This window comes from Paenibacillus mucilaginosus 3016 (assembly GCF_000250655.1).
GTDB classification, from domain to species: domain Bacteria; phylum Bacillota; class Bacilli; order Paenibacillales; family NBRC-103111; genus Paenibacillus_G; species Paenibacillus_G mucilaginosus.
On the sequence record NC_016935.1, the window covers coordinates 3,576,801 to 3,634,011 of the forward strand.

55 protein-coding genes and 2 pseudogenes (2 of these 57 only partly in view) are annotated in these 57,211 nt (G+C 61.0%); 47 read left to right on the forward strand and 10 right to left on the reverse strand.

The features are described 5' to 3' along the window. From PM3016_RS15560 to tatA, 11 genes and pseudogenes are all read left to right on the forward strand, one after another. A protein-coding gene (locus PM3016_RS15560) for a S41 family peptidase (RefSeq protein ID WP_014370092.1) crosses the window boundary here: on the forward strand, positions 1-800 show its 3' portion. Its footprint begins 664 nt before the window's first position; only the last 800 of its 1,464 coding nucleotides appear in the window; its start codon lies beyond the left edge, outside the window; the stop codon is at positions 798-800. A gap of 96 nt (positions 801-896) precedes the next feature. Beyond that, a complete protein-coding gene (mutL, locus tag PM3016_RS15565; protein WP_014370093.1) occupies positions 897-2,972 on the forward strand; it encodes a DNA mismatch repair endonuclease MutL in 2,076 nt (691 codons plus the stop codon). Continuing rightward, a complete protein-coding gene (locus tag PM3016_RS15570) occupies positions 2,973-3,746 on the forward strand; it encodes a class I SAM-dependent methyltransferase (RefSeq protein ID WP_013916616.1) in 774 nt (257 codons plus the stop codon). Then, positions 3,743-4,710 (forward strand): annotated as a pseudogene (miaA, locus tag PM3016_RS15575) (tRNA (adenosine(37)-N6)-dimethylallyltransferase MiaA). The gene PM3016_RS15570 and the pseudogene miaA overlap by 4 nt, the downstream one beginning before the upstream one ends. Positions 4,711-4,734: 24 nt before the next feature. Continuing rightward, positions 4,735-4,977, forward strand: a complete 243-nt coding sequence (hfq, locus tag PM3016_RS15580) for an RNA chaperone Hfq (RefSeq protein WP_013916618.1) — start codon at positions 4,735-4,737, stop codon at positions 4,975-4,977. A gap of 156 nt (positions 4,978-5,133) precedes the next feature. After that, entirely contained in the window at positions 5,134-7,854 is a 2,721-nt protein-coding gene (locus PM3016_RS15585; RefSeq protein WP_014370095.1) for a PBP1A family penicillin-binding protein, read from the forward strand. 148 nt (positions 7,855-8,002) lie between these two features. Further along, positions 8,003-8,701 (forward strand): peptidylprolyl isomerase, encoded by a 699-nt coding sequence (locus PM3016_RS15590; RefSeq protein ID WP_014370096.1) that lies wholly within the window; start codon positions 8,003-8,005, stop codon positions 8,699-8,701. Positions 8,702-8,838: 137 nt separating this feature from the next. Further along, a complete protein-coding gene (locus tag PM3016_RS15595) occupies positions 8,839-9,549 on the forward strand; it encodes an alpha/beta hydrolase (protein WP_013916621.1) in 711 nt (236 codons plus the stop codon). Positions 9,550-9,581: 32 nt separating this feature from the next. Continuing rightward, positions 9,582-9,977 carry a VOC family protein gene (locus PM3016_RS15600; protein ID WP_013916622.1) on the forward strand — a complete coding sequence of 132 codons (396 nt, stop codon included), beginning with the start codon at positions 9,582-9,584 and terminating at the stop codon, positions 9,975-9,977. Further along, positions 9,968-10,639 (forward strand): YdcF family protein, encoded by a 672-nt coding sequence (locus tag PM3016_RS15605; protein WP_013916623.1) that lies wholly within the window; start codon positions 9,968-9,970, stop codon positions 10,637-10,639. Before PM3016_RS15600 ends, PM3016_RS15605 begins: the two co-directional genes overlap by 10 nt. Before the next feature lie 79 nt (positions 10,640-10,718). Beyond that, the gene (gene tatA / locus PM3016_RS15610) at positions 10,719-10,916 is read left to right on the forward strand and encodes a twin-arginine translocase TatA/TatE family subunit (protein WP_013916624.1); all 198 of its coding nucleotides are present in this window, start codon (positions 10,719-10,721) and stop codon (positions 10,914-10,916) included. A gap of 132 nt (positions 10,917-11,048) precedes the next feature. Here the strand turns inward: tatA and PM3016_RS15615 are convergent, their stop codons facing one another. After that, positions 11,049-11,906 carry an SDR family oxidoreductase gene (locus tag PM3016_RS15615; protein ID WP_014370097.1) on the reverse strand — a complete coding sequence of 286 codons (858 nt, stop codon included), beginning with the start codon at positions 11,904-11,906 and terminating at the stop codon, positions 11,049-11,051. 175 nt (positions 11,907-12,081) lie between these two features. Between PM3016_RS15615 and PM3016_RS15620 the strand changes: the two genes are divergently transcribed. The 7 genes and pseudogenes from PM3016_RS15620 (at position 12,082) to glnA (ending at position 18,854) form a co-directional block, all read left to right on the forward strand. After that, complete coding sequence (locus PM3016_RS15620) at positions 12,082-12,303, forward strand: hypothetical protein (RefSeq protein WP_013916626.1); 222 nt, start codon at positions 12,082-12,084, stop codon at positions 12,301-12,303. Between the two features lie 151 nt (positions 12,304-12,454). Continuing rightward, positions 12,455-13,147: an HAD family hydrolase gene (locus PM3016_RS15625; RefSeq protein WP_013916627.1), complete on the forward strand. Its 693-nt coding sequence runs from the start codon at positions 12,455-12,457 to the stop codon at positions 13,145-13,147. 134 nt (positions 13,148-13,281) lie between these two features. Then, positions 13,282-14,277, forward strand: a complete 996-nt coding sequence (locus PM3016_RS15630) for an AAA family ATPase (protein WP_014370098.1) — start codon at positions 13,282-13,284, stop codon at positions 14,275-14,277. Then, entirely contained in the window at positions 14,274-15,605 is a 1,332-nt protein-coding gene (gene hflX / locus PM3016_RS15635) for a GTPase HflX (protein ID WP_013916629.1), read from the forward strand. Before PM3016_RS15630 ends, hflX begins: the two co-directional genes overlap by 4 nt. Continuing rightward, the gene (locus tag PM3016_RS15640) at positions 15,598-16,854 is read left to right on the forward strand and encodes a methionine gamma-lyase family protein (protein ID WP_013916630.1); all 1,257 of its coding nucleotides are present in this window, start codon (positions 15,598-15,600) and stop codon (positions 16,852-16,854) included. Before hflX ends, PM3016_RS15640 begins: the two co-directional genes overlap by 8 nt. A gap of 128 nt (positions 16,855-16,982) precedes the next feature. After that, positions 16,983-17,397 (forward strand): annotated as a pseudogene (locus tag PM3016_RS15645) (MerR family transcriptional regulator). A 119-nt stretch (positions 17,398-17,516) separates the two neighbouring features. Then, positions 17,517-18,854, forward strand: a complete 1,338-nt coding sequence (gene glnA / locus PM3016_RS15650) for a type I glutamate--ammonia ligase (protein ID WP_013916632.1) — start codon at positions 17,517-17,519, stop codon at positions 18,852-18,854. A 276-nt stretch (positions 18,855-19,130) separates the two neighbouring features. On the opposite strand, the gene lexA is transcribed toward glnA, so the two are convergent. Continuing rightward, on the reverse strand, positions 19,131-19,751 hold the full coding sequence (gene lexA, locus PM3016_RS15655) for a transcriptional repressor LexA (protein WP_013916633.1): 621 nt from the start codon (positions 19,749-19,751) through the stop codon (positions 19,131-19,133). 334 nt (positions 19,752-20,085) lie between these two features. Between lexA and PM3016_RS15660 the strand changes: the two genes are divergently transcribed. From PM3016_RS15660 to PM3016_RS15680, 5 genes are all read left to right on the forward strand, one after another. Next, positions 20,086-20,289: a LysM peptidoglycan-binding domain-containing protein gene (locus tag PM3016_RS15660; RefSeq protein ID WP_013916634.1), complete on the forward strand. Its 204-nt coding sequence runs from the start codon at positions 20,086-20,088 to the stop codon at positions 20,287-20,289. A gap of 236 nt (positions 20,290-20,525) precedes the next feature. Beyond that, complete coding sequence (locus tag PM3016_RS41375; RefSeq protein WP_014370101.1) at positions 20,526-20,642, forward strand: DUF896 domain-containing protein; 117 nt, start codon at positions 20,526-20,528, stop codon at positions 20,640-20,642. 18 nt (positions 20,643-20,660) lie between these two features. Next, positions 20,661-21,662, forward strand: a complete 1,002-nt coding sequence (locus PM3016_RS15670) for an aldo/keto reductase (RefSeq protein WP_014370102.1) — start codon at positions 20,661-20,663, stop codon at positions 21,660-21,662. 11 nt (positions 21,663-21,673) lie between these two features. Beyond that, the gene (locus tag PM3016_RS15675) at positions 21,674-22,192 is read left to right on the forward strand and encodes a hypothetical protein (RefSeq protein WP_014370103.1); all 519 of its coding nucleotides are present in this window, start codon (positions 21,674-21,676) and stop codon (positions 22,190-22,192) included. 86 nt (positions 22,193-22,278) lie between these two features. After that, positions 22,279-23,073: an HAD family hydrolase gene (locus PM3016_RS15680; RefSeq protein WP_013916638.1), complete on the forward strand. Its 795-nt coding sequence runs from the start codon at positions 22,279-22,281 to the stop codon at positions 23,071-23,073. Positions 23,074-23,276: 203 nt separating this feature from the next. Here the strand turns inward: PM3016_RS15680 and PM3016_RS15685 are convergent, their stop codons facing one another. Continuing rightward, positions 23,277-23,822, reverse strand: a complete 546-nt coding sequence (locus PM3016_RS15685) for a 1,2-dihydroxy-3-keto-5-methylthiopentene dioxygenase (RefSeq protein WP_013916639.1) — start codon at positions 23,820-23,822, stop codon at positions 23,277-23,279. Positions 23,823-24,123: 301 nt separating this feature from the next. Between PM3016_RS15685 and metH the strand changes: the two genes are divergently transcribed. Together metH and rnz are read left to right on the forward strand one after the other, a co-directional pair. Then, complete coding sequence (gene metH / locus PM3016_RS15690; protein WP_014370104.1) at positions 24,124-27,558, forward strand: methionine synthase; 3,435 nt, start codon at positions 24,124-24,126, stop codon at positions 27,556-27,558. Between the two features lie 111 nt (positions 27,559-27,669). After that, on the forward strand, positions 27,670-28,614 hold the full coding sequence (rnz, locus tag PM3016_RS15695; protein ID WP_014370105.1) for a ribonuclease Z: 945 nt from the start codon (positions 27,670-27,672) through the stop codon (positions 28,612-28,614). 164 nt (positions 28,615-28,778) lie between these two features. On the opposite strand, the gene tlp is transcribed toward rnz, so the two are convergent. Continuing rightward, positions 28,779-29,006 carry a small acid-soluble spore protein Tlp gene (tlp, locus tag PM3016_RS15700; protein WP_013916642.1) on the reverse strand — a complete coding sequence of 76 codons (228 nt, stop codon included), beginning with the start codon at positions 29,004-29,006 and terminating at the stop codon, positions 28,779-28,781. A 127-nt stretch (positions 29,007-29,133) separates the two neighbouring features. On the opposite strand from tlp, the gene PM3016_RS15705 reads away from it, so the two are divergent. From PM3016_RS15705 to PM3016_RS15730, 6 genes are all read left to right on the forward strand, one after another. After that, positions 29,134-29,523: a CidA/LrgA family protein gene (locus tag PM3016_RS15705; RefSeq protein ID WP_014370106.1), complete on the forward strand. Its 390-nt coding sequence runs from the start codon at positions 29,134-29,136 to the stop codon at positions 29,521-29,523. Then, entirely contained in the window at positions 29,520-30,212 is a 693-nt protein-coding gene (locus PM3016_RS15710) for an LrgB family protein (RefSeq protein ID WP_013916644.1), read from the forward strand. Before PM3016_RS15705 ends, PM3016_RS15710 begins: the two co-directional genes overlap by 4 nt. Positions 30,213-30,553: 341 nt before the next feature. After that, positions 30,554-31,324 (forward strand): GNAT family N-acetyltransferase, encoded by a 771-nt coding sequence (locus PM3016_RS15715; protein ID WP_013916646.1) that lies wholly within the window; start codon positions 30,554-30,556, stop codon positions 31,322-31,324. A gap of 51 nt (positions 31,325-31,375) precedes the next feature. Continuing rightward, on the forward strand, positions 31,376-32,347 hold the full coding sequence (locus PM3016_RS15720) for a lysophospholipid acyltransferase family protein (protein WP_014370107.1): 972 nt from the start codon (positions 31,376-31,378) through the stop codon (positions 32,345-32,347). 24 nt (positions 32,348-32,371) lie between these two features. Continuing rightward, entirely contained in the window at positions 32,372-33,343 is a 972-nt protein-coding gene (locus PM3016_RS15725) for a metal-dependent hydrolase (protein WP_013916648.1), read from the forward strand. 92 nt (positions 33,344-33,435) lie between these two features. After that, a complete protein-coding gene (locus tag PM3016_RS15730; protein ID WP_013916649.1) occupies positions 33,436-33,645 on the forward strand; it encodes a hypothetical protein in 210 nt (69 codons plus the stop codon). Between the two features lie 223 nt (positions 33,646-33,868). Here PM3016_RS15730 and PM3016_RS15735 read toward each other — a convergent pair whose 3' ends face one another. The 6 genes from PM3016_RS15735 to PM3016_RS15755 form a co-directional block, all read right to left on the reverse strand. After that, the gene (locus tag PM3016_RS15735; RefSeq protein WP_337999637.1) at positions 33,869-34,921 is read right to left on the reverse strand and encodes a phytoene desaturase family protein; all 1,053 of its coding nucleotides are present in this window, start codon (positions 34,919-34,921) and stop codon (positions 33,869-33,871) included. Then, a complete protein-coding gene (locus PM3016_RS41135) occupies positions 34,830-35,456 on the reverse strand; it encodes a phytoene desaturase family protein (RefSeq protein WP_337999625.1) in 627 nt (208 codons plus the stop codon). The genes PM3016_RS15735 and PM3016_RS41135 overlap by 92 nt, the downstream gene beginning before the upstream one ends. Further along, entirely contained in the window at positions 35,429-36,481 is a 1,053-nt protein-coding gene (locus PM3016_RS15740; protein ID WP_014370109.1) for a glycosyltransferase family 2 protein, read from the reverse strand. Before PM3016_RS15740 ends, PM3016_RS41135 begins: the two co-directional genes overlap by 28 nt. A gap of 157 nt (positions 36,482-36,638) precedes the next feature. Next, positions 36,639-37,361 (reverse strand): lysophospholipid acyltransferase family protein, encoded by a 723-nt coding sequence (locus PM3016_RS15745; RefSeq protein ID WP_014370110.1) that lies wholly within the window; start codon positions 37,359-37,361, stop codon positions 36,639-36,641. After that, on the reverse strand, positions 37,358-38,230 hold the full coding sequence (locus PM3016_RS15750) for a carotenoid biosynthesis protein (RefSeq protein ID WP_013916653.1): 873 nt from the start codon (positions 38,228-38,230) through the stop codon (positions 37,358-37,360). The genes PM3016_RS15745 and PM3016_RS15750 overlap by 4 nt, the downstream gene beginning before the upstream one ends. After that, complete coding sequence (locus PM3016_RS15755; RefSeq protein WP_014370111.1) at positions 38,224-39,126, reverse strand: phytoene/squalene synthase family protein; 903 nt, start codon at positions 39,124-39,126, stop codon at positions 38,224-38,226. Before PM3016_RS15755 ends, PM3016_RS15750 begins: the two co-directional genes overlap by 7 nt. Positions 39,127-39,313: 187 nt before the next feature. Between PM3016_RS15755 and PM3016_RS15760 the strand changes: the two genes are divergently transcribed. The 16 genes from PM3016_RS15760 to PM3016_RS15835 form a co-directional block, all read left to right on the forward strand. Then, positions 39,314-40,834: a phytoene desaturase family protein gene (locus tag PM3016_RS15760; RefSeq protein ID WP_013916655.1), complete on the forward strand. Its 1,521-nt coding sequence runs from the start codon at positions 39,314-39,316 to the stop codon at positions 40,832-40,834. Continuing rightward, positions 40,827-42,542, forward strand: coding sequence for a phytoene desaturase family protein (locus PM3016_RS15765; protein ID WP_014370113.1), 1,716 nt, complete (start codon positions 40,827-40,829; stop codon positions 42,540-42,542). Before PM3016_RS15760 ends, PM3016_RS15765 begins: the two co-directional genes overlap by 8 nt. Before the next feature lie 38 nt (positions 42,543-42,580). Further along, complete coding sequence (locus tag PM3016_RS15770; protein WP_013916657.1) at positions 42,581-44,866, forward strand: DEAD/DEAH box helicase; 2,286 nt, start codon at positions 42,581-42,583, stop codon at positions 44,864-44,866. Beyond that, positions 44,863-46,977 carry a ribonuclease H-like domain-containing protein gene (locus tag PM3016_RS15775; protein ID WP_014370114.1) on the forward strand — a complete coding sequence of 705 codons (2,115 nt, stop codon included), beginning with the start codon at positions 44,863-44,865 and terminating at the stop codon, positions 46,975-46,977. Before PM3016_RS15770 ends, PM3016_RS15775 begins: the two co-directional genes overlap by 4 nt. Before the next feature lie 56 nt (positions 46,978-47,033). Continuing rightward, positions 47,034-47,843, forward strand: a complete 810-nt coding sequence (locus PM3016_RS15780; protein WP_013916659.1) for an Fpg/Nei family DNA glycosylase — start codon at positions 47,034-47,036, stop codon at positions 47,841-47,843. 25 nt (positions 47,844-47,868) lie between these two features. Beyond that, positions 47,869-48,717, forward strand: coding sequence for a deoxyribonuclease IV (locus PM3016_RS15785; RefSeq protein ID WP_014370115.1), 849 nt, complete (start codon positions 47,869-47,871; stop codon positions 48,715-48,717). Further along, entirely contained in the window at positions 48,714-49,055 is a 342-nt protein-coding gene (locus PM3016_RS15790; RefSeq protein WP_013916661.1) for a cyclic-phosphate processing receiver domain-containing protein, read from the forward strand. The genes PM3016_RS15785 and PM3016_RS15790 overlap by 4 nt, the downstream gene beginning before the upstream one ends. Before the next feature lie 9 nt (positions 49,056-49,064). Next, positions 49,065-49,841 (forward strand): ABC transporter ATP-binding protein, encoded by a 777-nt coding sequence (locus PM3016_RS15795; RefSeq protein ID WP_013916662.1) that lies wholly within the window; start codon positions 49,065-49,067, stop codon positions 49,839-49,841. A 5-nt stretch (positions 49,842-49,846) separates the two neighbouring features. Beyond that, complete coding sequence (locus PM3016_RS15800; protein ID WP_041619131.1) at positions 49,847-50,881, forward strand: SAM-dependent methyltransferase; 1,035 nt, start codon at positions 49,847-49,849, stop codon at positions 50,879-50,881. A 16-nt stretch (positions 50,882-50,897) separates the two neighbouring features. Next, entirely contained in the window at positions 50,898-51,527 is a 630-nt protein-coding gene (locus tag PM3016_RS15805; RefSeq protein ID WP_013916664.1) for a class I SAM-dependent methyltransferase, read from the forward strand. Positions 51,528-51,733: 206 nt separating this feature from the next. Beyond that, complete coding sequence (locus PM3016_RS15810; RefSeq protein WP_014370117.1) at positions 51,734-52,849, forward strand: CpaE/TadZ family protein; 1,116 nt, start codon at positions 51,734-51,736, stop codon at positions 52,847-52,849. After that, entirely contained in the window at positions 52,846-54,111 is a 1,266-nt protein-coding gene (locus tag PM3016_RS15815; protein ID WP_013916666.1) for a TadA family conjugal transfer-associated ATPase, read from the forward strand. Before PM3016_RS15810 ends, PM3016_RS15815 begins: the two co-directional genes overlap by 4 nt. A 25-nt stretch (positions 54,112-54,136) precedes the next feature. Beyond that, a complete protein-coding gene (locus PM3016_RS15820) occupies positions 54,137-54,997 on the forward strand; it encodes a type II secretion system F family protein (protein WP_014370118.1) in 861 nt (286 codons plus the stop codon). Between the two features lie 12 nt (positions 54,998-55,009). Then, a complete protein-coding gene (locus tag PM3016_RS15825; RefSeq protein ID WP_238540604.1) occupies positions 55,010-55,879 on the forward strand; it encodes a type II secretion system F family protein in 870 nt (289 codons plus the stop codon). A 29-nt stretch (positions 55,880-55,908) separates the two neighbouring features. Continuing rightward, a complete protein-coding gene (locus PM3016_RS15830) occupies positions 55,909-56,133 on the forward strand; it encodes a Flp1 family type IVb pilin (RefSeq protein WP_013916669.1) in 225 nt (74 codons plus the stop codon). A gap of 76 nt (positions 56,134-56,209) precedes the next feature. Then, positions 56,210-57,211 carry the 5' portion of a TadE/TadG family type IV pilus assembly protein gene (locus PM3016_RS15835; RefSeq protein WP_014370120.1) on the forward strand. The gene runs 12 nt beyond the window's last position, so 1,002 of the gene's 1,014 nt are visible here — the first part of the coding sequence; its start codon is at positions 56,210-56,212; its stop codon lies beyond the right edge, outside the window.

The following is a 57,211-nucleotide window of genomic DNA, read 5'->3' on the forward strand; positions in this document are numbered from 1 at the left end:
GCCAGGGGATCCGCTCGCTGATCCTCGACCTGCGGGATAACCCGGGCGGTCTGCTCGAATCGGCGAAGGGCATGATCCGGCAGTTCGTCAAGGAAGGCACGCTGATTCATACGCTCGACAGCAGCCGAGTGGACAAGCCGGTGGAATTCTCGGGCGGTACGACACAGCCGTTCCCGCTCTACGTGCTCGTCAATGAGAACAGCGCTTCGGCCTCCGAGGTGCTGACCGGCGCCCTGCAGGACTACGGGGCGGCGAAGGTGATCGGGGCCCATACGTACGGCAAGGGAAGCGTACAAAGCGTATACGAGCTTGAGGGCGGAGGCGCCCTGAAGGTCACGATCGAGGAGTACCTCACACCGAAGAACCGCAAGGTGAACCACGTCGGCCTCGATCCGGACGTTGCGGTGGAGGGCTATCTCGCCCAGCTGCTGACGGCTCTCCGGCTCGCCGGCGAGAAGGAGCCCGTGCTGACGGCCGACCCGCGCATTACGACCGTAGGCGGCGTGATGGTGCAGGATACGCTGGACGTCGTGCGCGAGGGCGGACAGACCTATGTTCCGGCTCGTGCGCTGGCCGCTTACCTTGGCGGTACGGTCCAGTGGAACGAGGCTTCCCGCTCGGTGGTGCTTGTCTCGGCTGACGGTACCACGATGTATACGCCGGGCGAGGGGGGCTTCCTGCTGAAGGAAGGCACCGGGTTCGTTTCGCTGAACGGGGTATCGAAGGATGCCTTCGGCAGCTCGCTGCAGTGGATCGATGACGGACGGAAGCTGACGATCCGCACCGGCGCTTCGAAGTAGAGGGCGGTGGTCCCGGGGCTGCGGCTGCAGCGCCCGGCTGACCTCGGCCATCGCATTCGCTTACTGCAAATACAGGTAAGGAGGGCCTTCGCCCTTATGGGAAAAATCACAATCTTGGATGAACATATCGCGAACCAGATCGCGGCGGGCGAAGTGGTCGAGCGGCCGTCCTCCGTCGTCAAGGAGCTCGTGGAAAATGCGGTTGACGCCGGAAGCACCCGCGTCGACGTGTCCATCGAGGAAGGCGGACTGCAGCTGATCCGGGTTACGGATAACGGCGGAGGGATCGAAGAGGACGATGTCGAGGCCGCCTTCTTCCGTCATGCGACGAGCAAGATCGCCACGTCCCAGGATCTGTTCAGCATCCGCACGCTCGGCTTCCGGGGCGAGGCGCTGCCGAGTATCGCGGCGGTGAGCAAGGTGGAATGCCTCACTTCAGCCGGTTCTACCGGTCTGGGCACCCGCCTCCGCATCGAAGGGGGGACCGTCCGTCTCAAGGAGGATGCGGCCGCACAGCGCGGAACCGATTTGTCGGTGCGCGAGCTGTTTTATAACACGCCGGCGCGTCTAAAATATATGAAGACGGTCCAGACGGAGCTCGGCCATGTGACGGACTACATGTACCGCCTCGCCCTGGCGTATCCGAACATTGCTTTCACGCTGAAGCACAACGGCCATGTCCTGCTCCAGACGCTGGGCAGCGGCGACCTGCTGCAGGCCGTGGCGGCGGTGTACGGTTCGTCGCTTGCCAAGAGCATGCTGAAGATCGAGGGGGAGACGCTCGATTACAAGCTCGAAGGCCTGATCTCGAAGCCCGAGCTGACGCGGGCCAACCGCGGCGGCATCACGACGGTCATCAACGGCCGCTACATCCGCAGCTTCCCGGTCAACCAGGCGCTCCTGCAGGGGTATCATACCCTGCTGCCGATCGGACGCTTCCCGGTGGCGGTGCTGCATCTGACGATGGACCCGACGCTGGTCGACGTCAACGTGCATCCCGCGAAGCTGGAGGTGCGCTTCAGCAAGGAGCCTGAGCTCATCGCGCTCATCGAGAACGCGGTGCGCGAGACGCTCGGCCGCCAGCGGCTGATCCCGCAGGGCGGAGCACCGGCGGCGCCGGCGCGCGTGCGTGAGCAGCTCGTGCAGGAGCAGCTCGAGCTGTACCGGCCGCAGGCCGCCTCCGCGGCGGAGCCGGCGCGCGTGCGTGAGCAGCTCGTGCAGGAGCAGCTCGAGCTGTACCGGCCGCAGGCCGCCTCCGCGGCGGAGCCGGCGGCAGTCCCGCCGGCCGCCGTGCGCAGCGAAGCGCCGGCCGCTTCGCCGGGCGGCAGCCCCTTCGGCGGCGGCCCGCGCGGCGCAGGCGCCCCTGCGCCCGCTGCACAGCCGCAGGCGCAGGCGCCTTGGGCGCCGCCCGCACGCGCGGACGGCCCGGCGGCGTCCGCGCCGCGGCTGCGCGAAGCCGGCGCGGCCTATGCCGAGCGGCCTGCGCCGGCGCGGGGGCCGGGCGATGCCCGCGAGACCGCCGCGGCCAGCGGAGCGCTGCTGCGCGCGCTGGCGCAGACGGAAGCGTCCGCGCCTCCCGCGCTGCCGGCGTTCCCGAAGCTGACGCCGATCGGCCAGCTGCACGGCACGTATATCGTCGCGCAGAACGAGGAAGGGCTGTTCCTCGTCGATCAGCATGCGGCGCATGAGCGGATCAACTACGAGCACTACTTCGACCTGTTCGGCCGTCCGGCCGAGGCGAGCCAGGAGCTCCTTGTGCCGATGACGCTTGAGTACACCTCGGTCGAGGCGCTCCGGCTGACGGAGAAGCTGCCCCAGCTCGAGCAGGCGGGGGTGTACCTGGAGCCGTTCGGAGGCACGTCGTTCCTCGTGCGGGCTTATCCGCACTGGCTTCCGAAGGGCGAGGAGCAGGCGATCGTCGAAGAGATGATCGACCTGCTGCTGCAGGACAAGAAGGGCATCGACATTGCGAAGTTCCGGGAGAAGGCGGCGATCATGTGCTCGTGCAAGGCTTCGATCAAGGCGAACCAGAGCATGGGCACCCTTGAGATCGAGGTGCTGCTCGACCGGCTGGCCGCCTGCCGCAATCCGTACACCTGTCCGCACGGCCGGCCGATTGTGGTCAGCTTCTCAACATACGAATTAGAGAAAATGTTCAAAAGGGTGATGTAATTGTTCGTCACAACCTCCTACGACCCGAACCCGGCCCAGCGCGAGGAAGCGCGGCGGCTGGCGGCGGAGCTCGGCGGCCGTGCGGTCGACCGGCGCCGGATGACGCTCGCCCAGCTGCGGGCCCGCTACGGGGACGAGGATATTCTCCTGATCTCGAAGGAGCGCATCGAGTATCATCACGAACTGCGACAGCCTCTTTTCTTCCATCCAAGCACGGCTGCCGTCCGGATCAAGCGCCTGATCAAAGGAGAGCCGGACAGCCTCTTGGAGCTCGCCGGCGTGCGGCCTGGCGACCGGATCGTCGACTGTACCGCGGGGCTGGGCTCCGACTCGCTCGTCTTTTCGTATGCGGCGGGGCCGGAGGGGCACGTCACGGCGCTGGAAAGTGCGCCGATCCCCTGCTTCCTCCTGAAGCAGGGGCTGAAGACCTACCATTCCGATGTGCCTGGTCTCAATGAGAGCATGCGGCGCATCGAGGTGCTGGGGGCGGACCATCTCACCTACCTGCGGGGCCTGCCGCCGAAGAGCGTCGACCTTGTATACTTCGACCCGATGTTCCGCAAGCCCATTACCGAGTCGAACTCCATCCGGGCGATCCGCGGGCTCGCGGATGACCGGGCGCTGAGCGAAGAAGCGGTGGGGCTTGCGTTATCGGCGGCCCGCCGTGCCGTGGTGCTCAAGGAGCACCGGGATTCGGCCGAGTTCGACCGTCTGGGCTTCGCCGAGGTCCACCGCTCGTCCACCAAAATTGCTTATGGAGTGATACGCACGTGACCCCATCGTCAGAACGCAAGCCGAAGCTGCTCGTCCTCGTCGGCCCGACAGCCGTCGGCAAGACGAAGCTCAGCCTGACGCTTGCCAAGGAATACAACGCCGAGATCATCTCGGGCGACTCCATGCAGGTGTACCGCGGGATGGACATTGGGACGGCCAAGGCCTCTCCCGAGGAGCTGGCCGAAGTGCCCCATCACATGATCGACATCCATGACCCGGACCACCCGTTCTCCGTAGCCGAATTCCAGGAGCGGAGCCGGGCGGCTGATCGAGGAGAGTCAGCGGGCGGGGACGGCTGCCTTTTATCGTGGGAGGCACCGGGCTCTATGTGGAGTCGGTATGCTACGATTTCAAGTTCAGTGAGAGCGGCTCCGATGAAGCGTTCCGGGAGGAGCAGCAGGCTTATGCAGATACATACGGACCGGAGGCGCTTCATGAGCGGCTGCGTGCCGTCGACCCCGCTTCGGCGGACCGGCTTCATCCGAACGACGTGCGGCGAGTGATCCGCGCCCTGGAGATTTATCATGTGACCGGCGAGCGGCAGTCCGAGCAGCTGGAGGCCCAGGGACGCAAGGAATCGCCCTACGAATTGTGTATCGTCGGGTTGACAATGGATAGAGCTTTACTATATAAACGTATTGAAGAGCGAATCGATATCATGATGCGGCAGGGTTTGCTCGAAGAGGTGCGCGGACTGATGGAGCGGGGCTACGATGAAGCCGTTGTATCCATGCAGGCCCTTGGCTACAAGGAAATCGTCGGCCATCTCCAAGGCCATTATTCCCTCGAGGAAGCGGTCGAACTGCTGAAGCGGGATACGCGCCGCTTCGCCAAACGCCAGCTGTCCTGGTTCCGACATATGAAGGATATTGCATGGGTGGACGTGAGCAATCTGGCAGAATTTGCTACCCACCTGGACAAGATTCGTGGTATAATTTCAGCTAAGCTAACACTAGACCGTTAACTATTTTCTTGAGGGGGCCCACTGATGAACAAGTCGATCAATATTCAGGACACGTTTCTAAATCAACTGCGCAAGGAAAACATCCCGGTCACCGTTTATCTGACCAATGGATTCCAGATCCGCGGGGTCATTCGCGCTTTTGACAATTTCACGATTATCATCGACAGTGAGGGCCGCCAGCAGATGGTTTACAAGCACGCCATCTCGACCTTCACGCCGCAGCGTTCCGTATCTCTGATGCAGCAGACGGAGAACACGGCCGAGTAATACCCGGAAGGGCCTGGTTAACGGTGGGGTGAACAGCCGAAAGACAGCATCAGCAACATTTTGGTCCTCCCGAACGTCTAACATCATACAAATCCTAAATGAGCAACCCCTGCCTGTCTCGGGTTGTTCTTTGTTTCACAGAAAGGAAGTCGGTGCATGGCGGATTCAGGCAGCAAGACACCCAGAAAAACCACGGTAGAGAAGAAACCGGCGGCCGGAGCAGCGAAGAAGAAAAAGAAACAGGGCTTTTCCGCCGGAAAAGTCATCTTTTGGATGCTCGCAGCCGCTGCTCTGGCAGCCATTAGCGCGATGGGCGTCTACATTTTCGTTATCTTGAATGGGAACAAGATCCTGCAGCAGAACATCGACAAGCTGGACTTCAGCGAAGCCTCGATCATTTATGATGCCAATAAGCAAGAGATTGGCGTGCTCAAGGTGGAGAACCGGATCAACGTCGAGCCGAACGAAATTCCTCCGCTCATGAAGCAGGCCTTCATCGCGACCGAGGACAAACGCTTTGAGGATCACACGGGCGTCGATTTCCTCGGGATCGGCCGGGCGCTGGTGAAGGACGTTGTGGCCCGGAGCATGGTCGAGGGCGGCAGCACGATCACCCAGCAGCTTGCGAAGAACGTGTTCCTCAACGCGGACAAAACGTTCTTCCGTAAAGCCACCGAAATGTCCATTGCCGTGGCGCTGGAGCAGCAAAAAACCAAAGATGAAATTTTGACGATGTATTTGAACTACATTCTATTCGGTAATCAGGCTTATGGCGTTAAAGCGGCATCGAAGGTTTATTTCAACGTGGATAAACTGGAAGATTTGAAGTTGTGGCAAATCGCCACGCTGGCGGCGATCCCCAAAGCGCCGAGCCGGTACAATCCTCTGAAGGATGCCGAGAAGTCGAAGGAGCGCCGGGGCGTGGTGCTGAAGCTCATGCAGGAGCAGGGGTACATTACCGAGGCCCAGCGGGCGGAAGCGGCTGCTGTGGATTACGAACCGCCTACGAAAACAGCGGGAACGGCCGGACGCAACCAGGCCTTCGTCGACTATGTGCTGAAGGAAGCGCAGACCAACTTCAACCTGACGGAGGATGAGGTCAACCGGGGCGGGCTCAAGATCTACACGACGCTCGACCAGAATGCGCAGCAGATCATGGAGCAGACATACGCGAACGCGAAGTTCTTCCAGAAGAGCCCGGACGACCAGATCATGCAGAGCTCGATGGTCATCCTCGACAACAAGGACGGGGGCATCGTGGCCATGGTCGGCGGCCGGGACTATATGCGGGGCGGGCTCAACCGTGCGACTTCGGCGCCGAGGCAGCCGGGTTCATCCTTCAAGCCGCTGATCGCGTACGCTCCGGCGATCGAGGCCGGCAAGTATACGCCTTACAGCATGCTGAAGGATGAGAAACAGACGTACCCTGGCGGCTACAGTCCGCGCAACTATGACGGGGTGTACCGCGGTCAGGTAACGATGACGGAGGCTGTGAAAAAGTCCATCAACATGCCGGCGATCAATACGCTGCAGGAGATCGGCGTATCGAATGCGACCAAGTTCGTCGAGAAGCTGGGTATCACGCTGGATGCGCAGGACCGCAACCTGGCCATCGCGCTCGGCGGCCTGACCAAGGGGACCACCCCGCTGCAGATGGCCCAGGCCTACAGTGCGTTTGCCAATGCGGGCACGCTGCATACGGCACATGCGATCACAAGTATTGTGGAGAGCGACGGTACGGAGCTGCAGTTCAAGGATGAGGCCAAGACGGTCATGAGCGCGAAGACCGCATGGTATATGACCGAGATGATGCGTACGGTCGTCGAGCCGGGAGGCACGGGGGCGGCGGCCAAGTTCGAGCGGCCGGTGGCCGGCAAGACCGGCTCCACACAGCTCGATCTCAAAGGTCTCGAGAAGTACAACCGCGACCTCTGGTTCGTCGGCTACACGCCCGAGTGGACGGGGGCCGTCTGGATGGGCTTCGATAAGACGGACTCGAAGCACTATGTGTCGATGAGCAGCGGAAGCGCGGGCGTCATCTTCAAGGAAGTCATGCAGAAGGCGCTCGCGAAGCGTCCGGTGACACAGTTCAAGAAACCTTCCGGGGTGCCGGATCTGAAGGAGGAGCTTCCTCCGAAAGGCGTAACGGATCTCAAGGCGGAGGTCAACCCGGAGACGGGCTTCGTCAATCTGAGCTGGAGCAGCGTGGGCGATGGCATCACGTACCAGGCGTTCCGCAAGGACAGCACGATGGCGGACTATCCGGCCGAGCCGCTGTTCTCCACGCAGTCTACGTCGTATAAGGACCAGTCCGCTTACACGCCGGGCATGACGTACACTTATATGATTGTGGCGCTGAAGCCGGAGAACGGGGCGGAAGGCGCGAAGTCCAATGAAGCGTCGGTCACCATCCCGGGCAAGACGGAGAACGGCAAAGAAGAGCCGGGCAAGGAAGCCGGCGAGACCGGTAAGGAAGACCCGGGCAAAGAAGGGGAAGACGGCGCGGTTCCAGGAACGGATGGCGATGGCACGGCTCAGCCGGGGACCGGAACCAAACCGGGGGCCGGCGGCACGACACAGCCGGGAACAACCAAGCCGGGCACCGGCACGACACCGGGCACCGAGACGGACGGCACGACCGGCGGTACGGAAGAGGATGCCGGGTCGGCCGGCGGCTCCGGGGATACCGGAACCTCTTCCGGTACGGATACGGGCGGAGAGACGGGCACCAAGACGCCCGGCAGCACGACGACCCGGCCGAGCACCGGCACGGCCCCGGTGCCGAGCGGCACCTCCGGGAACGGCAAGCAGCCGGCGGAGCGATCTACCGGAGGGCAGAGCGGATCTTCGATCAGCGTGATGCCGGACGGAACCTAAGAAGCTCAAGACGGTGATGATGATGGGAAGAGGCGGCCACCGCCTCTTCTTTTTTTATTTTTGCAGGCGGACGTAGTATAATAAGGTGAAGGATTGGGACAGGCTTCCACACCAATAACAGTAACGTAATGGAGTTGAATGGATTGTGATGAACGCGAAACAAGTAAGCGGGATCGCTAAGGTACTCTGCACGGCGGCACTGGCCGCTCTGCTGGCCGCAGGCTGCGGAACTAAGCCTGCCGAGAATACGCAGGGCGCTGCCGGCGGCAGCCAGGCTACGGCCGGGACGGACACGGCGAAAGAAGGGACGACGCGCAAGACGTACACGTCGGCTCCGCCGATGACGATCGATGCGACGAAGAAGTATACGGCCGCCGTTACGACGTCCAAGGGGTCGTTCACGATCGAGCTGTTCGCCAAGGAAGCGCCGAAGACCGTGAATAACTTTGTGTTCCTGGCGCGGGAAGGCTTCTATAACGATATCACCTTCCACCGGATCATCCAGTCGTTCATGGTGCAGACCGGTGACCCGCTCGGCAACGGGATGGGAGGCCCCGGCTACAAGTTCGAGGACGAGCTCAAGAGCCCGTACAAATACGAGCCGGGCATCGTGGCGATGGCCAACTCCGGCAAGAATACGAACGGCAGCCAGTTCTTCATCTGTACCGGAGAGGACAGCAAGGGCCTCAACTCGCAGCCGAACTATACCATCTTCGGCCGGGTAGTCGAAGGGATGGACACCGTGCAGAAGATTGCCGCAACCCCCGTCGCTGCTGGCGGAGAGAGCAAGCCGAGCAAGCCGACTGAGAAGGTCACGATCATGAAGATCGATATTACGGAGAAGTAAGTTTTCATTGGGTAGTAAGCTGCACAGCGCGGGGGGCGAGCCTCCCGCGCTGTTGATTTCTTCTGCTTTAACGGGCGCGGGAAGGGAACCCAAAGGCCCCCGTTATCGTCTACTAAGAGCAGGAAGGGGAGATAACCATGGAGCAGGGGAGCGGGATATCCCACCGGCAGCGGCGGTGCCTGCTGATTCACGGCTTCACGGGCGGCCCTTACGAGGTGCAGCCGCTGGCGGATTACTTGGCGGGCTGCGGGTGCGAATGCCATGTGCTGCGGCTGCCCGGCCATGATGACGAGCTGTCCGGTCTGCGGTCGGTCGTGTGGCAGGAGTGGCTGCAGGGAGCGGAGGAGGAGATGGCGCGCCTGACCGGCGATGGCGAGCCCGTGGACCTTATCGGATTCTCGATGGGCGGCCTGATTTCCGCCTATCTCGCGAACCGCTATCCCGTACGGCGGCTTGTGCTTCTCAATGCAGCGGCCATTTATGTGAGCCCGGTGCGCTTTCTGAAGGATGTGGCGCTGCGGGCTCGGCAGAAGGACTGGGACTATCTCAAACGGGGCAAGAAGACGCCTCTCCGGGCTGCCGTCCAGTTTATGAAGCTGGCCCGCTATGCGAAGCGGGAAGAGCTGCCGAAGGTGGCGGTGCCCACCCTGATTGCCCAGGGAAGAAGGGACCAGATCGTCCATCCCCGCAGCGCCGATTATATTTACAGGCGGCTGCAGGGCGAGCGGGAGCTTCACTTTTTTGAACGGTCGCGCCACTTGATCTGTCTCGAAGAGGATGCGCCGGCCCTGTTCGCCGAGGTGCGCCGTTTTTTGGGTGTGGAAGGGGAAGATCGGGACGTTACTTGATAGTCGACAACCGGATGATGGAGGCAGAAGCAATGCAGGTGAAAGGATTCAATCATTTGACGATCCGGGTCCGGGACCTCTCCCGGTCGCTGGCGTTCTACGAAGGCGTTCTCGGGATGAAGCGGGTACACCGGGGACGGACGGATGCCTACTTGGAGTGGGGAAGCGCCTGGATTTGTCTGCTGGAGCGGGAACCCGATGGGGAAGGATCCACCGGCGGGCGAACCGGCATCGACCATGCGGCGTTTACGATAGAGGAAGGTGACTTTCCAAAGGCTGTGGAGACGCTGCGCCAGGCAGGGGTTCGGCTCGTGAGGGGGCCGGTCGAGCGCGGCGGCGGGTTCAGTGTGAATTTCCTGGATCCGGACGGCACGGAGCTTGAGCTGTTCACGGGAAGTCTTCAGGAGCGGATGAAGACATGGAGCTGAGGCAGGCGGCGGCAGGCCGATACAGGAAGAAGACCCGTGTGTCGTTGCTAGGGCACTTGAAGCGCATCTTCCGGTTCATGGTGCTTGTGCTCCTGGCGGCTCTCCTGTGGGTCGGATGGATCCAGTACCGGATCGAAACGCAGGCGGATACGGGACAGGAGCCAAAGCAGGTAGGCATCGTACTGGGTGCTTCGCTGTGGAAGGATTCCCCAAGTCCGGCACTGAAGGAGCGGCTTGACCGGGCCGTGGAGCTGTATCAATCCGGCAGGGTTCCGTATCTGATCGTCAGCGGCGGCTACGATGTGCCCACCTCGAAGATGACCGAAGCGGAAGGTATGCGCAATTATCTGGTCTCGAAGGGGATTCCTTCCAAGCGCATCGTGCTCGAGAACCGGGCCCGAAGCACCTACGAGAACCTGCTCTACAGTAAAAAGATCATGGAGCAGCATCAGTGGACCTCGGCCGTCATCATCACCCACCGCTATCACAGTGTCCGCGCCCTCGACATCGCGAACTATCTCGACTATGAGGAACCAGCGGTATCACCGATGGAGTCCCGTGTGCTGATGATGGCCTGGCACCGCGGCAGGGAGACGCTGGCGATGACCAAGTGGCAGTGGGATAAGGTGGCCCTTGTATTCGGGGTTGCGCCCAAAAGCTGAACCTCGTATCTTTTCGGAAGCGATGCTGGTATAATGAGAGTATCTACCATACTTTTTTCGCTACAAGGAGGAGAGAGCTTTGCCATTTGGCAATATCGGGATCGGCGGACTGCTGCTGATTCTTGTCGTCGTACTCATCATGTTCGGACCGTCCAAGCTCCCCGAACTCGGCAGGGCCTTCGGCCGCACGCTCAGCGAATTCAAGAGTTCGACCCGCGGGCTGATGTCCGAGGACAAGGATACGGAGGGCAAGCCGGAGGATACGAAGAAGTCCTGATCCTCGGCATCCGCCGCTGTCTTCCAATCCACCATACAAACGGCTAAAACCTCCCGTGATCCGGCAAGATTCTTTCCGGAGGCAGGGGAGGTTTTTGGTGTCTGATCCGACATGGTGGAAGGGCTGTCAGGCTCAGCCGTTCACGATCGTTCCGCCATTGACATGCAGAACCTGGCCTGTCATATAGGACGAATCCCCGCAGGCGAGGAAGACATAGCTCGGTGCCAGCTCTTCCGGCTGCCCCGCCCGCTTCATCGGCGTATTGGTACCGAAAGAGGCGACCTTCTGTTCGTCGAAGGTGGAGGGGATGAGCGGCGTCCAGATCGGGCCCGGCGCCACGGCGTTCACCCGGATCCCGCGGGAGACGAGCTGCTGGGACAGCGAGCGGGTGAAGGTCACGATCGCCCCTTTGGTCGCGGAGTAATCGAGAAGGGTCGGGTTCCCTTCATATGCTGTGATCGAAGCTGTGTTAATGATGGCCGAGCCTTCCTGGAGATGGGGAAGCGCAGCTTTGGTTAAGTAGAAGAAGGAGAAGATGTTCGTGCGGAACGTCCGCTCGAGCTGCTCGGAAGTGATATCCTCGAGCTTCTGCTGGGGATGCTGCTCGGCGGCGTTGTTCACCAGCACGTCCAGCTTGCCCAGCCGCCGGATGGTCTCTTCCACGATGCTGCTGCAGAAGGCTTCATCCCCGATGTCCCCGGCGAGGAGCTCGCACCGGCGGCCTTCGGCTTCCACCTGCATCTTCGTCTCCTGGGCGTCCTCGTGCTCGTTCAGATAGACGATGAGCACATCCGCGCCTTCTTTGGCATAGGTCACGGCCACCGCCCGGCCGATGCCGCTGTCGCCGCCGGTGATGATTGCCGTTTTGTCTTTGAGCTTGCCTGCGGGTTTGTAGCGGTCATCCTCGAAGACGGGCCTTGGATTCATGCGGGACTCGATCCCCGGCTGGGTATTCTGATGCTGCGGAGGGAATGTTGTAGCGCTGGTCATACTCGGTCATTCTCCTTTCCGGGATGTGCCTGGTTTCCGGTCTTGCACCCTCTTAGGATGCTGCAGAAGTCTCCTGGCTTGCCATGGGAGTTCTTGGTCGGGTGTGCAAGGAGAGCGGGCGGGTACATAATCCGGTGGGGAGCAAACCAAGCTAGAATCAGGAGGGTGGTGCGTCATGAACCAGAAAGAAGTGGAGCTGGAGCTGGCCCAGAAATTATTTAACGGTGAGTTCAAAAAGGAAGACAAGGACGAAGCGGCCCGCCGCAAGCTGCCGGTCAAGACGGAGATCCGGGTGCAGTCGGATGTCGATCCGGTGGCGGAGGAGACGAAGCAGTACCGGAAGATGGCCAAGGAAGTGGACGATCGATACGATAAGGTGGGCCGGCGCAATCCATAACGCTGGAGAAGGTGCCGGCTTTCCGAAGGAGGGTCGGCCGTCTTTTTACGAGAGCAGCCCCGGGATCAGGTCATTATAATGAAAAAATCACTATCCAATCCCTTCCTTGCTGGTGTACCATCAGTACAGAAGAGGAAGGAGCGGACGTGTGATGATTCAGGGCGTTATTTTTGATTTTGACGGGCTGATCCTGGATACGGAGACCCCCGAATTCGAATCGTTTCAGGCGCTGTTCCGCCGCTACGGCTGCGAGCTGACGCTGGACGTCTGGGGCGCATGCATCGGAACGGGCCCGGAAGCCTTTGACCCGTATGTGCATTTGGAGGAGCTGTATGCCTCCCCTTACGACAAGGAGGAAGCCAGGGCCTGGCGCCGGCGGTATTATGATGAGCGCCTCGCTTCTGCGGTTCTGCGTCCCGGGGTATTGGAGTACCTTCAATCCGCCCATGAGCACGGACTCCGGGTAGGGCTGGCCTCCAGCTCCCACAGGCCATGGGTGACAGGACATCTGGCCGCTCACGGCATTCTGGACGCATTCGAGGTGATCCGCACGGCGGAGGACGTCGCGCAGGTGAAGCCTGATCCGGCGCTCTATCTGCTGGCCCTGGAAGGCTTGGGATTGCCACCGGAAGCGGCGGTCGCCTTCGAGGATTCACCCAACGGCGCACTCGCCGCCAAGCGGGCCGGGATGTTCTGTGTCACCGTGCCGAACGAAACCACCGGCTCCCTGGTCTTCGGTGAGCACGATCTGCGGATCGGCTCAATGGCCGATATGCCGCTGATGGAGGTTATCGCGCGGCTGGAGGCTCAGGCCGGACAGGGCGGCCGTACGAGGATCGGCTGAGCGGACCGGGAGGGCGCTTTTTGATTTTGGCTGCGGGGCCGTTTACAATGGACACAAAGAATTAAGTCACAATCCGTCCCTCATGTGCGTATACATTAACACTTGAACCATGACGAGAATGGAGAGTGAAGCACATGAGCGGCCCTACGCAGCCAGGATCGGACGGAATCCAGATTACGAAGAATGCACGGCAGATCTCGGTCGTTCTGCGCACCCCGGAGCCGGCTCCGGCCCTTGCAGCCGCGGCGCCGAGGTTTCACGGCAAGCCGCTGACCCAGCAGGGCCAGTTCGGGGAGATCATGAAAGAGCTCGACAAGATGGTGGGGCTTGACCACGTCAAGGAGCTGGTTTTTGAAATTTATGCGCTCTTACGTGTGGCCAGCATGCGGGCGGAAGCAGGCCTGACGGCCAACACGCAGGTCTATCATATGGTGTTCCGCGGGAACCCGGGGACAGGCAAGACGACGGTCGCCCGCCTGATCGCCAAGCTGATGCAGACGATGGGGGTGCTCACCAAAGGGCACTTGATCGAGGTGGAACGGGCGGACCTCGTGGGGGAGTATATCGGCCATACGGCCCTGAAGACGAGGGAGCTCGTCAAGAAGGCGATGGGCGGCATCCTGTTCATCGATGAAGCGTACAGCCTGGCCCGCGGCGGCGAGAAGGATTTCGGCAAGGAAGCCATCGATACGCTAGTCAAAGCGATGGAGGACCACAAAAACGGATTTATTCTGATCTTAGCCGGGTATTCAGAAGAGATGGAACTTTTCCTGCAAACCAATCCCGGACTGCCCTCCCGGTTTCCGATCCAGCTTGATTTTCCGGATTATACGGTGGACCAGCTGATGGAGATCGCCGAAGGGATGATCAAGGAACGGGAATATTCGCTGACACCGGCCACGGAGGCACGGATCCGGCAGCAGATCCTGCTCGAGAAGGGACAGATGGACACCGCCTTCAGCAATGCGCGGTATGTCCGCAACCTGATCGAGAAGGCGCTGCGCAGCCATGCCGTACGGCTGCTTAACCAAACGAACATGCAGCCGTCGAAGCAGGATCTGATGGTGATCCGCCCGGAGGACGTGAAGGTGGAGCGCAGGACAGCAAAGGAGAGTATGAGATTTCCATGAGACAAACGACACATGAAGTAACAACGGAATTGGATGATCGTGCGATCCTCGTTTCCCTTGTCACACAGGAACAAAAAAGGCAGGATGCCTACGATCCGGAGTACTCGCTTGCAGAGCTCATCGCCCTGGCCGAAACGGCCCAGGTGGAGGTGCTCGGCACGCTGACGCAGAATAAGGAGTATGCCGACTCCAAGTGGTTTATCGGCAAAGGCAAGGCGGAAGAGCTCAAGGAGATGCTGCAGGAGAACGGCGCCAATACGGCGATCTTCGACCAGGAGCTCTCCGGCGCGCAGGTGCGCAACCTGGAGACATATCTCGACGTCAAAATTATTGACCGCACCCAGCTTATCCTCGATATCTTCGCCCAGCGGGCACGCACGCGAGAGGGGATTATCCAGGTAGAGCTCGCACAGCTGAGCTACCTGCTGCCGCGGCTCTCCGGCCATGGCAAGAACCTGTCCCGTCTCGGGGGCGGGATCGGTACCCGGGGTCCCGGGGAGACGAAGCTCGAGACCGACCGCCGGCATATCCGGGACCGCATTGCGGAGCTGAAGCGCCAGCTGGCCGAAACGGTACGCCACCGCACGCTGCACCGGGAGCGCCGCAAGAAGTCGGGCGTGTTCCAGGTTGCACTGGTCGGTTATACGAATGCCGGCAAATCAACGCTGCTCCGCCAGCTGACCGCCGCCGACGTATACGTCGAGAACCAGCTGTTCGCCACGCTGGACCCGACTTCCCGCCAGCTCAAGCTGCCGAGCGGCGTGGAGATCGTGCTGACGGACACGGTAGGATTTATCCAGAACCTGCCCCATGATCTCGTTGCAGCCTTCCGCGCGACCCTTGAGGAAGCGAACGAAGCGGATCTTATCCTGCATGTCGTGGACAGCTCGACCGAGATGATGCCGATCCAGATGCGGGTCGTGGATCAGGTGCTCGAGGAGCTCGGGGCGCACGGCAAGGACCGCGTTACGGTGTTCAACAAAGTCGACCTGCTGAGCCCGTCTCAGGCGGACATGCTGACGACGGAAGGGGAATTCCTGCGGGTATCGGCCTTCCATGAGGCGGATCTGAAGCGGCTTGTGGATACGCTGGAGGCGCACCTGGCCGGCGACAGCAAGACCTACCGCATCCCGGCGGACAAGGGGGATATGATCTCGCTGGTCTACCGTGTCGGCGAGGTGCTTGAGAACGGCGTGGACGGCGACGATATGCTGATGACCGTCCGTGTGAACAGCAAGGAATACGATAAAATTGGCTACATGCTGGCGGCATATGACCAGTCGCAGCACGCGCAGGGAGACAGAGGAGAGAATACGGAGCATGTTTAAGGAGCAGGTGCTCCGCCTGATGGACCGGGCGGAGGAGCAGATTCAGGGGAAACTGAAAGAGATCGACGGGATCATCGACCGCAACCAGTGGAAGGTGATCTCCGCTTTTCAAAAACACAAGGTCAGTGACTTTCATTTTGCCGGATCGACAGGATACGGTTATAATGACAGGGGCCGCGAAGTGCTCGATCTCGTGTATGCCGACGTGTTCGGCGCCGAGGCGGCACTGGTGCGGCCGCACTTCGTTTCGGGCACGCATACCATCTCTACCGCGCTCTTCGGGGTGCTGAGGCCCGGCGACGGACTGCTGATGATTACAGGGCGTCCGTACGATACTCTGCATAAAGTGATCGGCAAGCAGGGGGACGGGCTCGGCTCGCTGCAGGACTTCGGCATCGGCTACGACGAAGTGCCGCTGCTCGACGACGGCAGACCGGACTACAGCGAGATTGCCCGCCGCATTACCCCGCAGACGAAGGTAATCGGCATCCAGCGCTCGCGCGGCTACTCTTGGAGGCCTTCGTTTACAGTGGAGCAGATCGGCGAGATGGTCCGGTTCGTCAAGGAAGTGCGTTCGGACCTTATCGTGTTTGTGGACAACTGTTACGGGGAGTTTACGGAGCTGCGGGAGCCGACGGAAGCGGGGGCGGACCTCATTGCAGGCTCGCTGATCAAGAACCCGGGCGGGGGCCTGGCGGCATCGGGCGGATACATAGCGGGAAAATCGAAATACGTGGAGCTCGCTTCTTACCGGCTCACCGCACCGGGTATCGGCGGGGAGGTGGGCGCGATGCTGGGGACGACGCGTTCGATCTACCAGGGGCTGTTCCTTGCGCCGCATCTGGTGGGACAAGCGGTCAAGGGCTCGGTGTTCGCCGCTTCGGTGTTCGAGCAGCTTGGATTCGTTACGCATCCCCGCTGGCAGGATCCGAGGACGGATCTCATCCAGGCTATCCGGTTCTCCGGACCGGAGCATCTCATTGCGTTCGTGCAGGGAATCCAGCAGGCCGCTGCGGTGGATTCGCATGTAGTGCCTGAGCCTTGGGACATGCCGGGATATGAGCATCCGGTGATCATGGCTGCAGGCACCTTCATCTCGGGCGGGTCGCTGGAGCTGTCGGCGGATGCGCCGATCAGAGAGCCCTACATCGCCTATATGCAGGGCGGACTGACTTATTCCCACTGCAAAATGGGGGTGCTGACGGCCCTGCAAAACATGATCGACCGGGGGCTTCTGCCGGAAATTTGACAAGTGGTCAAAAAAACGTTTTCTGTAATTTATGCTGACATATGGCACAAACCTAACACAACTTGACACGTTTCGCTCCTAAGGTTACAATAACGGTAAGGTTCCTTCAGCGTTTAGGAGTGATGGGCATGACTGATGAAATACGCAGAAATATGGCACTTTTTCCGTATCGGCATCGTAATGAAGCTGACCGATCTCACCGCCAGACAGATTCGTTATTATGAGCAGCACGAATTGATTATCCCGGCACGCACCGGCGGCAACCAGAGGCTTTATTCCTTCAATGACGTCGAGCGTCTGCTGGAAATTAAAGACTTGATCGAGAAAGGCGTCAACATCGCCGGGATCAAGCAGGTTCTTCTTCCGGTTGACAAGGATTCGGAGGATGCGACCATTCTCAATGAGCAAACGGAAGTCAAGCGTCGGGAGCTCACCGACTCGCAGCTTCACAAGATGCTGAAGCAGCAGCTGCTCGGCGGGGGCAAGCGTCCGAACCAGGTATCGCTGATTCAAGGCGAACTTTCGCGCTTTTTCCGCAAGTAAAACGTTCGGCCGGGGCAGCCGCGGTACCGCTTACTTTCTATGGCTTAGGCCTGAGGCGGTGCCCGGATTCTCCGTTAATATGCATTTCATGATACATAAGTCTAAGGAGGAGATACACAGTGTCGGACAAGAACTATACCAAAGAAGACATTCTGCGCATCGCGAAGGAACAGAACGTCCGCTTCATCCGGCTTCAGTTCACGGATCTGCTCGGTACCATCAAGAACGTGGAGATTCCCGTAAGCCAGCTGGAGAAAGCACTCGACAACAAGATGATGTTTGACGGCTCGTCCATCGAGGGTTATGTGCGGATTGAAGAATCCGATATGTACTTATATCCCGATCTTAGTACTTGGGTGGTGTTCCCTTGGGTTACGACGGACCGTGTGGCCCGGTTGATCTGCGATATCTATCTGCCGGACGGCCGTCCGTTCCCGGGCGACCCGCGCGGCATTCTGAAAGCGGCGCTGAAGGAAGCCGAAGAGATGGGCTATACGTCCATGAACGTAGGTCCGGAGCCGGAGTTCTTCCTCTTCAAGACCGACGAGAAGGGCAATCCGACGATGGAGCTGAACGACCAGGGCGGCTACTTCGACCTTGCGCCAACGGACCTCGGCGAGAACTGCCGCCGCGAGATCGTGCTCACGCTTGAGGAGATGGGCTTCGAGATCGAAGCGTCCCACCACGAAGTGGCTCCCGGCCAGCATGAGATCGACTTCAAATATGCCGATGCGATTAAAGCGGCCGACCAGATCCAGACCTTCAAGCTTGTGGTCAAGACGGTGGCCCGCCAGCACGGGCTGCATGCAACCTTCATGCCGAAGCCGCTGTTCGGCGTGAACGGCTCCGGGATGCACTGCCACCAGTCGCTGTTCCGCGGCAACGAGAACGCGTTCTACGACGAGAGCGACAAGCTCGGCCTGAGCACGGTGGCCCGCCAATACATGGCCGGAATCCTGAAGCATGCCCGTTCTTTCGCGGCAATCACGAATCCGACCGTAAACTCGTACAAGCGTCTGGTGCCTGGTTACGAAGCTCCTTGTTATGTGGCCTGGTCGGCGAGCAACCGCTCCCCGATGATCCGTATCCCGGCTTCCCGCGGCCTCAGCACGCGTGTGGAAGTACGCAACCCGGATCCGGCTGCGAACCCGTACCTTGCGCTGGCGGTCATGCTCAAAGCGGGCCTCGACGGCATCAAGCACAAGATGCAGCTGCCGCCTCCGACGGACCGCAACATCTATGTAATGACCGAAGACGAGCGCGAAGAGCAGGGCATTCCAAGCCTGCCGCTGAACCTGAAGCAGGCGCTTGATGAGATGCTTCGCGACGATGTGATCTGCGATGCGCTTGGCGATCACGCACTGGCCCACTTCTACGAGCTCAAAGAGATCGAGTGGGACATCTACCGCACCCAGGTTCACGCTTGGGAGCGCGAGCAGTACCTGACGCTGTACTAATATGAGAAGAAGGCCGTTCAGCCTCCGGAGCATCCGGCGGGCGAACGGCCTTTTTGTTGTTTGCCGGGAAGCGGCCTCGGGTTGAATTTCATCAGACAGATGAGCTGACTTGAGGCGATGGCGTTCAATATCGGAAAGTAAAACTCGCATTGCTTGTTTCTGCCATCTGATATTTCTCATAGAAGCGCTTTTCCTTAAAGAACGGTGAAGCCGTTTATCTCAGGTAACAGGGCAAAAAAATACGGACCGGCTGAGGGCCGGTCCGAAAAGGTACAATTAGTGAATGTTGCGGAATACGCCGATAACTTTGCCGAGAATCGTTACGTTCTTCAGCCGGAGAGGCTCCATAGTCGGATTCTCGGGCTGGAGGCGGATGTGGTCGCGCTCCTTGTAGAACGTCTTCACCGTAGCTTCGTCATCCTCGGTCATGGCTACCACGATCTCGCCGTTCGTTGCGGTCTGCTGCTGCCGGACGATGACGTAGTCGCCGTTATGGATCCCGGCTTCGATCATACTCTCGCCGATAACGCTAAGCATGAACACATTGTTGTCGCCGACATAATGGCTTGGGAGAGGGAAGTAATCTTCAATGTTCTCCGTCGCCGTGATCGGCACGCCGGCGGTAACCCGGCCGATCAGAGGCACGTGGGCGACCGATACGGCATAGGCGCCGTCCCCCATGGAGCCGTCGAGAATCTCAATGGCGCGCGGCTTGGTCGGGTCGCGCCGGATCAGCCCCTTCTTCTCCAGCCGTTCCAGATGGCCGTGTACGGTAGAGCTGGAGGCGAGACCGACCGCTTCCCCGATCTCCCTGACGGACGGGGGATAGCCCTTATCTTTCACTTCGTTCTTAATAAACTCCAATATTGCCTGCTGCCGGGAGGAGATCTTGCTCATGCCATATCACTCCAATTGTTGGTAATCGATTAGTAGAATTATAACACAGAACCGGAGTTCGTACAAACATTAGTTCGAGAAAATCCGTTGACACAAACGTGTGTTCGTGATAAATTGAATTCAGAACAAAAAGAGAACAAATGTTTGGGAGAGGATGTCGGTTATGGTACAGAACACTGCACTGATCGGACGAGCTTCTAATGAAAGTACATATCGGAGTCGGGAGCGGGCGTCCCGAACTCAACATAATAATAAGCGAACATACGTACGTGCTGCAACAATGGGTTTCATAGTGGTTCTCCTTCTGGCACTGCTCGGAGGACTTTCGGCCTCCGTGTCCGGTCAGGATGTGCACGCAGCCGGCACCGCTCCGGAAGAGCACGAATTTGTATATGTGCACCAGGGGGATACACTTTGGGAGATCGCTTCGGAATATGCACCGGATGAGGACATCCGCGATTACATAGATGAGATCAAGAAGCTCAACGGATTGAAGTCTTCCGCCCTACAGACAGGACAGAAGCTGCTCCTTCCCTAATCTGCTCCGGAAGCCCTCCGGTTTCCTTCCGAACTCTTGACAATCCCTACTCGGAATGTCAAAGTATTAATGATACAAGCCTGCCCGCTGCAGCCCGAATCGTGTGCTGCGCCTGGCGCCTCGGCTTACCAATTTCGGGAGGAACGGCATGAGCGAATCGGAACATGATGTAAGAGTCAAACGCATTAACGAACTGGCCCGCAAAAGCGAAAGCGGAAGGCCTCACGGATGAAGAGATGGACGAACGCAACGAGCTTCGCCGCAAGTATATCGACTCTTTCAAATCCAACCTGCGCACACAGCTTGAGAACATCAAGTTTGTCGACGAAGAAGAAGGCGAAGGGAAGAACTGAGAGGGGTAGAGGGCGGCTATGGAATATCGTGTGCTTGGCCGGAGCGGCATTCTGGTTTCCGAACTTTGTCTCGGAACCATGACGTTCGGCAATACGACGAACGAGCAGGATTCGATAGAGATGATCCACCGGTTCCTGGACCGTGGAGGCAACTTCATTGATACGGCTGACGTTTATGTAGGCGGGAAGTCCGAAGAGATTGTCGGCCGGGCGATCCGCGAGAAACGCAGCGATGTGATTCTGGCGACCAAGGTTCGCTTTCCGACCAGTCAGGATATTAACCATGTAGGCCTATCGCGCAAGCATATTCTCGATGGGGTGGAGGCGAGTCTCCGCCGGCTGAATACCGATTATATCGATCTGTACCAGCTTCACGTATGGGATCATGTTACGCCGATCGAAGAGACGCTGCGCACCCTTGACGACCTGGTGTCCGCAGGCAAGGTGCGGTACATCGGCTGCTCCAACTTCCTTGCTTATCAGCTGATGAAATCCCTGTCGGTCAGCGACTTCAACCGGTATGCGCGGTTTATCTCCATCCAGCCGCAGTACAGTCTGGTTTGCAGGATGATGGATCGAGAGATGATTCCGCTCTGCCTGGAAGAGAACGTCGGAATCATTCCGTGGGCGCCGCTTGGCGGTGGATTCCTGACCGGACGGTATGTCCGCGGTGAAGAACCAACGGAAGGCCGGCTGTCGGCCAAGGCGGGGGAGAGCCGCTGGGAGCTTCGCAATACGGAGAAGAACTTCCGCATCCTTGATGAGGTTAAAGCCATTGCCAGGGAAACGGAAAAGTCACCTGCTCAGGTTGCCTTGAACTGGCTGATCCGTAAGCCGGGCATTACATCGCCGATTTTCGGAGCCAGTACACTCGAACAATTTGAAGACAACATGGGAGCGCTTGGCTGGAAGCTGTCTTCAGAGCAGTGGACAAGGCTGGACCAGATCAGCGCACTTGATGAAGAATATCCGCAGCGCTTTATCGAGAAGTTTCGCCGGAAGAGTACAGATGAGAGATAAGGGGTTCGGTCATGTCGCGTAAGTGGTCACGAATGGTTCGTAAGAACACCAAGGTAACAAACGTTCAGCGCAAGAAGAGCGGACAGGGGCTTATTTCGTCGGACTTCGCATCCGCCGATCAAGCCAAGACATTCCGGGGCCGCAGCTGGGTACTGCCCATGCTGCTTGTGGCTACCGGTGTTTTTTGCTTTATTGCTTTCCGGGGCCAAGCGGCTACGGATGATTTGTACTGGGTCACCGGGGCGAGCTACATCGGTCTTGCCGTGCTCATGTTTTGGCTGCGCAGGCCGTTCCTACGTATTGGCAAGGACGCAATCACCTCCCGCCGGTTTGGCGGGGACCGCAGCCTGAAGGCGGAAGATATTCAAGAGATTGCCGTGAACAAGGATGCGATCGTCATCTCCATGAAGGGCAAAGCCGCCCGCTGGGCTTTCTCCCGGGTCTATCACCAATTCCCGGTTGACGAAACCCGGCCTCACCTGGTCGAGTTCGCCCAGCGTCATGGCATTGCGCTGCAGCAGGAAGCCTAAGCCTCAGGGGCGAGGGGATATGGAGTGTTAAGCTTTTAGAAGCAAAGACAGATAGCTAACCATATGGGGGAAAGAGGACTGTAGACATGGGAATCAAAGCTGTTCTTTTTGACTTGGACGATACGCTGCTGTGGGATGAGCGCAGCGTGCAGGAAGCTTTCCGGGCTACCTGCGAAGAGGCATCCCGAGTGACCGGCGTCGATCCGGTGAAGCTGGAAGAAGCCGTACGCAGGGAAGCGAGGGCTCTCTATGAGTCGTACGAGACCTTCCCGTTCACGAAGATGATCGGGATTAATCCGTTCGAGGGACTCTGGGCGAACTTCACGAGCGGGGAGCAGGAAGAATTCCGCAAGCTGGAGGCCCTGGCACCGGGATACCGGACGGCTTCCTGGACGCGTGGACTTCTCGCGCTCGGGATCGACGATCCGGAGCTCGGCTACCGCCTTGGCGAGCTGTTCCCAGCCGAACGCCGCAGCCGTCCGATCGTCTATGAAGAAACCTTCGAGGTGCTCGATTCCCTTAAGGGCCGCTATCAGCTGCTCCTGCTGACCAACGGATCGCCCGATCTACAGAAGGAGAAGCTGGCCGGCGTACCGGAGCTGGTTCCTTACTTCGACCATATCATCATTTCGGGTGAGTTCGGCCGGGGCAAGCCGAATCCGGCGATTTTCGAGCATGCGGTCAGCCTGCTCGGGATCAAGCCGGAGGAAGGTCTGATGGTGGGCGATAAGCTTACGACGGATATCATGGGCTCGAATGCCATCGGCATGCGCAGCTTGTGGATCAACCGCCATGAGATCACACGCACCGACGAGATTATTCCTGTTCATGAGATCCGTTCCCTCCGGGATATTCAGGACATTATCGATTCGATCGCCTAATCTTGCACTTATTCGGCTTGAACCCAGCTTCGCCCAACCGGGCGAAGCTTTTTTGGCATACCAGCAAGTATCTCATGAAGCTCGTTTCTGCCGCGCGTGGTCCTTGAGGGAGGCTGGGCCCATTATCTTGATCTGTCCGTCCAAAAGAAACAGCCTCTGCCGAAGCAGAGGCTGTACCGTAATTGATTTTTGGTAAGGCTGACTTATTGAGCTTTTTGGAACGCAGGGTCGTCGTAAGGATGAGCGATCCAGCCTTCCGTCTCGATGAACAGGCGGACGGCAACGATCTTGCGGTTCTCCATCAGGGTGAAGAAGTGGGCTTTGTGCTCCGGTACGGAGATCACGTCGCCGGCTTCCAGCTCAACGTCGAAGTATCCGACATCGTCGGTGCCTTTGATGATGAAGATGCCCCGGCCTGCCGTAATGGCCCGCACTTCATCTTCCGTGTGGGTGTGGACGGACTCGAATTTCTTCAGCAGCTCGTCCAGGTTCGGTGTAGCGTCGGAGAGGGCGATAACATCCCAGGTTTTGTAACCGCGGCGGCCTGCAAGATCACGGATCTCTTCGTCGAAGGTGGAGAGGATCTGTGCCTTCTCTTCGTCGCTCAGCACGAACTTCTCCTGCAGCTCGGCCGGCAGCTTCGCTGCGTTCCAGTGCTCATACAGAACCTCTTGCTTATCTAAGAACGATCTCACATTCTCTTCGCCGGAGATGCGCTCGCCTGTGTTGCGGATGCGGATTTCTGCCATATTCATCCCTCTTTCGTCAGTTATGGTAAGTATAGATCAGGAAAAACTTCTCTTCCTGTATTATAGTGGAATCAAGTTCGTCTGTCGATGTCTAAACCGCATAAATCCGATAGGATATGATGAAGACTTCGTGAAATCGGATGATTCCTTTCTTTTCAATGGGGACGCTTTCTGATAAACTATGGGTTAAACTATGCGTGAAGGCCCCTTTGCGGCCGCAGCGGATGCATTACCACAGAGAAAAGCAGGACTGTCCTTCCGGGTCGTGAAGGAAAAGGACGGCAGGGGAAGGGGATCAGTAATGAGCAAGCCATCACTGCAGGAGCAGCTGAAGAAAAAAATTATGATTCTGGATGGTGCGATGGGCACCATGATCCAGCAGGAGAATCTTACGGAAGCGGATTTCGGCAGCGAGGATCTCGACGGCTGTAATGAAATTCTCGTGGTTACCCGCCCGGATGTCATCCAAAAAATCCATGAAGCGTATTTTGCCGCCGGTGCGGATATGGTGGAAACGAATACGTTCGGCGCGACGAGCGTGGTTCTGGCGGAGTACGATCTGCAGGACCGCGCTAGAGAGCTGAACCTGGCTGCGGCCAAGCTGGCGATCGAGGCAGCCAACAAATACAGTACGCCGGAGTGGCCGCGCTACGTCATCGGAGCCATGGGCCCGACGACCAAGACGCTGTCCGTAACGGGCGGTGTAACCTTCGACGAGCTCGTTGAGTCGTACCAGGAGCAGGCCGAGGCGCTGATCGAAGCGGGCGTGGATGCGCTGCTGCTCGAGACCTCGCAGGATACGCTGAACGTGAAGGCGGGCTCCATCGGGATCCGCAGCGCGTTCGACAAGCTGGGCGTGAAGCTCCCGCTTATGATCTCAGGCACCATCGAGCCGATGGGGACGACGCTTGCCGGCCAGAACATCGAATCTTTCTACGTCTCGCTGGAGCACCTGAACCCGGTCTCATTCGGACTGAACTGTGCAACCGGCCCGGAGTTCATGCGCGATCACATCCGTACGCTCTCGGAGATTGCGGGTACGGCGGTGTCCTGTTACCCGAACGCGGGTCTGCCGGATGAGAACGGTAAGTACCATGAGTCGCCGGAATCGCTGGCCTTGAAGCTGGCGGGCTTCGCCGAGCAGGGCTGGCTGAACATTGCCGGCGGCTGCTGCGGTACGACGCCGGATCATATCCGCGCCATGGCCGAGACGCTGGGCAAGTTCGAGCCGCGCAAGCAGGCCGGGGTGCACCCGCCGGCCATTTCGGGGATCGAGACGGTATACGTCGAGCCGGACAACCGGCCGATCATGGTCGGGGAGCGGACGAACATCTCCGGTTCGCGGAAGTTCAAGCGCCTGATCAAGGAAGGGAAGTTCGAGGAAGCGTCGGAGATCGCACGGACCCAGGTGAAGAACGGCGCCCATATCATCGACATCAACCTGCAGGACACGGATATCGACGAAGCATACGCGATCAACGAATTCCTGCCGCAGGTCGTCAAGAAGGTCAAAGTGCCGCTGATGATCGACTCCACCTACGATCATATCATCGAGCTGGGGCTCAAATACTCGCAGGGCAAGGCGATCGTGAACTCGATCAACCTCGAGGACGGCGAGTCGAAGTTCGAGGCGATCGTTCCGCTGCTGCACAAATACGGCGCGGCGGTTGTCATGATCCTCATCGACGAGCGCGGTCAGGCGGTTTCACGTCAGGCGAAGATGGAAGTCGCAGACCGTGCTTATGAGCTGCTGACCAAGAAATACGGCATGAAGCCGCAGGATATCATTTTTGACCCGAACATGTTCCCTGTCGGTTCCGGTGATCCGCAGTACATCGGCTCCGCCGTGGAGACGATCGAGGGCATCCGGATGATCAAGGAGAAGTATCCGGAGACGATGACGATTCTGGGCCTCAGCAACATCTCCTTCGGTCTGCCGGATGCAGGACGTGAGGTGCTGAACTCGGTGTACCTCTACCACTGTACCAAAGCCGGACTCGATTATGCGATCGTCAACACCGAGAAGCTGGAGCGCTACGCTTCGATTCCGGAAGAAGAGCGCGCGCTCGCCGAAGAGCTTATTTTTAATACGAATGATGACACGCTGGCGAAATTCGTCGCTTATTTCCGCGTGAAGAAGGTCGAGAAGAAAGAGAAAATCTCCAACCTGACCCTGGAAGAGCGTCTCGCTTCCTATGTGGTGGAGGGAACGAAGGAAGGCCTGATCCCTGACCTGGAGGAAGCGCTGAAGAAGTATGCGCCGCTCGACATCATCAACGGACCGCTGATGAAGGGGATGGAAGAGGTCGGCCGGCTCTTCAACAACAACGAGCTGATCGTGGCTGAGGTGCTGCAGAGCGCCGAGGTGATGAAGGCCTCCGTCGCCCATCTCGAGCAGTACATGGAGAAGGCGGACAGCGCGGTCAAAGGGAAGATTATCCTGGCTACCGTGAAGGGCGACGTGCACGATATCGGAAAAAACCTGGTGGAGATCATCCTCTCCAACAACGGGTACAAGATCGTGAACCTCGGCATCAAGGTCCCGCCGGAGCAGCTCATTGAAGCGTACCGCAAAGAGAAGCCGGACGCGATCGGCCTCTCGGGTCTGCTTGTCAAATCGGCGCAGCAGATGGTGGTGACGGCGCAGGACATGAAGAATGCCGGCATTGACGTGCCGATTCTGGTTGGCGGTGCGGCACTGACCCGCAAGTTCACAAAGACGCGCATCGCACCGGAATACGACGGCATGGTGCTGTACGCCAAGGATGCGATGGACGGGCTCGACATCGCCAACAAGCTCAGCGATCCGGAGCAGCGCCAGGTTCTCATCCGCGAACTGCGGGAGAGCATGGACTCGGACGTCAAGGAAGCCGGCCGCAAGGAAGAGAGCATGCCGGCGCTGACCCGCGTCATGACGTCCACGGTCGACCGGACCGTACCGGTTCAGGTGCCGCCGGATCTCAAACGCCGCGTGCTGCGCGACTATCCGATCTCGCACCTCGTGCCGTACGTCAACATGCAGATGCTGCTCGGACACCATCTCGGGCTGAAGGGCAAGGTCGAGAACCTGATTGCCGAGAAGGATCCGAAGGCGCTGCAGCTCAAGGAGACGGTGGACGGCATACTGGCGGAAGCCCAGCAGGCCGGCATCATCAAGGCGCAGGGGATGTACCGCTTCTTCCCGGCCCAGTCCGACGGCAACGACGTGCTGATCTACGATCCGGAGGACACCGGCCGGGTAGTGCAGAAGTTCACGTTCCCGCGGCAGGAGAAAGAACCGTATCTCTGCCTGGCGGACTACCTTAAGCCGGTAAGCAGCGGCGAGATGGATTATGTGGGCTTCCTGGTCGTGACGGCTGGACACGGCGTCAGCGAGCTGTCGGCCCAGTGGCGTGAGAAGGGCGATTACCTCCGCTCCCACGCGCTGCAGGCGGCCGCACTCGAGCTGGCGGAGGGCTTTGCCGAACGCGTGCACCAGATGATGAGGGATCAGTGGGGCTTCCCGGATCCGGCGGAGATGACGATGGCTGAGCGCTTCGGCGCAAAGTACCGCGGTCAGCGGTTCTCCTTCGGTTATCCGGCGTGTCCGAACCTCGACGACCAGCAGCAGCTGTTCGCGCTACTGCATCCGGAAGACATCGGGGTCACCCTGACGGAAGGCAGCATGATGGAGCCGGAGGCTTCGGTATCCGCCATCGTGTTCGCCCATCCGCAGGCAAGGTATTTCAACGCCTAAGAAGGAACGGATTTGGGGTATGCTATGGTAGGGTGGGGCTTGAGCCCCACTCTTTTCCTTTGAACGGGGAAGAGCTGCTCTGACCGAGGCGCAAGTATAGGAACGGGAGAGATGAAGGTGGAGCTGTATTTTCTGGGAACGGGTGCCGGCATGCCTTCCAAGGAGCGCAACGTGACCTCCGTCATGCTGGGCCTGCTGGCCGAGCGCGGCGTATACTGGATGTTCGACTGCGGCGAGGGGACACAGCATCAGGTGCTCCGTGCCCCGGTCAAGATCGGCAAGCTGGAGAAGCTGTTCATTACGCATCTGCATGGCGATCATCTGTACGGACTGCCGGGGCTGATGTCCAGCCGTTCTTACCAGGGCGGGGATACGCCCTTCACCATATACGGGCCGAAGGGCATCCGAGAATTCGTCGAAACCTCGCTGCGGATCAGCGATTCGCATCTCGGCTACCAGACGACGATCATCGAGCTGGAGCCGGAAGAGCAGGTCGTTTTCGAGGACGACCAGTTTGTGGTCAGCGCGGCGCCGCTGGTGCACCGCATCGAGAGCTTCGGCTACCGGATTGTCGAGAAGCCGCAGAAGGGGCGTCTCGATGCCGAGCGCCTGAAGTCACTGGGCATCGCTTTCGGGCCGCTCTTCGGCAAAATCAAGAACGGCGAAGACGTCGAGCTGCCGGATGGAACGAAGCTGAAAGCGGAGGAGTTCATCGGGCCGATGATCCCGGGACGCATCGTCACCATCCTCGGCGACACGCAGCCCTGTGTTCACGCCGTAACACTCTCTAAGGACGCCGACGTGCTCGTTCATGAGGCGACGTTCGCCGAGCACCGCAAGGAACTGGCCGTCATGTATGACCATTCCACGGCCATCGACGCAGCGAAGACGGCCCAAGAGGCAGGAGTGGGGACACTGATTCTGACACATATTTCTTCCCGGTACCAAGGCGAAGAGGCGGACATGCTGCGGGACGAAGCCCGCACGGTCCATGGGGACACGCTGCTGGCCCATGACCACTTCCGCTTCGAGATCCGCAGCAGCCGTCAGCGATAGCGATAAGAGGGGCAGCGGGCCGGAACCGGTTCCTCCGCGGATGACTCTTTGAACATTCGTGTCCCTTTTATCGTGAAGCCCTTGTTTGCTCATCATGGAAGCAAAACAAACCTCCTCCCCTGCACGCAGGGAAGGAGGTTTCATTGTGAGCTCCTAAGGAGAGATTACGATTGCTCCCGATGCTTCGCTTCGTCGCGAATTTCTTCACGGAAAGACTGAAGGGACTGGAGGCGGCGTTCGTTTTTGGCTTCAATGGCCTGACGGTCCTGCGGGGTAATCTCATCGGCATGCTCTGCCAGATATTCTTCCGCTTCATTGAAGTTGGCGATCGTGTGGTTGATGTTGAATTGGATTCTTTCTACATTATCCGCGCGATTATCCGGTTTCGCCATAAGTCATCGCTCCCTCGCTTAGGTGGATTGGCGGCGCATAGCGTGCGACGCCTCCTTTACGATGCCACGGGGAAGAAGCGATTATTCATCACGGAGATGCACCACCATAGAGAGGGGAGTGGGCAAGATGCGCGGATTTGCCATTCTGCTCGGGTTTTATTTTATCGGCGCCATGCTCCATGAGTTTGCCCATCTGCCTCTTCCGGCCAACGTCATGGGACTGATTCTGTTCACGGCGTCCCTGTTCCTCGGATGGATTCGCCTGGAGTGGGTGGAGGAGGCCAGCGGGTTCCTCATCAAGCATATGCTCCTGCTCTTCGCTCCCTTCGTCGTAGGCACGATGGTATTCTTCGGGCGGATCGGGGAAGAGGCGCTGCCGCTGCTCCTGTCTCTGTTCGGGAGCACGTTCGGGGTCCTGTGGATCACCGGATGGACGGTTCGTCTGCTTGGACCGGGCCGAAAAAAGACGGAGCAAGGAAGCACAACGGGTCAGCGGGAAAAGGGGGAGGGCGCATGAGCATCCGTGAATTTGCTGAACAGCCGCTGTTCGGCATTGCGGTAACCATCTTATCATATGCCTTGGCGCTCGGACTGCAGCGGAGATGGAAGGCGCTGCACCCGCTGCTCACCTGCTCCGTGCTGATCATGCTGGTGCTGTACGGGCTCCGGCTGCCCTACGAAGTGTACCGCCAGGGCGGGGAATACATCCTATTCCTTCTGGGCCCTGCCACCGTAGCGCTGGGCGTGCCGCTGTACAAACATGCGCAGAGGATCGGACAGAACGTCCTGCCGATCCTCTCCGGCGTGACCGCCGGTTCCGTGGCGGCCCTGCTCCTCGCTGCAGGCCTCGTCTGGGCACTGGGCGGCAGCCGGGAGCTGCTAATCTCGATGATGCCGAAGTCGGTCACCTCCCCGGTGGCGATCGAAGTATCGCGCCAGGCCGGGGGCTTTCCCGAACTGACGGCGGTGCTGACCGTGCTCACCGGGTTGACCGGCTCCCTGTTCGGGCCGGCATTCCTGCGCCTCGGCGGGGTCCGGGACGACATCGCCGTAGGTACGGCGATCGGCACGTCCTCCCACGGCATCGGCACCGCCCGGATCATCCGCGATTCGGAGCTCGCGGGAAGCGTCAGCGGCTTCGCCATGGGGGCTGCGGCGATCATCACGTCGCTGCTGTTCATTCCGCTGTATGCGTGGCTGCAGTAAGAAGCAACAGATCTGATGACCAGCTGGGACAAAGCGTCTCAAGTGGATCTATGAATTCCAACGATTGAAAGCCGGCAGCGGATGCCGGCTTTTTTTATTGTGCGAGTCTGTACGACCGGTGCCGCTCTCCATCGTCCTGCTGCTGGACAAAACGAACTCCCCTTTATTTTTGCGGAGGGATACTCCTTGCTCCTTACTGCATGCCTCAATAACGGGACAACCTGTAAATTTCTTACAAAAGCTTAACAACCCTCGAACGTTCGCTTAATAAACCTCTGCTACCCTTGAGGAAGAGTACAAAGCAAAGCATCATCACAATCCCTGAGAAAGGTGTGTTGACGATGATCTTGACGGAAGGCGGGGCCGCCAGAGAGCCGGCAGCCCTCACGGTAAGACTGGCGCAGGGGGAGCATGAGATCGAGCAGGCGCTGCGACTCCGGTACAGCGTGTTCGTGGAAGAAGAGAGGAACCTGCAGATGCGCTCGGAGGCGGGGCTCGAGACGGACGCCTATGACGCCTACTGCGATCACCTGATCGTCGTGGATGAGGAGACTCAGCGCGTGGTAGGCACGTACCGTCTGCTGCCGGGCCCGCGGGCCGGAAGCGCGATCGGGTTTTATTCCGAGTCGGAATTCAATCTGGACTCGTTCACGGTGGACCGGATGCACACGCTGGAGCTCGGGCGCAGCTGCATCCATCCGGAGTACCGCGGCGGGCGAACGATCGGTCTGCTGTGGGAGGGCATTGCGGACTATATCACGAAGCACGATCTGCATTATTTGATCGGCTGCGCCAGCATGCATCTGCGTACGATCGAGGAGACGAACCTGATCTACACGATGCTGAAGCGCAAGGACATCCTGACGGACCGCTTCGGCGTCCGGCCGCTGGAGACGCACCGGATTGCCGGGCTGAAGACGGTGGAGACGGATCTTGAAGAAAAAGAAGTTTTCCGCATGCTTCCCCCGCTGATGAAGGGCTATCAATGGCTCGGCGCGGAGATCGGCGGAGATCCGGCTTACGATTCGATCTTCGGGACCGTGGATTTTTTCATCGTGCTGCAGAAGGACCGCGTAGCGCGGAGGTACCGGAAGCATTTCCTGAAGAGCTGAGAGAAGAGAATCGGGGTTCCAGGCCGAAACGAGCCAAGGGAGGCTGTTCCTGTGTACGAGTGGATCCGAAAATTCACCTCCGGCGATAACGGATGGCTGCGGCTGATCTATCTGATCCCCCGGCCGGCTGTGCATCTGTTGTGCGTTATAACGTCCTGGATTCTGTCCAGGCTGCCGGCCGCCGGCTTACCGTCCCGTGTCAGACGCAATATGGATGATCTGCTCGGGCCCTGCGGAGTAGGGGAACGGAGAACGTTAATCCGGCAGTACCTCTTTAATGTATTCATGGCCTTATATGAAATCCTGGTCGATTCCGGGCGGCTTCCGGGCAGCCGGGGGTGGAGGTTCCGCGTTGAGGGGGAGAGGCATCTGGCGGAGGCGCTGGAGCATGGCCGGGGTGCCATTGTCTATACGCCGCATATCGGCAATTTCTTTTACTCCTACTGGTATCTGTGCCAAACCTACGACTGCCTGACGGTCGCTACAGCCGGAAGCCCGGAGCTTCGACCGCTGTATCTCAAGTTCGCGGAGCTGGGCTGTCCCGGATTGGACTACGACAGCACGCCCCCGCTTGAGCTGCTCCGGAAGCTGCGCAGCCACCTGAAGCGGGGCGGGGTGGTCTTCCTCCTGGGGGATTTTTACCGACCGTCGTTCCCGGCCGTACGCTTCTTCGGAAAGTCTACGCGGCTGCCGGCCGGCGCGGCGGTGCTCTCGATGGAAGGGGGAGTTCCGGTCGTTCCGTTCTGCAGCTGGAGGGAAAAGGGATTCGTACACCATCTCCGGTTCGAAGCGCCGCTGCCGCTGGCTTCAAGCTCTGGCAGGAATGCCCGCGAAGAGGTGGTAGGCGTGTTGAATACCTACATGGAACGGGTCATCCGAGAAAAGCCGGCGGAGTGGTTCTACTGGTTCAATGCCGAGGAGAGATGGGAAGCTTCGGCGGATCATCACGGCCCGGGGCAGCCGCCTGAGATGAGCCGGCCGGCAGCTTCTGCCGTGCAGGGCAGCGGCACATTCGGCGCTTAAGCTGATAAGAGAGGAAGAGAGTGTATGGATACGGGAAGCCATCTGCTGTTCGGAGGGACGCTGGCGGGCCTTGCGGCGGCGCTCTATCCCCCTGCGGCCCAGGACGGTACGCTGTTTGCCGCTGTCCTGACCGTGAGCCTCTCCGGCTCGCATGCGCCGGACCTGGACACCTTCGCGAGGCTGAAGGGGTATACGGCCTATATCCGGATGCACCGGGGAGTGACCCATTCCCTGCCCGCGCTGCCGCTTTGGCCGCTGCTGCTGTCAGTACTCTCCGCATGGGGCTTCGGAATGTGGGCTCATCTCGCTTTTTTGTACGGAGTCGGTCTGGCAGCGGTATGCTTCCACGTCTTCCTGGACTGGATGAATGCGTATGGAGTACAGTGCTTCCGGCCCTTCTGCCGCAGGTGGCGCCACCTCGATGTGCTGCCGCTCTTTGACCCGTTCCTGTTTGCGCTGCACAGTGCGGGACTGCTGCTTTGGATGCTGGGCGGCATCGAAGCCGGCCGGGTGTTCCTGCCGCTCTACGGGCTCACCTTCCTCTATATCGGCGGGCGAATGCTCTATCAGCGGCGTGTGGTGCAGCGGATCGGGAGGGAGCTGCAGCTCAGCGGGACCACCCATGTGATCCCGGGGCTTCATCCGCTGCGCTGGCAGTTCGTGCTGGAGACGGGCGGCTATTTCTACACAGGTGTGGTGCGCGGGGCCAAGGTCAAGGTGCTGGACGTCTATGCCAAGGGCAGTGGGGCGGAGGGGGCGGTCATCGAGGCAACCCTGGCCACCGACGGGGTGCGCGCCTTCCTGGGCTTCGCCCAGCGGGTGCATGTGCAGGCCGCCGCACTCGGGGACGGCTACCTGGTTCAGTGGCGCGATGTGCGCTTCTGGCACAATCACCAGCTCCCGTTCGGGGTGGATGTGCAGCTAGACCGCGACCTTAATGTGGTGAGCCATTCGTTCGGGTGGCGCAAGAAAGCATGGGACCCGCCTTTTGTATAAGACCGGTTTAGTGAAACAGGCGGTATGAACCTTCCTTCTCTGGGATAGAATAGATGGGTAAAAATTTTGCAACCCACGGGAGGGAGTGCGGCATGGATTTCACCAGTCACGATATTGCGGTGATCGAACAGGCGCTGCAGATTGCGCAGCGGTCTTCGGACGGCTCGAAAGCCAGGCACTTTCAGGAGGTGCTCGCCAAGCTGCGGATGAATGCCGAAGCGGCGATGTCTGCGGGGGCGTCCCCGGCGGCGTCCATGGACGGTTTCCGTTACGACTATGACGATTCTTCCGATTTGAGTTAAGCAGCGTTCCACGGAACTTTTCCCGGGAAAGCGCAGGAATCGACAGTAAATTGCGGTATCGCGGGCAGAAGAAGCATCCACTTTTATCATACGTCACCAAGAGCTGCAGCATCAGCTAAAAAGCCCTGATAACAAAGACCTGAACCGTGCGGAGGCCGCCGGTTCAGGTCTTTTCTACGTTATAAGAAAGGAGAAGTTGGACCCCGATCAAGCTCAGCCGGCGCTACCGGTGCCTCGCGGCGATCAGCCGGGCGGCGTTGATGCCGCTGAGCGTCACCATCGGCGTGCCTCCGCCGGGATGGGTCGACCCGCCGGCATAGTACAAGCCCCGGATGCGCCGGTCGGCGGGCGCGGGGCGGAAGAACGTCTCCCGCCAGCCGTGGGAGGCGGACCCGTACAGCGCTCCGCCGTAGGCGCCGGTACGCGAAGCGATATAGTCCGGGCCGAAGACAGCCTCCGCTTCGATGCGGGCTTCGAGCTCGCGGGCCGGCAGGCCCCAGGCTTCGGCGAGCCGCCGTACGATCAGGCTGCGGTACGTGTGCTCGCGCTCTCTTCGCGCGTCTTCCGCCGTCCCACCGGCGGGCTGCCCGTCCCGCGTGCGCCGGTAGACCGGCACCTCCGGCGGCACGTTGATCAGCACGTACAGGTTCGTGCCTGTGCCGTCCGCCGCCCGCTCCGGTTCCGTAGCGGAGGAGGCGCACACATAGAGGGCGGGCAGGGCCGGCCACTGCCGGTCACGGAAGATGTCGGCGAACTCGCTGCCGTAGTTCTCCGGATAGTAGAGGTTGTGATGATGCAGGCCGGGAACCCGGCCTTTCAGCCCGAACAGGCACAGAAAACCGGAGGAGGAGAGGGACGCTCCTTCGAAACGGGAGGAAGTCCGCCTTCCCCCTGCAGATTCGCGTGCCGCCGAACCGCCGTCCGTGATCAGCCCCCGGGTGGTGAAGTAGTCGGCGTTCGACACGACGAAGTCGGCCTGCAGCGTTTCGCCGCCGGCCTGCACGCCGCGGATCCGTCCATCCCGTTCCAGGATCGCTTCGGTCCTCACGCCGGTACGGATCTCGACGCCCGTCCGCCGGGCGAGCCGCTCCAGCGCTTCGACGAGGCGGTAGTTGCCGCCGGGGATATAATAGACGCCCCGCACAAGCTCCAGGTAAGCGATCATCGACAGGGTGGCGGGCGTCTCATATGGTGAGGAGCCGACATAGGTGGCGTAGCGGTTCATCATCGCCAAGAGCCGCGGATCGCGGAAATAGCGCTGGTGGAAGGCATCCATCCCGAGGAACGGATGCACGGACAGGAAGGCGGCTCCGAGCCGCGGGGAGACGAAGTCCTGCCATACGGAGAACGAGCGGGAGAAGAACTGTTCCTCCGCCGTCCGGTAGATCCGCTCCACTTCCATCAGATAGCGACAGGAACCCCTGCCGGTCTTCAGCACGGAAAGAGCAAAGCTGCTCTTCCATCCGCAGCGGATCGGCGGACAGGTCCACGGTGGTTCCGTCGGCGAAACCATTGCGGCTGTTCACCTCGAGCTTGCGGAACGAGAGCTCCGGGTCCAAGGGCTGTCCCGCTTCCCGGAAGACGCTCTCGAATACCCAGGGCATCGTGATGGTGGACGGGCCGAAATCGAAGGCGTACGCCCCGAGCTGCATCGGCTGCAGCTTGCCGCCCAGCGCTTCATTCTGTTCCAGCAGCGTGATGGGGTATCCCCGGGAAGCCAGCAGAATGGCCGCGACGAGACCTCCGATGCCTCCGCCGACCACGATGCCCTGCGGCCGCTTCTTCATGGCGTGTACCTCCTTCCTTTCCATACGTAATCGCGGCCCCGGAACGCAAGGAACCAGGAACGGACGGCGAGCAGCACCAGTACGGTGAAGCTGGCGGGGACGAGCAGGAACCACGGGCCTGGCACTCGGAAGTGCCGGTCGACCGCTGCCTTCTGCAGGGCTCCGAGCAGGAACACGGCAAGGAAGGCCAGGGCGGCCGGCCGTTCCCCGAGCGGCAGCAGGACGGCGGCTGCCGGGAGCGGCGCAATGTAGAACAGCGTGTAGAACAGCAGCAGCCCGGCGAGCAGCGGGGTCGAACGGCCGAGGCCGGGGAACAGGTTCTTCGCGAAGCCGTCCCAGATCTGTGCCGGGTGCCGGTACATCTCGCAGCCGGTGCGCTCCGTAATATCGCACAGCACGAGGGCTTCGCCTGCCGCCTTCACAGCCCGGGCCATCTCCATGTCTTCCACGAGGGCGCCGCGGAAAGCGGCATGGCCGCCGATCCGGTCGTAGACGTCCCGGCGGTACAGCATGAAGGCCCCGTGGGCGGCGGTGAACCTCGGGTCCCGGGCGCCTTCCACTCTGCGCAGGGGCAGGTGCAGCGCGATGACGAAGAAGAGCATCGGAAGCGTCAGCCAGCCGAGCGCATGCCGGGAGATCACCCGCGGGAAGCCGGTGAGCAGCCCGGCTTCCCGGGCCAAGGCCGTCCGCAGATGGGCGGCCAGCATGTCCGGATCGTGAACCGTATCCGCGTCGGTGAAGAGCAGCCAGCGGCCGTCCGCCGCCTCCGACAGCCGGTGGCAGGCAAAGCACTTGCCGACCCAGCCTTCCGGCAGGTCGGCTCCCTCCAGCACGCGCAGCTTCGGGTACCGGAGCTGCAGCTCCGCCAGCAGCTGCGGTGTGCGGTCCTTCGAGCCGTCATCGAGGCAGATGACCTCGAAGCTCGGATACTCCTGCCGGAGCAGGCTTTCGAGGCAGCGGACGATGTTGTGCTCTTCGTCTCGCGCGGGAACGAGGATCGAGACATGGGGGAGGGCATGGCCGCTTCCCGATCGGGAGGCCGGGGCCACCCGCGCAGATTATGGATCACCCAGACGGTGAGTACCGCCATGACGGAGGCAAGGGTGACCGGGAGCGCTGTCACATTGGTGACCTCCTTTCAAAGCTGCAAGATGGAAGATGGCGGGAATAGTAACAGCCGCCAAGCCAGGCAGAGAGAAGCTTGTCCTAAGCCCGGCGGAAGAAACGGGTGAACCGGTCCGAGGTGGAGCTCCTCCCGGCCAGCAGCGCGGTGAATCCGGCCGCCTCCCCGTGAATGACGCCCTGCCGCAGCGCATCGAGCCTGTCCGTTACGGCGTCTTCCACAGTCCGGGTAAGCTGCTGGCGCGAGGCGGCGGCCGGGAGCCGTTCCGCAGGAATCGGAGGGCCGAGGTCGGCGAACACCTCGGGTTTTTGATCCTGCAGGAAGCAGTAATAGAACGAGACGGGCACGACCTGAATCCCCGGCACTTCGCGAAGAAGGTAACCGATCCCGCTATGGAAGCCGAGGGGGCGCACGTCACCGTGACGGATATCCCCCTGCGGGAACAGCCACAAGGCCCGGCGCTCTCCCTCCAGTACGCCGGCCGCGTAACGCAGGGAGTCTTTTACGCCCTGCAGCGACCCGCGGTCCACGGAGAAAGCGCCGAGCCTGCGGAAAAAGCGGAAGCGACGCAGTCCTTCTTCGGACATCATCGCATAGAGCTCCTGGCCGAGAAGAGAGCGGTTCAGCTCCAGGGGCAGCAGCGCATCCCACCAGGAGCTGTGGTTGGCCGCGTACAGGGTCGGACGCACCGGGTCGATGCGGGGGTCTGTCCGCACGGAGATGCGGTGGAAGCTCCGCTTCAGCAGGTGCCGATTATAGACGGCGAAGAGCCTCTCGAAAGCCGGACTTTTGCAGGCGGGAATCATGATCGCCGCGGCACCTCCTTCGATCTCCAGAGGAAGAGGAGCAGGAGGAGGGCCACATTGAGACCGGCTGCCCACCAGAGGCCGCTCTTGACGGCAAGCGTCAGGAAGAGAGATTCGAGCGTCAGCAGCAGCAGCATCGGAATGAAGGTGCCGGTGCGGTCCGAGCCCGGGTGGTCTTCAAAGTATTCGTCATGCAGGTAATTCACCATGTTGAGGATGAGCAGGGAGGTGATCCACCAGCAGATGAAATTGCTGAGGGGCACCGAGTAGAACGACGCGTTCCAGGCGGCGTTCTTCGCGCTCTCCCAGGTCCAGTACCGCTGCTGTGCCGCGACGGGATCGAGCAGCAGGTCGATGGCCGTCACCATGGAGGCGGCCCATACCGCGGGCAGCCAGAAGCTGCGCCGCTTGGCGGCTTTCCGGGCGGCCTTGAGCTCCCGCTTGCCGGCAGAGAGCGACTGCTCGAGCGTCAGTCCCTTCCAGGCGCCTCCTGAAGGCGGTACGGGAGCGAACGCTTTGGCGATGATAAGCAGCATGCACCAGGCGAACGGAATCGCCAGAGGCACACCGAGCACGAGCGGGGCGAAAGAGAGCCCGTATTCATAGGTTCCGAACCACCTGGAGGTGTGCACCCCGATCCATTCGGCGGCATAGGAGACGCTTCCGCAGATAACGAAGAGCATCAGCGCCTGCCGGGCGCCGTATCTGCGCACATACCATACGAGAGCGGTGCTTCCGCCCAGGATCAGATACAGGCTGTTCGCCCACTCGAGCCAGGCGGGCAGAAGACCGGTGCTGACCAGAACATAACCGCATAAGAACCAGAAGATATAAAGAGCCGTGATCCGTACTACCCATTGGTTTACCATGTAAGCCGGCGTTCACCTGCCACTGCTGCCCTGCGTCTGCGCCAGGTGCTTGCCTGGACGAGCAGGGAGAGCATGATACTTGCCTTTTTCATATTGGAGACAACCACCCTCCCGCTGAACACATCCCCGTGCCGGTCCCGGCATTCCATGAGAATCTGCCGATAGATCGACCCTGCGGCTCCTAGAGCCAGACGCCCGTCCCTCGGGTAGTAGGCCATGGCCGATAACCCTTCGCGGTATTTCGTCTCCGCCAGATCCGCCAGATGACGGAACAGCGGCCGCCAGCCGGGAGCATGGACGCCTTGGCTCATATCCGATACCGAATAGCCGAACCTCTGCATCAGCGTGCGGGGGAGATAAACCCGCCCTCTTTCGTAATCCTCACGCACATCCCTCAAAATATTGGTGAGCTGCATGGCCGCACCCAGCTGCACGGCTGTGCGCCTCATCTCGTCCGTGACCGACGGGGCCAGAATCGGCAGCAGCATCTCGCCGACGGTTCCGGCTACGAGATAGCAGTAGTGCTCGAGCTCTTCCATAGAGTCGTACCGGACCTTGGTTAGGTCCTGCCGCTGGCCGGCGATCATGCCGAAGAACGGCTCCGGGTCCATGGGAAACGAGGCGAACACGTCCGCCAGCGCAATCCAGTGGGGGTGGTCGTCCGCAGCGCCCGCCAGCATCCGGCGGAACGCTTCTTCGAAGGTGGCCAGCTCTTCGCAGGCCGTATCGGGACGAAGGTCGACCAGATCATCGGCGGTGCGGCAAAAAGCATAGACGGCCCAGACCGCATTTCTTTTGTGAGCGGGCAGCAGCGAGAAGGCGCGGTAGAAGCTCGAGGAATGCCTGCGCACCACCCCTTCACATACAGCATATGCCGCAGATTGGTTCAGATTCATGGGAGCACCTCTATCGGGATGGGATCAGGGCAGAGAACACGGTTAACTGTGTCCAAACCTTGTACAAATAACGTTACACTTGGCATTAACCGAGAATAACATTATACTAACATTATACAAGATAGCCTGCAACACAAGGTAAGGTTCCCCGCGCTGTAAGATTCCCGTAGAGGAAAGGATGATGAGAATGGCTTCCCCAAAAATCATTGTGGTCGGCGCCGGCCCCGGAGGGTTGTCCGCCGCCATGCTGCTCGCTGCCAAAGGCTATGCGGTCGAGGTGCTGGAGAAACAGCCGGAGCTCGGCGGCCGCACTTCGGCCGTCAGGCTCGGGGAGTACCTTTTCGACCGGGGTCCCACGTTCCTGAACATGCCTCACATTCTCGAGGAGTTGTTCGCGGAAGCCGGACGCAGCGTGCACGATTACGTGCGGCTTGCGGCGGTCGAGCCGTTCTACCGTCTGCTGTTCGGCGGCTCCCCTTTCTATGTATATAAAGATAGTGGACAAATGATACGGGAAATCACACGGATGTTTCCCGGCAACGAGAAGGGGTACCGGGAGTTCATGCGCCGGGAGAAGGAAAAGCTCGAAGCGCTGATGCCCCTCCTGCAGAACAAGCATGATTCCCCGTTTGATTACCTGAAGCCGGCCTTCCTTAAGGCGCTGCCGAAGCTGTCGGTCACCCGGTCTCTGTACGACTGCCTCACCGATTACTTCGATGACGAACGGCTGAGACTGGCGTTCACGTTCCAGGCCAAGTACCTCGGCATGTCGCCGTGGGAATGTCCCGGAGCCTTCTCGATCCTGTCTTATATGGAACACGCGTACGGAATTTATCACCCGATAGGGGGCGTGCACCGGATCTCGCATGCGATGGCCCGTGTTGTCCGGGAATACGGCGGCCGGATCCGGCTCGGTACGGGCGTGAAGCGGCTGGTGACGCGGGGAGGCCGTGTGACGGGCGTTATGACGGAGGCGGGGGAGACCCTGCCGGCGGACGAAGTGGTGATCGGCGCCGACTTTGCGCACGCGATGAAGCACCTGCTGGAGCCTGGCGTTTCGGCCAAGTATGGGGCGGAGCAGCTGAAGCGCAAGCGCTACTCCTGCTCGACGTTCATGCTGTACCTGGGAGTGAACCGGACCTATGATCTGCCGCACCATTCCATACTGTTTGCGGAGGACTACCGGCGCAATGTCGAGGAGATCGCCAAGGCGAAGGTGCTCTCTGAAGATCCAAGCGTCTATGTGCAGAACCCGTCGGTTACGGACCCGACGCTTGCGCCGCCCGGCAAGTCGGCGATCTACGTGCTGGCCCCCGTGCCGAACAATACGAGCGGCATCGATTGGGAGCGGGAGAAGGCCGCCTTCCGCCGCAAGGTTCTGGATAAGGTGAGCCGTGAAGGAGGGTTCGAGGATCTCGAGCAGCATATCGAGGCGGAGCACATGATTACGCCCCGCGATTGGGAAGCGGATCACCATGTATATGAGGGAGCTACTTTCAATCTCGCCCACAATCTCGGGCAGATGATGTATCTGCGGCCGCACAACCGGTTCGGGGAGCTCGAGAATGTGTGGCTCGTCGGCGGGGGCACCCATCCGGGGAGCGGGCTGCCGACCATTATGGAATCCGCGCGGATCTCGGTACGGGGGCTGGTGGAGAAGCTGGGTGCCGCCCGGACGGCGGAAGGAGGGGAGCTGCGGCATGGATAAGCGGGGCATAGGCAGGGGCAGGAGTGTCTCCTGGAAAACGGCGGTTGAGCATTCGGAGTCCAAAAGAGCCGCCGCGGTCAAGGGGCATTCGGCCGGTGGGGATGCGGTCCTGAGGCAGCCTGCTGCGCGGAGCGGAAGTCCGGCGGTGAAGCGATCCGAGGAACCGGCGGGAAGCCTTCCGGCCCCGGGAGAACGGTCCCGGACCGGGCGCCCGCTCGGCGGTTCTTTCGCACAGCGCCGGGTGGCGGTAGCGGGCGGAGGCATCGGCGGCCTGACCGCCGCCCTGCTGCTGTCGCACCGCGGGTATCAGGTCACGGTGTTCGAGCGGACCGGCCGGCTGGGCGGGCGGATGGCCTACGAGAGCGACGGAGGGTTCCGGGTCGACCAGGGCCCTACCATCGTACTCCTGCCGGGGATGCTTCGCAGCATTCTGGAGGAGGGCGGGCTGGACCTTCCGGCCATGGGTCTCGTGCCGGTCGACCCGCTGTACCGGATTCATTTTCCGGATGGGAAGGTTATGACGAAGCACCGGAGCGCCGAGCTGCAGGCCGGGGAGATCGAGCGGCTGTTTCCTGGAGAAGGAGCCTCCTTCCGCCGGTACATGAAGGAGATGAAAGAGAGGTTCGAGGCCGGGCGGGCGCAGTTCCTCGAGAAGGACTTTGTGCGCCGGCGCGATTTCTGGACGATCCGCAATGTGAGGTCGCTGATGAAGCTCAAGGCTTACCTCAGCGTGCGCAGGGATGCGGCCCGTTACTTCCGGCACCCGCAGCTCCAGGAGGCCTACTCGTTCCAGACGCTGTACATCGGCGGGAATCCGGACACGACGCCGGCGCTGTACTCCCTTATCCCTTACTCCGAGCATGCGGATGGAATCTGGTACCTGCAGGGCGGCTACGCCGGGCTTATTGGCAGGCTGGAGGAGACGCTGCGCAGCCGGGGGGTCACGATCCGCACGGGGACACCGGTTGAGGAAGTGCTTACGCTCGGCAGGAGATGCATCGGCGTCCGGGCGGGGGGCGAGAAGCTGGCGTTCGAGCATGTGGTGCTTAACGGCGATTTTCCCGGAACCGCCGCCCTGCTCGGCGAGCAGGAGAGGGGAAGGGCCGCTGCGCGGAAGTATATTCCTTCCTCCGGCTGCCTGCTGTTATACCTGGGGCTGAACCGGACTTATCCGGAGGCTTCGGTGCATCAGTTCTTTTTCATTGAGGGCTTCCGGGACATGCTCGCCTCCGTCTTCGTGAAGGGGGAGCTGCCGGCGGACCCGTGCATCTATGTATTCCATCCGTCGCTGATCGATCCGGCGCTGGCGCCCCCGGGTAAAAGCGTCCTGTACGTGCTCGTTCCCGTTCCTTCGGGAGGCGGGGTGGATTGGTCGGGGCGGGAGGCGGTGGTGGATGCGGTCCTGCGCTCCCTGGAGCGGCGCGGCTTCCCCGGCCTGCGGGCGGCCGTGGAGTGGATGAAGGTGCGGACGCCGGAGGATGCGCTGGCGGAGGGGCTGTTCGGCGGCGGCAGCTTCGGCATCGCTCCGAGCCTGCAGCAGTCTGGCGTGTTCCGTCCGCAGCTGGCTCCGTTCGGCATCGAAGGCTTGTATGCGGTAGGCGCCTCGGTCCATCCAGGCGGCGGGGTGCCGGTCGTCATGCAGGGAGCGAAGCTGCTTGCGGATCATATCTTAAAAAAGGATTGTACGGCGAACATGCATTCGATATAATGGGAGGTAATGCTCACGAGTAAAGGAGCGGAACTCTCATGAATCCACTGACAGGCAAAGTGTCTTCCATAGATGAAATGCTGGATCTCATCCGGTCTACGCCCGAGATCATGAACCAGGTGTCTTACTGGCACACTATTCCCCCCCGGGAGGGGGCCTACGAGCCGTTCCCTGACGGGCTGCATCCGCAGCTGGCCGAGGCGCTGGCTGCGCGGGGCGTCTCGCAGCTGTACACCCATCAGGCCCAGTCGTTCCGCGAGGTGGCGAAGGGCCGCCATGTCGTGACGGTTACGCCGACGGCTTCGGGCAAGACCCTGTGCTACAACCTGCCGGTCGTGCAGGGCATACTGACCGACGAGAGCGCCCGGGCGCTCTATTTGTTTCCGACCAAAGCCCTGGCGCAGGACCAGGTGGCGGAGCTGCAGGAGCTGGCGAACGTCATGGGGGCGGATATCAAGACCCATACGTATGACGGCGACACGCCGCCCGCCGTACGCACGGCGATCCGCAACGCGGGCCATATCGTTGTGACGAACCCGGACATGCTGCATTCGGCGATCCTTCCCCACCATACGAAGTGGGTGAAGCTGTTCGAGAACGTGAAGTACATCGTCATCGACGAGGTGCATACGTACCGGGGCGTGTTCGGCAGCCATGTCGCCAACGTGATCCGGCGCCTGAAGCGGATTTGCCGCTTCTATGGCTCGAACCCGCAGTTTATCTGCGCCTCCGCAACGATCGACAACCCGAAGGAGCACGCGGAGCGGCTGATCGGCGAGGCGGTATCGCTGGTGGACAACAACGGGGCGCCGGCGGGGGAGAAGCATTTTGTGTTCTATAACCCGCCGGTGGTGAACCAGCAGCTCGGCATCCGCCGGAGCAGCGTGCTTGAGACGCGCAAGATCGCCGGGCTGCTGCTGAAGCAGGGCATCCAGACGATCGTGTTCGCGAGAAGCCGCGTCCGTGTGGAGATTCTGCTGACGTACCTGCAGGAGCTTGTTGTGAACGAGCTCGGCTCAAAGTCGATCCGCGGCTACCGGGGCGGCTACCTGCCGAAGCTGCGGCGGGAGATCGAGCGGGGGCTGCGCAGCGGGGAGATCCGCGGAGTCGTCTCGACCAATGCGCTCGAGCTCGGCATCGATATCGGGCAGCTGCAGGCGTGCGTGCTCAACGGCTATCCGGGGACGATCGCCTCCACATGGCAGCAGTCCGGCCGCGCCGGACGCCGGCAGGAGAGCTCGGTCACCTTCCTCGTGGCGAGCTCCAATCCGCTGGATCAGTACATGATCCAGAATCCGCGTTTCTTCATCGAGCGTCCGCCGGAACGGGCGCTGATCGAGCCGGACAACCTGATCATTCTCGTCGATCATGTGAAGTGTGCGGCGTATGAGCTGCCGTTCGAGGCAGGGGAGAAGTTCGGCGGGGAGTCGCTGAAGGACATTCTCGAATTCCTCACCGAGGAGCGCATCCTGCACCGGGTGAAGGACCGCTGGCACTGGATGGAGCAGTCGTTCCCGGCGCACGATATCTCGCTGCGCTCGGCGGCGCAGGAGAATTTCATCATCATCGACATGACAAGCGGCGCCAAGGTCATCGGCGAGGTCGACCGCTTCAGCGCGCCGACCATGATCCACGAGGAAGCGATCTATATCCACGAGGGCGTGCAGTACCAGGTCGAGAAGCTCGACTACGAGGAGAAAAAAGCGTACATCCGGGAAGTCGACGTCGATTACTTCACCGATGCGTCGCTTGCGGTCCAGCTGAAGGTGCTGCATGTGCAGCGCGAGGCCGTCGACCACGGGCTGAAGCGCCAGTTCGGCGAAGTGACGGTGAATGCGAAGGCGACCATCTTCAAAAAGATCAAGCTCCGCACGCACGAGAACATCGGCTCGGGGCCGATCCATCTACCGGAGGAGGAGCTGCATACGAGCTCTTACTGGTTCACGTTCGACGAGGAGGTGGCGGCGCAGATGTCGGTGAACGACATGCAGTTCGCGCTGCTCGGCCTCTCCAACGTCCTGGTGCACATCGCCCCGCTGTATCTGATGTGCGACCCGCATGACATCCGCGTCGTGCCGCAGGTCAAGGCGGTGCACAACAAGCAGCCGACAATCTTCTTCTACGACCGCTATCCCGGCGGCGTAGGTCTCAGCGAGCGGCTGTACGAGGTGCACGGCCAGCTGCTCGCCGAGGCGGAGCGGATCATCTCCTCGTGCGGCTGCCTCAGCGGCTGCCCGGCCTGTGTCGGGCCGATCGAGGAGGTCGGGCTGACCGGCAAGCAGCTCTCGCTCGGGCTTCTGAAGCGGCTGGGAGGTACACGATGAGCTCGCTGCGGGATAGGCTGCTGCGGCATCTGAAGCCGGGAGCGGCGTCTGGCGAATCCCAGGCTGCGCAGGCACAGGAAGAGGCGGCGCCGCAGGCGGGCAGCTCGGCGGGCGGAAGGGCCGACGCTGACGGGCTCTCCGGTGGCGCAGCGGGGGCTGAGGTCGGGGCGGAGGCTGAAGCCGTTCCTGCTGGCGTGGTGACGGCCGCCGCCTACGAGAGCGGTATGGATAAGGAAGCGGCCGATGCGAAGACGCCTAGTAGGGAGTCAGGCACGGCCACAGGGGCTGCAGCTGTGCTTAGCGAGCCCCCCGGAACCGAAGCCGGTGGTATCGCTGAAGGGAGCTCAGCGCCGGATGACGAATGGCACGTCATCGGGGCAGGAATGGCCCGGGCCGAGTGGGGTGAGTTCGTGCTGCGGCGGCGCACGTACAGCGGGGAGGACATGCACGGCACCTCCGAGCTCGGTGCGCTCGCCGGACGGGCGCGGGCGCTTGCGGCGCTGCTGACGGAAGGGCCGTGGAGCAGAGGGGCCGCGAGTGAGCCTGTTGACAGGCCGGAAGACGGAGCGGAACCCGAAGGGCTCCGCCGTGGGCGTTCCGAAGAGAAGCAGGGAACTCCTTCAGGGGAGTCCGCAGACCCGCTTCCAAGCGATCCCGTGTACGGCAGGCAGACTGACGAATGGCATCAGCAGTTCCTCTTCCTCGACACGGAAACGACAGGGCTCGGCCATGGCGCGGGCAACGTGCCGTTCATGATCGGCATCGGCTTCTACGAAGGGGATTCCTTCGTCGTCGAGCAGATGCTGATCCGCCATCCGGGCGAAGAGGCGGCGATGCTCGGGTATCTGCAGGAGAAGCTGCGGACCCGCCCGATCCTCATCTCCTACAACGGCAAGTCGTTCGACTGGCCGATTGTCCGCAACCGGTACATCATGAACCGGCTGCGCATGGACCAAGAGCCGGCTGCGCATCTCGACTTCCTGTATCCGTCCCGGCGGCTGTGGAAGCACACCCTGCCGTCATGCCGGCTGGGGCTTGTGGAAGAATTGCGGCTCGGCGTGCGGCGGGACGGGGACGTACCCGGCGCGATGGCGCCCGTCCTGTATTTCCGCTACCTCGCCGAGAAGGACCCGCTCGTGCTGCAGGGCGTCTTCCTGCACAACGAGCTCGATGTGCTCTCCCTCGCCGGGCTGGCCGTCCTGTTCGCCCGGCTGCTTGAAGGCAGCCTGAGCTGGAAGGACGTCCGCGCCTACGGCACGGAGGAGTGGTTCCGCCTTGGCCTGTGGCTCGAGAAGGCGGGGCTGGCCGAGCGGGCGGACGAAGCGCTGCTCGCCTTGGCGGACGAGCTGCTGGCAGGCGGCTCTGCAGGGGGGGAGGCTGATTCCGTTCCCTTGCCGTTGGCTGATGCCGGGAGTGCAGGCCCTTCGGCGCCGGAGCCGGCAGATACGGGCACCCACGCGGGGACGCACGGGGAGCAAGAGGCGGGGGCCAGCCCAGCCGCCGAGACCACTCCGGCCTCCCGCCGGGACAGCCGCACGGCCTCCCGCCCGGCGGAGCCTGCCTCAGGCCTGCCGGCGGAGGCGGAGGACGCCGCGGATGGCGTACCTTCGCCGCTGCTCCCGCTCGCGCAGTATATGAAGCGGCGGGGGCGCTATGGGGAAGCCTGCGCGCTGTGGGAGCTGTACCTTGAGCTGAAGGAGGGCCGGAGGACCGCATCGCTTGAGCCCTGCATCGAGCTGTCGATGTATCACGAGCATAAGACGAAGCGGTTTGATCTGGCCCTGGCGTATGCCCGGCAGGCACAGGACCTGCTGTGGAGACGCGGCGCGCTGACGCGAAGCAGCAAGCGCAGACCCGCGCGGGCAGCGGGGACGGCGGATGCGGAAGAGGCGGCGCTCGCGAAGCGGGTGGAACGGCTCGAACGCAAGGCGCTGCAAGCAGAGACGGTGCGCCGTTCCTCGCCTTCCTCGCGGAAGCAGCGTTCTGCAGCCGATGGGGCGGGCGTTCCCGGCGGATCGGGTGAAGCCCGGCGTCAGCGCAAGCGGGGAACAGCGGCCGGAGGGGAGCAGCTCTCCTTGTTCGGGGATGCCGGAGAGGGAGGCAGCGTATAATTGTTCCCGTTTCGGGCAATACAAGGGAAGATCTGTCTGTAGAGGAGACCTGTCCCATGCCCGAGCTTCCCGAAATGGAGAATTACCGTATTCTGCTCAGCGGCCGCATCACGGGCCGGACGATCACCGGCGCCGAGATCGGCCGGGAGAAGTCCATCAACGTGGCGCCCGAGCGGTTCCGCATGGATGTGATCGGCTCGTCCGTCCGTGTCATCGAGCGCCGTGCGAAGCACCTGCTGTTTCATCTGACAACAGGGAACGTGCTCGTGCTGCACCTCATGATCGGCGGCATTCTATATTACGGCAGGCTCGAGGATCAGCCGGACCGTACGATACAGGTGCGCATCTCATTTGGGGATGAGCATCTGTTTTTTATTGGACTGCGCCTCGGCTACCTGCACCTGCATACGCCGGAGGAGACGGCCGAGCTGATGAAGAAGCTCGGACCCGACCCGTTCGACCCGGAGCTGACCGAGGAAGCGTTCGAGCAGCGGCTGCGCCCCCGCAAGGGGACGCTCAAGAGCAATCTCGTCGACCAGAGCGTGCTGGCCGGCATCGGCAACTGCTACAGCGACGAGATCTGCTTCATGGCGAAGCTTCTGCCTTCCAGGCGTCCGGCCACGTTATCCACTGAGGAATACCGGAAGCTGCATGCCTCCATGCGGGAGGTGCTGACGGAAGCGACCCGGTACGGCGGCTATATGGAGATGCCCTTGTACCCGGGCGATCCCTTGACCGGCGGATTCGATGCCCGCTGCCGTGTGTACGATGCGGAGGGCAAGCCGTGCGAGCGGTGCGGCCAGCCCATCGTCCGGCAGGAGGTCTCGTCGAAGAAGTCGTTCTGCTGTCTGAACTGCCAGCACTGACCCGGCGGAAGGAGGAGGCTTTTACTTGAGACTCGGATGTCACATCAGTATCCGCGGCGGGTATACCGAAGCGGCACGGACCGCGCTGAAGCTGGGGGCGGAGTCGTTTCAGTATTTTCCGAAGAATCCCCGGAGCCTTGCCGTCAAAAGCTTCAACCGGCAGGACGCCGAGAGCTGCGCCCGGCTGTGCCGCGAGCACGGCTTGTCCGCCATTGCCCATACCCCGTATCCGGTCAATATGGCCGTAGACGATCCGGGGCTGCGTGAAGCGACGGTGGCTTCGCTGCGCAACGACCTGGAGATCGCGGACACGTGCGGGTCCGTCGGCATCATCGTGCATTTTGGGAAATATAAGGGACCGGACCCGTTACAAGGCTACAAAAATATTATACAATGTGTGAATGAAGTGCTTCACGGCTACAAGGGAGAGGCTTTGTTCCTGATTGAGAATCAGGCGGGCGAAGGCTCGCGCATGGGCACGACCTTCGAGGAGCTCGTGCAGATCCGCTCGCTGTGCGCCTATCCGGACAAGGTCGGCTTTTGTCTTGATACCTGCCATGCGTTCGCCTCGGGCCTGTGGCCATCGGGGGAGAAAGGCTGGTCCCGCCTTGAGGCGCATGCACTGCAGACGGGCTACCTGCCCCATCTGCATGCCGTCCATCTCAACGACTCCGTCTACCCGTGGGGGGCCGGCAAAGACCGGCATGCCATGATCGGCAGGGGCGAGATGGGCGAGGTGCGGTTCCGCGAGCTGCTGGCTTCGCCTGCCCTCCGCAGCCGGAAGACGCTTCCTCTGGTGCTTGAAACCCCGGTGCCGCGTGGACTCACCCATGCGCCCGAAATCCGCTATCTGGAGGAGCTGAGAGATTCTTGATCCATGTGTATATGGACGACTGGCGAGCCTGCCCGCCGGGCTTTGTTCTGGCCCGCAGCGGCGAAGAGTGCCTGCTGCTCCTGAAGGAATGCGAGGTGGACATCCTGTCCCTCGATTTTGATCTGGGATGGGGTCAGCCCAGCGGATTGGATCTTGTGCACGCGATGATCCGCGATTCGCTTTTTCCCCGGCGGATCTTCCTGCATTCGTCTTCCCCCGCCGGCCGGCAGAGCATGTATCAGGCGCTGTACGCCTCCAAGCCGGAGAGCGTGGAGCTCTCCGCCGGTCCCGTCCCTCCCGAGCTGCTGCAGGCAGCAGCCGAATCCGCACAAGAATAGGTGGTTCATATGTCGCAAGTAGTGTCCTTATCCGATATTGTATTTATCAGAGAGCAGCGCAGCATCCTGTCGAACGTTTCTCTTCACGTGAAAGAAGGAGAGCATTGGGTCATTCTCGGGCGCAACGGCTCGGGCAAGACGACCCTGTTCGAGCTCATCAACGGTTATCAATTCCCTACCTCCGGAGGGGTGGAGGTGCTGGGCCATACATACGGCGATTGCGACGTCCGCGAGGTGCGCAAACGCATCGGCTATATTTCGCAGACCCTCTATGAAAAGCTGAGTCCGGCCGACCCGGTCTGGGAGATCGTCGCTACTGGCGAGTACGGGTATCTCCGCTTCTATGAACAAATCCCGGGCGACGTGCGGGACAAGGCGCTTGCCATGCTCGATTCCGTCGGTCTGAAGCATCTCGATATGCAGCCGATGTCGACCCTCTCCCAGGGGGAACGGCGCAAAGTGATGCTCGCGCGCGCCCTCATGACCCGCCCGTCCATTCTGATTATGGACGAGCCGTGTGCCGGACTCGATCTCTACGAGAGGGAGCGTCTGCTCGCCAATATCAACGAGCTGGCGGCCCAGAGCATGACCATCATCTATGTAACGCATCATATTGAAGAAATCATCCCGCTGTTCACGCATGTTCTGCTCATCGAAGAAGGACGGGTGCTGGCGGCCGGGCCGAAACAGGAAGTACTGACAGAACAACATTTGGAAAAGGCGTTCCGCGTTCCGCTCTCGATCGAGTGGGCGGGGGACCGGCCTTGGATTAAGGTGCAGCCATGAGTGAAATGACAAGCGAGTTTTTGGGTACGGCCAACCGGGGCTTCGCGCAGCAGGCGCAGGAGGAAATCCGCCGGTTGTTCGGGCAGGATGTCAAAACCAAGTGGGTTGTTCCGAACGAAGTGTTCTCCTTTGTTTTGGAGCTGCCCCGCGAGGAAGTTGTCAGGCGCCTGCAGGAGCAGGAGCCTGTATTCCTGCGGCATATCATGCCGGTTGAACGGGCGATAGCCTGGGGCGGCACGACGGAGGAAGCGGTTCGCGAGCTGACCTCGTATCTTGCCGGGGAACCGGCCGAGCGCATCTCCGGCCGGACCGTGGCGGTGCAGCTTCGCAAAGGGGAGGGCTCGGTGCTTCCGGGCTTCTCCCTGCCCGAGATGAAGGCGGCCGCCGAGGAGCTGTTTACCCGCGAATACCATGCGGAGCCTGTGGTCCGCGGCTCGCAGCTCGTGCTCTCCGTGCTCGGCACGGATGCCGCGCTGTACTTCGGGCTGTCGCGGCCGGAGGACAACCTGTCCGACTGGCCGGGCGGCGCGGTCCGCTTCCGCCGGGAGGACGGACAGATCTCGCGCGCGAAGTTCAAGCTGCTCGAGGCCGAAGCCGCCTTCGGCCTCGACCTGTCGGCTTACCGCAGCGCGCTGGATATCGGGGCGGCTCCCGGCGGCTGGACTTCGCTGCTGCTGGAGCGGGGCCTGGAGGTCACGGCCGTCGATCCCGCGAAGCTCGACGCTTCGCTGCTGCGCCATCCGCGTCTGACCTACCTGCCGAAGAAGGCTGATCAGGTAAAGCTCGGGGAAGGCAGCTTCGACCTGCTCGTATGCGACATGAGCTGGAGCCACCGGCAGATGGCCCGCCTCGTGAACGGGCTGCTGTACTCGCTGCAAAGCGGCGGAACGGCGATCATCACGGTGAAGCTCATGCACCGCAAGGCGTTCCAGACGATCCGCGAGGTCGTCGAAGACTTGTCGCCGCAGCTCGATCTGCAGCGCGCCAAGCAGCTGTTCCACAACCGGGAAGAGCTGACGCTGTTCTTCATCAAGAAGTAGAAGGGCTGGAATCCGCATGCCAGGTAGAGAGCGTTATTGGGACCGAATATACGAAGCTCTGCGGCCGGAGGATGTCCGGTATGACTTATGGCTGGAGACGTTCCGGCCGCAGCTGGAGCTTTCGCGGGATACGCCGGTTATCGATCTCGGGTGCGGGGCCGGCAACGACACACTCTACCTGAGCGAGCGCGGATACCGCGTAGTGGCCTGTGATGCCTCAGCCGAGGCGCTGCGGCGGGTGAAGGAGCTCGTGCCGGAGGCCGATGTCAGGCAGCTGGATCTTACCGAACCGCTGCCCTTCGCGGACGGGGCGGCCCAAGTGGTGATCGCCGATCTCAGCCTGCACTATTTTCCGTGGGACGTCACGGTGAGTATTGTCCGCGAGATCGGGCGTGTGCTGCGTCCCGGCGGTACGCTGCTGTGCCGGGTGAACTCAGTCCGGGACACGGCATTCGGCGCGGGGCAGGGCGTTCGCCTGGAGCCGGACTACTATGAGTGGGAAGGCCAGCGCAAGCGGTTCTTTGACCGCAAGCAGCTTGAGGAGCTGCTGAGGGAATGGGAGCTGCCGGAGCTCACGGAGAGCACGATGAACCGCTATGGCAAGCCGAAGGTCGTTTGGACGGCGGCCGCAGGGAAGCGGGGCTGAGTACCCGCATCGGCTCTTGTAAATTTCTTCTTGCAAAATCTAACAGCCATGCTATAATACGGATTATCGAGGTTGTTCGATATAACGAATTACGGTCAACAGAATATACCATCTGACTAGCGGAAGCACCGCTGTCCGGGACGGAAGTCCCGGCAGCGCGTGCTTTTTTTGCGTTGCGTACAGATGGCCGAAAGGAGAGAAACCACATGGGACCGATGACCTTGGCGCTGCTGGATGACGATGCTTACTTCGGAGAGATGCTTTCCGCCTACATCCGGGGCTCCGCCTTCGCCGAAAGGTTCCGCTTAAAGCGGTTTACGGCAGGGGAGGAAGGCCTGCGCTATCTGCTGGAGGAGAAGGAGGCGCGGATTCTGCTCGTTCACGAATCCTGGCTCCCTCTTCCGGAGGAGGTATTTGTTCATCCGGCCGGTGCCGTCGTGATCCTGAGCGAATCCGCGGCGCAGGGCGGCGTGCTGGAATATCCGGTGCTGTGCAGATACCAGCCGCTGGACCGTCTGATGAGCGCGGTCGCCTCCCATTACAATGAGTACAACGCCGCTCTCCCGCTGCGGGGCATCCGGGGCACCCGGGTTGCACTTGTCCATTCAGCCGGCGGGGGGACCGGCAAGACGGTGACCGCCGTGCACTTGGCCCGCCGGCTCGCGCTCCGCGGCGAACGGGTGCTGCTGCTGAGCCTGGAGCGTTATGGGTCGCTCCCTTGGTTCACGGACGAGACGGGAGGGGACAGCGAGACCTTCTCACGCCTGCTGTACTACGCCCGGATGAATCCGGCGGCCGCGGCGGGCAGGCTGGAGGGACTGGTCCGCCGTCACGGCTACGGCAGGTTCGATTATGTGCCGCCGGCGGCCGAGCCGCAGGAGCTCGAAGAGCTTGGCGCGGAGCACGCGTCGGGGCTCGTCGAAGCGGTCCGCGCATCAGGGCTGTATGACGTACTGATCGTCGATACCGATTCGTACGCACCTGCGCTTTCGTCGGCGTTGTTCGGACCGGCGGATAACATCCTGTGGCTGGTCACCGATGACCTGGTGCACCTGCACAAGTGTTCGAGGCTGCTGCGGAGCATGCAGGCCAAGGAGACGCCGCGGGCTTCCTGGCTGTCCAAGGTGCGGTTCGTGCTGAACCGGAGTACGGGGGCGCCGCTGAACTCTTTTGAAGAGTACGGCTTGAAGATTCATCACCGGCTGCCGTATGTTCCGGAGTGGAAAGCGGTGAGCCGGATCGGCCAGCTGCACCGGGCACCGGCCTTTGAGGATGCAGCCGGCCTCCTGCTGGAGCCGGTTGGCTCGGGGGCCGGCTTATGAGGCTCAACACGGATGCGGTGCAGGCCGGTGTCACACTGCCCGAGCTGAAGCTGCAGCTGAAACGGCGTATCCAAGAGAATCTGGATTACGGACATGCGCTGACGGATGCGGAGCTGATCGAACGGATCGAGGAAGAGGTGTTCGCCCTCTCGCGCCACACCTTCCTGACATCGGGCCAGAAGCATCTCCTGGTACAAGAGCTGTTCCACTCTTTCCGCGGCCTCGATGTGCTGCAGCCGCTGGTTGACGACAAGAGCATCACCGAGATCATGATCAACGCGCACGACCGGATCTTCATCGAGAAGGACGGGCGGGTGCTCGAGACCGACATCCGGTTCGAGAGCCGTGAGAAGCTTGAGGATGCGATTCAGGCCATTGTCGGCCGGGTCAACCGGATCGTTAACGAATCGAGCCCGATCGTGGATGCGAGGCTGCCGGACGGATCGCGTGTCAATATTGTCCTGCCGCCGATCGCCCTGCAGGGGCCGGCGATGACAATCCGGAAGTTTCCGGAACACCCCATGACCCTGGATGATCTCGTGGAACGGGCAGCGCTGACGGCAGAGACGGCCGCGGTGCTCGTAAGCTGGGTGAAAGCCAAGTACAACATTTTTATTTCGGGCGGGACGGGCTCCGGTAAAACGACCTTCCTCAACGCACTGGCGCAGTATGTGCCGCCGGACGAGCGGATACTCACCATCGAGGACTCGGCCGAGCTGCAGATCCGCGGTATCCCGAACCTGGTCAGCCTCGAGACGCGCAACGCGAACACGGAAGGCAAGGGCGAAATCACCATCCGCGACCTGATCCGTTCATCGCTGCGGATGAGGCCGAACCGGATCATTGTGGGCGAGGTGCGGGGGGCGGAGGCGCTCGATATGCTGCAGGCAATGAATACGGGCCATGACGGCAGCTTGTCAACGGGCCACAGCAACTCGGTCGCGGATATGCTCAGCCGTCTGGAGACCATGGTGCTCAGCGGTGCGGCGCTTCCCGTCGAGGTCGTCCGCAAGCAGATCGCTTCGGCGCTCGACCTCATGGTCCATCTGCAGCGGCTCAGAGACCGGACGAGGCGGGTAACCGAGATCAGCGAGGTGATCGGCGTGGAGAACGGGGAAGTGGTGCTGAATCCGCTCTACCGGTTCCAGGAAACGGGAGAAACGCCCGAAGGCCGGATCATGGGATCTTTGGTACCTACAGGGAACCGGCTGCAGTGTACATGGAAGCTGGCTGCAGCCGGCTTGGCCGGTAAGGCAGACTAGCTTGGTAGGGAGGCTTGGTAAGGAGGTGACAACAACGAAACGGATGGATATGAATCTGCTGCAGTCTGCCGCAATTCGCAGCCGGGCGGATATTGTGCTGGGCCCGTTCCGCAGGAAGGGAACAGCGGTCGGCGGCATTCCGAGGCTGGCGGATTACGCGGAATACGACATGAGCATGTCTCAAGTGCTCCTCTCCGCACTGGTTGGAGCCGGAGCGATGGGCTTCGTCGCCTGGACCTTCTTTCAATCGCCCCTCGCCCTATTCCTGCTGGGAGCAGGCGGCCTGTACGCGCCGCTGCTGCGGCACCGGCAGCTCATCCGCGGGCGCCAGGCCCAGCTCAAGCTGCAGTTCAAGCAGATGCTCGCCGCTCTGTCGTCCTCGCTGGGCGCAGGCCGCTCCGTGGAATCGGCGTTTGCGGAGGCGCTTCAGGATCTCGGCCTGCTGTACCCGGACCCGGACACGATGATCGTCCGGGAGGTGCGGATGATTCTGCGCCGCCTGGAGAACGGCGAGACGATCGAGAGCTCGCTGCTGAATTTCAGCGCCCGGGCGCATATCGACGAGATCAGCCAGTTCGCCGAGGTGTTCGTCACCTGCAAGCGGACGGGAGGCAATCTCGTACAGGTGATCCGGCGGACGGCGCTGGTGATTCAGGACAAGCTCGATATTGAGCAGGAGATCGGTGTCATGCTCGCCCAGAAGAGGTTCGAGTCGAGGGTGCTTTCCGCAGCCCCCGTACTGTTCATTGCTTTCCTGGTGTGGACGACGCCCGACTACATGGAGCCCCTGTATCATGGGGGCGGCGTGGTCATCATGGTCGGCGCGCTGCTGGTCCTGTTCGCCTGCTATCTCATCACCCAAAAAATAATGAACATAAAGGTGTGACACGCCGTGTGGATGTTAGTACTTTTGCTTGCCCTGCTGATCGGCGCGGCGGCGGCCGGCCGGGCCGGGGGGGCGCAGTACGGGGCGTGGGTCCGCGAGCATGCCGGGCTGAAAGCTTCGGATCCCATGTATTGGGGGAGCCTCGCCGCCTTGTGGCTGATGGACCGCGCCCGGCTCAGCGACAGGCTGTCGGAGCCGCTCGGCAAAGTATTCCAGATCATGGTGGGGCTGCACGGTGCGAAGCCGGCGCTCGCCCATACCAAGTGGTTTGCGGCCAAAGCCGTCGCTCTCTCTTACGGCATGCTGTGCCTCTCGGCGATGGCCGGCTGGGCCGCCGGAGGCAATGCGGAGATGCTCGCCTACGGGATCGTGCTGATGCTCTTCGTCCCCTTTCTGATGTACCGCGGGGCGGCAGGCGAGCTGAAGGCCCGCCGCAGGCAGATGCTGATCGAGCTGCCGGAGCTGCTGAACCGGATCATGCTGCTCGTCGGTGCGGGCGAGACCGTGCCTCAGGCGCTGGTCAGGACGGTAGAGGGGAACCGGACTCCGAACTCTCCGCTCTACGAGGAGCTCGGGCAGACGGTGCAGGCCCTCAAGATGAACGCCCCCTTCGCCAAAGCGATGGAGGATTTCAGCAAGCGGTGCCGGATGCAGGAAGTCTCTCTTTTTACAACGACAATCCTGCTGAATTACAAGCGCGGCGGCGATGAGCTGGTGATGACGCTCAAGGAGCTGTCCGTCACCCTGTGGGAGAAGCGCAAGGCGCAGGCCCGCACGCTCGGAGAAGAAGCCTCGTCGAAGATGGTGTTCCCAATGGTACTGATTTTTTTCGTAGTGATGGTGCTTGTTGCGGCCCCGGCTTTATTCATGATGAAGAGTTAACAACATTCGAATTAACGGAGGAAAAGAACATGAAAACAACAATGAAGATGGCTTGGAACCGGTTTTGGAAGGAAGAGGATGGGCTGGGCACGCTGGAAATTCTGATGATTATCGCGGTGCTGCTGATCATCGCGATTGCGTTTCGGAAGTGGATCATGAAATGGATGCAGTCCTTATTCGGTGCGGCGGATACCCAGATCAACACGGAGACGGGAAAGATCGGTTCGGACGCGACCAACCTCTCGCCGAAGTAATCCGATGAACAGTGGGGCTGGAAACACGCAACCGGCTGTGCCGGAGGTTCCCGGAGCATCTCATCGACGAGCATCCATGCACGCGATTCCACTTCGCCTCCAACGCTTTGTTAGAGACAGCCGGGGGCAGTTCAGCATCGAAGCGTCGCTGACGATGCCGGCCATCCTGCTGGCAACCGTGCTGCTGATCTTCCTGGCCCTGTACGTGTACCATCAGGCGAATCTGTATCAGACTGCCTCGGTATCCGCGAACCGGACCGCCTACAACTGGGATAATTCCAAGAAGGAGTACCGGACGGGTGCCGTAATGAACGGCGAACGGGACGGTCTCTACTGGCGGCTGACGGATGATCACATGTCGAATCTGTTCAGCTTCATGCTGCCGGTTAGTCCTGCCTCCGTTGCGCTCCCCTCCAGCGGGGGAGCGGCCGGCGGAAGCTCGCCCGAGGGCAAGCTGCAGCGGACGGCGGGACAGCTGCCGTCCGCCATCAGCGGCGAGCTGTCTTACAGCAACCAAGGACTGCTTCGTTATGTCGGTGCGGCACTCCAGAAGTCGGCGCACCTGCCGGCGTTCGCGGTCAAGCTTTGGGGCAGGAACGATGTGCAGGCGGGAGCGCAGTCCTATGTCGTGGACCCGGTGGAGACGATCCGGCTGACGGATCTGACCCGCACGTTCATCAGTGAGGTGCAGGGGCGGATCAAGCCGAAAGCGGCGCTGGCAGCTATGGTGGAGCCGAAGGGTGAGCCCAAGGAGCCCGTCCGGATTTCGTCCCATGCGCAGGCGGCGAATTATTTGCGGCTGCTCGTGACCGGAACGGAACAGGTCATCCAAGTGGATCCGCAGACGAAGCGAACGGTGGATGCGCTGGATGCCGGCGGGGTGGCTCATCAGGCTTACTACACCTTTAACGAGAAGAATCTGAGGGAAGTCCAGATGCCGAAGGATGCCGAGCTCTTGAAGCAGGGCACCCAGGTGCAGGGCGTGGTGTGGCATTTTTTCAAGCTGTCCAAGGCGGACAAAGTCAAGCTGTCGGGCGGTCTGAAAGCGGAGCTCGAGCGGCAGGGAATTGTGGTGGTG

Coding starts and splice junctions, on each gene's coding strand:
- mutL (WP_014370093.1), top strand. CDS start 897: ATGGGAAAAATCACAATCTTGGATGAACATATCGCGAACCAGATCGCG.
- hfq (WP_013916618.1), top strand. CDS start 4,735: ATGAACAAGTCGATCAATATTCAGGACACGTTTCTAAATCAACTGCGC.
- PM3016_RS15585 (WP_014370095.1), top strand. CDS start 5,134: ATGGCGGATTCAGGCAGCAAGACACCCAGAAAAACCACGGTAGAGAAG.
- PM3016_RS15590 (WP_014370096.1), top strand. CDS start 8,003: ATGAACGCGAAACAAGTAAGCGGGATCGCTAAGGTACTCTGCACGGCG.
- PM3016_RS15595 (WP_013916621.1), top strand. CDS start 8,839: ATGGAGCAGGGGAGCGGGATATCCCACCGGCAGCGGCGGTGCCTGCTG.
- PM3016_RS15600 (WP_013916622.1), top strand. CDS start 9,582: ATGCAGGTGAAAGGATTCAATCATTTGACGATCCGGGTCCGGGACCTC.
- PM3016_RS15605 (WP_013916623.1), top strand. CDS start 9,968: ATGGAGCTGAGGCAGGCGGCGGCAGGCCGATACAGGAAGAAGACCCGT.
- PM3016_RS15615 (WP_014370097.1), bottom strand. CDS start 11,906: ATGACCAGCGCTACAACATTCCCTCCGCAGCATCAGAATACCCAGCCG.
- PM3016_RS15620 (WP_013916626.1), top strand. CDS start 12,082: ATGAACCAGAAAGAAGTGGAGCTGGAGCTGGCCCAGAAATTATTTAAC.
- PM3016_RS15625 (WP_013916627.1), top strand. CDS start 12,455: ATGATTCAGGGCGTTATTTTTGATTTTGACGGGCTGATCCTGGATACG.
- PM3016_RS15630 (WP_014370098.1), top strand. CDS start 13,282: ATGAGCGGCCCTACGCAGCCAGGATCGGACGGAATCCAGATTACGAAG.
- hflX (WP_013916629.1), top strand. CDS start 14,274: ATGAGACAAACGACACATGAAGTAACAACGGAATTGGATGATCGTGCG.
- PM3016_RS15640 (WP_013916630.1), top strand. CDS start 15,598: ATGTTTAAGGAGCAGGTGCTCCGCCTGATGGACCGGGCGGAGGAGCAG.
- lexA (WP_013916633.1), bottom strand. CDS start 19,751: ATGAGCAAGATCTCCTCCCGGCAGCAGGCAATATTGGAGTTTATTAAG.
- PM3016_RS41375 (WP_014370101.1), top strand. CDS start 20,526: ATGGACGAACGCAACGAGCTTCGCCGCAAGTATATCGACTCTTTCAAA.
- PM3016_RS15670 (WP_014370102.1), top strand. CDS start 20,661: ATGGAATATCGTGTGCTTGGCCGGAGCGGCATTCTGGTTTCCGAACTT.
- PM3016_RS15675 (WP_014370103.1), top strand. CDS start 21,674: ATGTCGCGTAAGTGGTCACGAATGGTTCGTAAGAACACCAAGGTAACA.
- PM3016_RS15680 (WP_013916638.1), top strand. CDS start 22,279: ATGGGAATCAAAGCTGTTCTTTTTGACTTGGACGATACGCTGCTGTGG.
- PM3016_RS15685 (WP_013916639.1), bottom strand. CDS start 23,822: ATGGCAGAAATCCGCATCCGCAACACAGGCGAGCGCATCTCCGGCGAA.
- metH (WP_014370104.1), top strand. CDS start 24,124: ATGAGCAAGCCATCACTGCAGGAGCAGCTGAAGAAAAAAATTATGATT.
- rnz (WP_014370105.1), top strand. CDS start 27,670: ATGAAGGTGGAGCTGTATTTTCTGGGAACGGGTGCCGGCATGCCTTCC.
- tlp (WP_013916642.1), bottom strand. CDS start 29,006: ATGGCGAAACCGGATAATCGCGCGGATAATGTAGAAAGAATCCAATTC.
- PM3016_RS15705 (WP_014370106.1), top strand. CDS start 29,134: ATGCGCGGATTTGCCATTCTGCTCGGGTTTTATTTTATCGGCGCCATG.
- PM3016_RS15710 (WP_013916644.1), top strand. CDS start 29,520: ATGAGCATCCGTGAATTTGCTGAACAGCCGCTGTTCGGCATTGCGGTA.
- PM3016_RS15715 (WP_013916646.1), top strand. CDS start 30,554: ATGATCTTGACGGAAGGCGGGGCCGCCAGAGAGCCGGCAGCCCTCACG.
- PM3016_RS15725 (WP_013916648.1), top strand. CDS start 32,372: ATGGATACGGGAAGCCATCTGCTGTTCGGAGGGACGCTGGCGGGCCTT.
- PM3016_RS15730 (WP_013916649.1), top strand. CDS start 33,436: ATGGATTTCACCAGTCACGATATTGCGGTGATCGAACAGGCGCTGCAG.
- PM3016_RS15735 (WP_337999637.1), bottom strand. CDS start 34,921: ATGGATGCCTTCCACCAGCGCTATTTCCGCGATCCGCGGCTCTTGGCG.
- PM3016_RS41135 (WP_337999625.1), bottom strand. CDS start 35,456: ATGGAAAGGAAGGAGGTACACGCCATGAAGAAGCGGCCGCAGGGCATC.
- PM3016_RS15745 (WP_014370110.1), bottom strand. CDS start 37,361: ATGATTCCCGCCTGCAAAAGTCCGGCTTTCGAGAGGCTCTTCGCCGTC.
- PM3016_RS15750 (WP_013916653.1), bottom strand. CDS start 38,230: ATGGTAAACCAATGGGTAGTACGGATCACGGCTCTTTATATCTTCTGG.
- PM3016_RS15755 (WP_014370111.1), bottom strand. CDS start 39,126: ATGAATCTGAACCAATCTGCGGCATATGCTGTATGTGAAGGGGTGGTG.
- PM3016_RS15760 (WP_013916655.1), top strand. CDS start 39,314: ATGGCTTCCCCAAAAATCATTGTGGTCGGCGCCGGCCCCGGAGGGTTG.
- PM3016_RS15765 (WP_014370113.1), top strand. CDS start 40,827: ATGGATAAGCGGGGCATAGGCAGGGGCAGGAGTGTCTCCTGGAAAACG.
- PM3016_RS15770 (WP_013916657.1), top strand. CDS start 42,581: ATGAATCCACTGACAGGCAAAGTGTCTTCCATAGATGAAATGCTGGAT.
- PM3016_RS15775 (WP_014370114.1), top strand. CDS start 44,863: ATGAGCTCGCTGCGGGATAGGCTGCTGCGGCATCTGAAGCCGGGAGCG.
- PM3016_RS15780 (WP_013916659.1), top strand. CDS start 47,034: ATGCCCGAGCTTCCCGAAATGGAGAATTACCGTATTCTGCTCAGCGGC.
- PM3016_RS15795 (WP_013916662.1), top strand. CDS start 49,065: ATGTCGCAAGTAGTGTCCTTATCCGATATTGTATTTATCAGAGAGCAG.
- PM3016_RS15800 (WP_041619131.1), top strand. CDS start 49,847: ATGACAAGCGAGTTTTTGGGTACGGCCAACCGGGGCTTCGCGCAGCAG.
- PM3016_RS15805 (WP_013916664.1), top strand. CDS start 50,898: ATGCCAGGTAGAGAGCGTTATTGGGACCGAATATACGAAGCTCTGCGG.
- PM3016_RS15810 (WP_014370117.1), top strand. CDS start 51,734: ATGGGACCGATGACCTTGGCGCTGCTGGATGACGATGCTTACTTCGGA.
- PM3016_RS15815 (WP_013916666.1), top strand. CDS start 52,846: ATGAGGCTCAACACGGATGCGGTGCAGGCCGGTGTCACACTGCCCGAG.
- PM3016_RS15825 (WP_238540604.1), top strand. CDS start 55,010: ATGTTAGTACTTTTGCTTGCCCTGCTGATCGGCGCGGCGGCGGCCGGC.
- PM3016_RS15830 (WP_013916669.1), top strand. CDS start 55,909: ATGAAAACAACAATGAAGATGGCTTGGAACCGGTTTTGGAAGGAAGAG.